The sequence below is a fragment of the Crenalkalicoccus roseus genome, assembly GCF_004761865.1.
Classification (GTDB): domain Bacteria; phylum Pseudomonadota; class Alphaproteobacteria; order Acetobacterales; family Acetobacteraceae; genus Crenalkalicoccus; species Crenalkalicoccus roseus.
Genome location: NZ_SJDM01000003.1, coordinates 202,438 through 258,180 on the forward strand (window position 1 = coordinate 202,438; position 55,743 = coordinate 258,180).

A 55,743-nucleotide genomic window follows, 5' to 3' on the forward strand; every position below is an offset into this window, starting at 1 on the left:
GGAACGGCCATGATCTCGGGGATGGGGTGCGATATTTCTGTGCAGAGCATTGTCGGTGTGGTCAGGTCCGCCTAATGTGCCCAAATCATGAGCACTAACCCAGGCCCCGTTCAGGCCGCGCCCCGGAGCTTGCCTCCCCTGATGGTCGGCGCGGTGCGGATCGAGACGCCCGTCTATCTGGCTCCGATGTCGGGCGTGAGCGACCTGCCGTTCCGCCGCCTCGCCCGCCAGCAGGGCGCCGGCATGGTGGTCAGCGAGATGATCGCCTCCCAGGCCATGGTCCGGGAGAACCGCCAGACGCTCAAGATGGCGGAGGTGGACGGCTTCGGCGCCCCCTCCGCCGTGCAGCTTGCCGGCTGCGACCCCGCCGTCATGGCCGAGGCGGCGCGGCTGGTGGTGGATCGCGGCGCGGCGATCGTGGACATCAATTTCGGCTGTCCGGTCAAAAAGGTGGCGCTGGGCCAGCAGGCCGGCAGCGCGCTCATGCGGGACGAGGTGGCCGCGGCGCGGATCCTGGAGGCGACCGTCAGAGCCGTTCCGGTTCCGGTGACGCTGAAGATGCGCATGGGCTGGGACCACCAGAGCCTGAACGCACCGCGGCTCGCGCGCATCGCCGAGGAGGCGGGAATCCGCCTGGTGACGGTGCATGGCCGGACCCGCCAGCAATTCTACAGCGGAACCGCCGACTGGGATTTCGTGCGGAAGGTGAAGGAGGCGGTCTCCATCCCGGTGCTCGTGAACGGCGACATCGTCACCGTGCAGGACGCGGCGGAGGCGCTGCGCCGCTCCGGCGCCGATGGCGTGATGATCGGCCGCGGCTGCTACGGAAGACCTTGGTTTCCCAGGCTGGTGGCGGAGTTCCTGCGCAGCGGGGAAGAACCGGCGGAGCCGGGCCTGGCGGAGCAATTCGCCATCCTTCTCGCGCATTACCGGGACATGCTCCTGCACCATGGAAGCCAGACCGGCGTGCGCTTGGCGCGCAAGCACATTTCCTGGTATTCCAAGGGCCTGCCGGGATCCGCTGAATTCCGATCCAAGGTGAACCAGCTCGACGATCCCGAGGCGGTGGAGGCGCTGATCAGGGGCTTCTACCGGTCGCTCCTCGACAGGGGGATCGAAAGGGCTCCGGCCGGGCTCCGGGACCCAGACGCCGAGGAGCGGGAGCGGATCGCGGCATGAGCGGCCTCGCGGCCAAGGTCCACGCCGGGAAGGCCCCCCCCTCCCCCCGCCCCTCGCCCGAGGCGATCCTCGGCGCGCTGCCCTTGCCCACCGTGGTGCTGGATGCGGAGGACCGCTTCCTGTACGCCAACCCTCCCGCGGAGCTGTTCTTCCAGCTCTCGGCCCAGTCCCTGGCGCTGCTTCGCCTCTCCGACCTTCTGCCGAGGGATTCCAGGCTGTTCGCCCTGATCGCTCAGGTGCGATCCCAGGAGACACCGGTCTCGGACCATGATCTGGCGCTGGAAAGCCCGCGTCTCCACCGGCGAGGGGTTGCCGCCCACGGGGCGCCGCTGCCGGAGACGCCGGGCGGGGTCGTACTGACATTGCAGGACAGCTCCGCCGCGCAGATGCTTGACAGGCAACTGCACTTTCTCGGGGCCGCGCGCGGCGCCTCGGCCATGGCGGCGATCCTGGCGCATGAGGTGAAGAACCCCCTCTCCGGCATCCGGGGCGCGGCGCAGCTTCTGGAAGCCAACGCCCCCGCGGCGGATCGGGAGCTCTGTCAGCTCATCCAGGACGAGGCGGACCGGATCCGCGGGCTGGTGGACCGGATGGACATGTTCTCGGACCGGCCCGTGGCGCTCTCCCCCGTGAACATCCATCAGGTCCTGGACCATGTGCGCCGCGTGGCGCAGACCGGCTTCGCCTCCCACCTCCGGATCGTCGAGGCCTACGACCCGTCCCTGCCTCCGGTCTGGGGCAACCGGGACGTGCTGATCCAGATCCTCCTGAACCTTGTCAAGAACGCCGCGGAAGCAGTTGATCCCACGGAAGGAGAGATCGTGCTCGCCACCGCCTTCCACCACGGGGTGCGGATCGCCGTTCCGGGCAGCCGGGAGCGGATCCAGTTGCCGCTGCAGGTGATGGTGCGGGACAACGGCCCGGGCATCCCGGAAGCCGTGCGTGCCAGCCTGTTCGAGCCCTTCGTCACCACCAAGCGGGGCGGCCAGGGTCTCGGCCTTGCCCTGGTGGCGAAGCTGGTGGCCGATCTCGGCGGGCTGGTGGAGTGCGACAGCCGCCCGGGCCGCACGACCTTCCGGCTCTCCCTGGCCATGCCGCCCGCCGAGGGCGCGGCGGAGCGGACGCCATGACCGGCGCCGGCCGCACCATCCTGGTCGCCGATGACGACCGGGCCATCCGCACCGTCCTCACCCAGGCCCTCGGCCGCTCCGGCTATCACGTCCGCGCCACCTCCTCCGCGAGCACGCTCTGGCGGTGGGTCGAGGACGGGGAAGGCGACCTCGTCATCACCGACGTGGTCATGCCGGACGAGAACGGGCTCGATCTCGTGCCGCGCATCCGGCGCATCCGCCCCGAGCTGCGGGTGGTGGTGATGAGCGCGCAATCCACCTTCATGACGGCGGTCAAGGCGGCGCAGCGCGGGGCCTTCGAATACCTCCCCAAGCCCTTCGACCTGAAGGAGCTGCTGGCGGTGGTGGAGCGCGCCCTCGCCGCCCCGCAGGCCGAGGCGGCGGAGAAGGGCGAGGAGGAGGGCGAGAAGCTCCCCCTGGTCGGCCGCAGCCCGGCGATGCAGGACATCTACCGCACCGTCGCGCGCCTCACGACCACCGACCTCACGGTCATGATCACAGGCGAGTCGGGCACCGGCAAGGAGCTGGTCGCCAGGGCCCTGCATGATTACGGTCGCCGGCGCGGCGGCCCCTTCGTCGCCATCAACATGGCGGCCATCCCGCGGGAGCTGATCGAGAGCGAGCTGTTCGGCCACGAGCGCGGCGCCTTCACCGGTGCCCTGACCCGGGGCGTGGGGCGGTTCGAGCAGGCCGCGGGGGGCACCCTGTTCCTGGACGAGATCGGCGATATGCCCCCCGAGGCCCAGACCAGGCTGCTGCGGGTGCTGCAGGAAGGCGAGTTCACCGCCGTGGGAGGGCGGCAGCCGATCAAGGCCAATGTCCGCATCATCGCCGCCACGCACCGCGACCTGCGTCAATCCATCCGGCAGGGCCTGTTCCGCGAGGACCTGTTCTACCGCCTGAACGTGGTGCCGATCCGCCTGCCCCCGCTGCGCGAGAGGACCGAGGACATCCCCCTGCTGGCGCGACATTTCCTGGACCGTGCCCGCGCCTCCGGCCTTCCCGCCAAGCAGCTCAGCCAGGAGGCGGTCGAGCGGCTGAAGCGCCATGGCTGGCCCGGCAACGCCCGGGAGCTCGAAAACCTGATGCGCCGCCTGGCCGCGCTGTGCCCGCAGGAGACGATCGGGGCCGACGCCATCGAGGCGGAGCTCGCCGAGGCGGCCCCTCTGGCCGGCTCCGGCGCGCCGGAGCCGGAGACGCTGGAGCAGGCGGTGGAGCGCCATCTCAGGGCCTTCGTCGCGGCGCATCGGGAGGGGCTGCCAGTGCGCGACCTGTACGACCGCGTGCTGGCCGAGGTGGAGAGGCCCTTGCTGCGCCTCGTGCTCTCCGCGACCCGCGGCAACCAGATCAAGGCGGCGGCGATGCTCGGTCTCAACCGCAACACCCTGCGCAAGAAGCTCCGCGAGCTGGATCTGCCCGTGGTGCGCGGAATCGGCTGACGTGACCCGGCTCGACCCTGCCCCGGGACAGGATGCGGGCGGCCGCCGGGCGCCGGAGCGGCCCCGCCGGGACGGGCGCGGCATGCCGCGGCGCATCGCCGACGTGCTGCTCGGCCGCGCGATGACGCTCGGCCTCGCGGTCGGGGCGCTGCTGCTCGGCATCGCCACCTTCTCCGTGCTGTCCGACGGCAGCCCCTTCGGGCCGACCCGGCCGGGCATCGTGGTCGCCCTGGTGCTGGTGAACCTGGCGGTGCTGGTGCTGCTCGGCGCCTCGCTCGCCGGCCGGCTGGTGCGCGTCTGGATGGAGCGCCGCAGGGGATCGGCGGGCTCCCGCCTGCATGTGCGGCTCGTCCTGCTGTTCGGCGTGGTCGCCGTGCTGCCCTCGATCGTGGTGGCGGGGTTCGCCGCGGTGTTCTTCAACCTCGGCATCCAGGCCTGGTTCAGCGACCGGGTGCGGACGGCGCTCGAGGCCTCGCTCGCCGCCTCGCGCGCCTATCTCGACGAGCATCGCGGCAACATCCGGGCCGACGCGCTGGCCATGGCCAACGACCTGAACCGCGCCTCCGTCCTGCTGCCCGACAACGGCCTCGCCTTCGCCCGCGTGCTGGCGACCCAGACCGCCCTGCGCGGCCTGACCGAGGCGCTTGTCTTCGAGCCGACGCTCGGGCGGGTGATCGCCCATGCCGGCTTCGCCACCGGCTTCGTGCTCGACCCGCCGCCCGACTGGGCGGTGGAGGTGGCGCGGTCCGGGGATGTCGCCGTGCTGCCCGGCGAGGGCGGCGGCAAGGTGCGCGCCGTGGTCAGCCTCGACCTCACCTCGGGCCTGATGCTGCTCATCGGCCGGCCCGTGGACCCGCAGGTGATCGAGCACATGGAGCGCACCGAGGCCGCGGTGAGCGCCTATCAGCAGCTCGACCGCAACCGCTCCGGGCTGCAGGTCACCTTCGTGATGATCTTCGCCATCGCCGCGCTGCTGGTGCTGCTGGCGGCGGTGCTGATCGGGCTCGTCATCGCCAACCAGCTCGCCCGCCCCATCGGGCGCCTGATCGTGGCGGCGGAGCGGGTACGGGCGGGCGATCTCTCCACCCGCGTGGAGGAGGGCGCAGCGGATGAGGAGATGTCGAGCCTCGCCCGCGCCTTCAACCGCATGACCAACCAGCTCGCGGCGCAGCGGGCGGAGCTGATGCAGGCCTACCGACAGATCGACGACCGCCGCCGCTTCACCGAGGCGGTCCTCGCCGGCGTGTCCGCCGGCGTCGTCGGCCTCGAGGCGGATGGCAGGATCAACCTGCCGAACCGCCGCGCCAGCGAGCTGCTGGGCCTCGACCTCGACGCCGCCATCGGCCTGCCCCTGCCCTCGGTGCTGCCCGAATTCGCGCCCCTGCTGCGCGCGGTGCAGCAGGGAGGCGCGGCGACGCCCGAGCGTGACCGCACCGCGGAGATCCGCATCGGCCCTCCGGCCAGCCGGCGCACCCTGCTCGCCCATATCGGGGTCGAGCTGCAGGGGCATGGCGAGGCGCGGGAGGTCGCAGGGTACGTCCTGACCTTCGACGACATCACGGAGCTGCTGGCGGCGCAGCGCAAGGCGGCCTGGGCCGACGTGGCGCGCCGCATCGCGCACGAAATAAAGAACCCCCTGACGCCGATCCAGCTGTCCGCGGAGCGCCTGAAGCGCCGTTACCTGAAGGAGATAACGACGGATCCGGAAACCTTCAAAGCCTGCACCGACACCATCGTGCGGCAGGTGGGCGACATCGGCCGCATGGTGGACGAGTTCTCCGCCTTCGCGCGCATGCCGCAGCCGGCGATACGGCCGGAGGACATCTCCCAGGTGGTGCGCGACGCGCTCGTGCTGCAGCGCAACGCGCATCCGGAGATCGCCTATGAGAGCGTCCTGCCCGGTGCCGCGGTGGTGGTGCCCTGCGACCGCCGCCTGATCGGGCAGGCCCTGACCAACCTGCTGCAGAACGCGGCGGACGCCATCGCCATGCGCGCCCAGGCGCGGGCAGAGGCGGCCGGGCACCCGGACAGGTCGGGAGGCGACGTGGCCGGACACATCACGGTGCGCGTCGAGGCCGGGGAGGACCGGGTCGCCATCGCCGTCGAGGACGACGGGATCGGCCTGCCGCAGGGCGAGGAGCGCGATCGGCTGACCGAGCCCTACGTCACCAACAAGCCGAAGGGCACCGGCCTTGGTCTTGCCATCGTCAAGAAGATCATGGAGGACCATGGGGGAGGTCTGGCTCTTGAGGACAGGTGCGGCGGTGAAGACGGTGGGGGGGCCCGCGCTGTGCTGGTTCTGCCCTGGCGCCCGGCGGTGCCGAGCCTCGCGCCCGAGGGCGGCGAGGCCCGGCCCGAGCCGGAGATGGCGCCCCGGCGGGACGCCCAGGGCAGCGGCATGAGGCACGCGCATGGCTCATGAGATCCTGATCGTTGACGACGAGCCCGACATCCGCGCCCTCATCGAGGGGATCCTGACGGATGAGGGCTACGAGACGCGCCAAGCGCACAACAGCGACACCGCGCTCGCGGCGTTCCGCCAGCGCCGGCCGTCCCTGGTGATCCTGGACATCTGGCTGCAGAACTCGCGGCTCGACGGCCTCGCCATCCTGGAGGCGATGCACCGGGAGGAGCCCCAGGTGCCCTGCGTCATGATCTCGGGCCACGGCACGATCGAGACCGCCGTGCGCGCGATCCAGCAGGGCGCCTACGACTTCATCGAGAAGCCCTTCAACGCGGACCGCCTGCTGCTGGTGGTCTCCCGCGCCCTGGAGGCGGCCAGGCTGAGGCGGGAGAACAGCGAGCTGCGCCTGCGCGCCGGCCCGGAGACGGAGCTGATCGGCGTGTCCCAGGCTCTCGGCCAGCTCCGCGCGGCCATCGAGAAGGTGGCGCCCACCGGCTCAAGGGTCCTCATCACCGGCCCGGCCGGCTCGGGCAAGGAGGTGGCGGCGCGCATGATCCACGCGCGGTCGCGGCGCGCCGACGGCCCGTTCATCGCCCTGAACTGCGCCACCATGAACCCGGCCCGCTTCGAGCAGGAGCTGTTCGGCGTCGAGCCGGGGCCCGACCCCCTGTCGCAGCCGAGGCGCGCCGGCGTCCTGGAGCGGGCGCATGGCGGGACCCTGCTGCTCGACGAGGTCGCGGACATGCCGCTCGAGACCCAGGGCAAGATCGTCCGCGCGCTGCAGGAGCAGGGGTTCGAGCGCGTCGGCGGCGCCACGCGGGTGAAGGTGGATGTCCGCGTCATCGCCACGACGAACCGCGACCTCCAGGCCGAGATCGCGGCCGGCCGCTTCCGCGAGGACCTGTTCTACCGCCTGGCCGTGGTGCCGCTGAAGATCCCGCCCCTGCGCGAGCGCCGCGACGACGTGCCGGCGCTGGCGCGGCACTTCATGGCCCGCTCCGGCGAGACCTCGGGCATCCCGCCGCGGGAGCTGGCGGAGGACGCGCTGGCTGCGCTGCAGGCCTATGACTGGCCGGGCAATGTCCGCCAGCTCCGCAACCTGATCGACTGGCTGCTGATCATGGCGCCCGGGGATGCGCGCGACCCCATCCGCGCGGACATGCTGCCGCCCGAGATCGGGGCCGCGGCCCCGGCCATGCTGAAGCTCGACCGTTCGAGCGAGATCATGACCCTGCCGCTGCGCGAGGCGCGCGAGCTCTTCGAGAAGCAGTATCTCGAGGCCCAGCTCCTGCGCTTCGGCGGCAACATCAGCCGTACGGCGAATTTCGTCGGGATGGAGCGCAGCGCGCTGCACCGGAAGCTGAAATTCCTCGGCGTGCAGGCCGAGGACCGCGCGCCTGCCGCGGCGGGGGGCGGCAGCGGCTAGAGCCGATCCCGCTCAGGCGGAACCGCCCGACCGGGGGCGGCCCGTCCCCTCGCCCGCCCCCCGCTCCACGGTCCCGAGCGCCTCGGCCAGGCGCCTGTCCGCGCTGCCCGGCCGCGCCGGCCGCGACTGGCTCTCATGCGGCGCCCAGCCGGTCATCACCAGGAGGGGGAGCGGCATCGCAAGCCCCTCCTCCCCCGCTCCCTCCAGGTGCCCGAGCGCCATCGGCAGCAGCGCCCGCGGGGGGATGCGCGGGTCGCGCGCCAGCACCGCGTTGCCCTCCCCCGCCGCCTGCAGGTCGCGCAGCAGCGCCATCGGCGTGCGGTAGCGGAGCGGCAGCACCTCCCGGTCCGCCACCGGCAGGGCGAAGCCTGCCCGCTGCAGCAGCCCGGCAAGGTCGGCGAGTTCGGGGAAGGGCGAGATCCGCGGCGAAACGCCGCCGCGCAGCGTGCTTTCCGCCGCCGCCAGCGCCTCGCGCAGCGGCTGCAGCGCGCCGAAGCCGGGCAGCGAGGCCAGGAACAGCCCATCCGGCCGCAGGCAGCGGCGGATCTGCACCAGCGCGCCGGGCAGGTCGTTCACCCAGTGCAGGGAGAGGCTCGCCACCACCAGGTCGAAGCTCTCCGGGGCGAAGGGCAGCCACTCCTCGTCGCCGGCGACGGCAAGCCCCCCCGCCCGCGCCGCCATGCGCGGCGAGAGATCCATGGACACGACGAGGGGGATGCCGCGGGCGCGCAGCAGCGGCGCCACCGCGCCCCGCCCGCCGATGTCGAGGGCGCGGGAGAAGCGGCGGGTGGTGTCGTCGAGCCGGTCGAGCAGCAGCGCGGCGGCGGCGTCGAGCACCGGGGCCACGCGCCCCACGGTGGCGGCGGCGCGGTCGCGCCGCAGCCGCAGCAGGCGGCGGTCGAAGATCCGCATCGGGTCGGTCCGGGGCATGGGGCGCATGTGGGGAGGCGGACCTTCCGCCGCAGCGGGGGGCAACGCCACCCCGCTTCAGCCCGGCAGGCCGCCGCGCAGCGCTGCCGCGATGCCGGTGGCGAAGGCGCGGGCATCCCCCGGCGGGGGATTGTGGCGCGGCATGGTGACCCAGAGGCGCAGCAGGGCGCCGCGCACCATGCCAGCGCAGACCAGCCCCTCCACCGCCTCGCGCCCGTAACGCCCCTCGGTCTCGGCGCAGCGCAGCGCCGGCGCGCCGGCGACGGGCAGGAGGAAGGGCTGCCCCTCGCGCACGCTGCGCGCGGGGCCGGGCCGCGTCGCGACCTCCAGCATCTGCGCGAAGGCGGCACCGACGAGCGGCGACTCCGGGCTTTCGCCGGCCGCCCCGTCCGACACGGCGGTCAGCTCGACCACCGCGCCGGCGCCGGGCGGGCCCGGCGTGGCGTAGGCGACCTCCGTGCCCTGCCCGGCACCGGCCGGCAGGGTCTGGCCGCGGCGAAAGCCGGCGACCTCCGCCGGAAGCTGTGCCGCGAGCGCCGCCGGGGGCTCCGGGGCCGCCACCCGGGGCGGAGCCTCGCCGACCGTCGCGCAGCCGGCCAGCAGCGCCGGCCCGAGCGCGCACCACATCCCGCGCCACCCGCGCATCCTCACCGTCCCGTCGGAAGAGCCGCCATCGGGTTTGGGGTTAGGGCCGTTCACGCCTCGCGGGCAAGGGCCCTTTCGGCCGCGATCTGCGGCGGTGCCTCCTGGGGCATGGCGGGGGGTGGCGCCTCGGCCCGCTCCGGCGCCGCCGCCCGGGCCTCCGGCGCCTCGTGGCGCGGCGCCGTCAGGCCGAGCAGGGCGCGCACGGTGAAGGTGGCGACCGCGGCCAGCACGATCACCTGCCCGATCGTCGCCAGCGCCCAGAGCCAGGGCGGGAAGATGGAGGGCTGGACCAGATAGCCGAGCGGCAGCATCAGGTAGGCGTAGGCGCCGGGCACCTCCTGCGCGACCTGGTCGGTGCCGGCCCAGATCATCTCCACCGCGACGTAGAGGATGACCAGCAGGCCGATCCAGGCGATCCAGCGGTGCTTGTTCAGCAGCCGCGCGATCAGCGTCGCGGCGACGCCCATCAGCACCACGGAGATGGCGAGGCCGACCACCAGCACCCAGAGATGGTCCTTCGCCGCGCCGGCCACGGCGAGCACGTTGTCGAGGCTCATGGAGACGTCGGCGACCAGGATCTGGGTGACCGCCTGCGCCATGGTCTTGCGCGGCGCCCCGCCGACCGGCACCCCCTCCCCGTGCGCCTCCGCCACCAGGTCGGGGTCGCCATGGCCGCCCTCGCGCAGCTCGCGAAACATCTTCCAGCACACCCACAGCAGCAGGATGCCGCCTGCGAGGGTGAGGCCCACGATTGCCAGGAGCTGGGTGGTGATGGCGGCGAAGCCGATGCGCATCACCGCCGCCGCGGCGATCCCCCAGAAGATCGCCTTGCGCCGCTGGTCCGGCGGCAGGCCGGCCGCTGCCATGCCCACGACGATGGCGTTGTCGCCGGCGAGGACGATGTCGATGAACAGGACCTGCGCGAGCGGGATGAGCCAGTCCATGGAAGCGCGTTTCCTCCAGCGGGGCGCGGCGGCCACTTAGATGTTAGACCCCCCTCGGGCAATCCTGGCGAGTCCCGTCGCGCGCAGCCTTGCCAGGCCGCCTTACCAAAGCGAAACCCTCGACTCTCGGGGGCGGCGGGCGAGGGTGCCCGGATGCCGCCCGGCTGGCATGAGGTCCGCATGGTTCCCCGCTACACCCGCCCGCAGATGGCCGCGATCTGGTCGCCCGAGGAGCGCTACCGGATCTGGTTCGAGATCGAGGCCCTGGCCGCCGAGGCGATGGCGGGAATCGGCGCCATTCCCGCCGAGGCGGCGCGGACCATCCGCGAGCGCGGCGCGCCGCGCGTCGCTGCCATCTCGGCCGAGGACATTGCGCGCATCGACGAGATCGAGCGGGTGACGCGCCACGACGTCATCGCCTTCCTCACCTGGCTCGGCGAGGGGATCGGGCCGGAGGCGCGGTTCCTGCACCTCGGCCTCACCTCCTCCGACGTTCTCGACACCTGCCTCGCGGTGCAGATGACGCGCGCGGCCGACCTGCTGCTCGCGGATCTGGACGCGCTGCTCGCGGTGCTGCGGGCACGGGCGATGGAGCACAAATACACCCCGACCATCGGCCGCAGCCACGGCATCCATGCCGAGCCCACCACCTTCGGGCTGAAGCTCGCCGGACATTACGCCGAATTCATGCGCGGCCGCGAGCGGGTCGCCGCGGCGCGGCGGGAGGTCGCGACCTGCGCCATCAGCGGCCCGGTCGGCACCTTCGCCTCAGTGGATCCCCGCGTCGAGGCCTTCGTCGCGGAACGACTCGGCCTCGTCCCCGAGCCGGTCTCGACCCAGGTGATCCCGCGCGACCGCCACGCCGCCTTCTTCTGCGCCCTTGCCGTGGTGGCGAGCGGCATCGAGCGGCTGGCGACCGAGGTGCGGCACCTGCAGCGCTCGGAGGTGCGCGAGGCGGAGGAGTTCTTCCACGCCGGGCAGAAGGGCTCCTCGGCCATGCCGCACAAGCGCAACCCGGTGCTGAGCGAGAACCTGACCGGCCTCGCCCGCCTGGTGCGCGGCTATGCCGTGCCGGCGCTCGAGAATGTGGCGCTGTGGCACGAGCGCGACATCAGCCACTCCTCGGTGGAGCGGGTGATCGCCCCCGACGCCACCATCGCGCTCGACTTCGCCCTCGCCCGGCTGAGCGGAATGATGGAGCGGCTGACCGTCTATCCCCGGCGGATGCGGGCCAATCTGGAGGCGCTCGGCGGCGTGGTGCACAGCCAGAAGGTGCTGCTCGCCCTTGCCCAGGCCGGGCTGTCGCGGGAGGAGGCCTATGCCGCGGTCCAGGAGGCGGCGATGGCCACCTGGGAGGCGCTGGACAGCCCCGGCGGGCGCGGCTTCCGCGACCACCTCCTGGCCAACCCGAAGGTGGCGGCGCGGCTCGACCCCGCGGCGCTCGACGCCGCGATGGACCCGGAGCGCGACTTCCGCCACGTGGACACCATCTTCGCCCGCGTCTTCGGGACGTGATGGCCCCGCCCGGCCGCCGCCGCACCCACGCCCCCTTTTCGCCCCAGGCCACGCCCATATAGGGGCGGGAACAAGGCTCGCCGGCACCCTGGCCCGGCGAGGAGGAGGTCGGATCATGCGTGCATCTGGCACCGGCCTGCTGGGCACCGCCCTGTTGGCGGGCGCCGTCGGGCTCGCCGGGCTCGGCCTCGCGCCGGCAACCGCCGAGGCGCATGGCTATTGGGAGCATCGCGGGCGGCCGCACTGGCACCGGCCGCCGCCCCCGCCGCGCTATTACTGGCCGCCCCCGCCGCCCGTCTATTACGTGCCGCCGCCGCGCTACTACTACCGGCCGCCTCCGCCGCCGGTCTATTACGTGCCGCCCCCTCCCCCGCCGGTCTATTACGTGCCGCCGCCGGGTATCGGGTTCAGCCTGCACATCCGCTGAGGCGTCCCGGCCCCTCCGCGGCTTGCGGACGGGCGCCGCCCGCGCCATGGCTTGCGGCGTGTGCACCGTGATCCTCCTGCGCCGGCCGGACCACCCCTGGCCGGTGCTCATCGCCGCCAACCGCGACGAACGCCTGGACCGCGCCTGGGACCCGCCCGGCCCCTGGTGGCCGGACCGGCCCGGCGTGGTCGGTGGGCGCGACCGCACCGCGGGCGGCACCTGGGCGGCGGCGAACCAGGCGGGGGTGGTGGCCGCCGTGCTCAACCGGCCGGGCAGCCTCGGCCCCGAGGCCGGCAAGCGCTCCCGCGGCGAGCTGCCGCTGCTGGCCCTCGAGGCCGAGAGCGCCGCCGCGGCGGCGCGGCGGATCGCCGGCCTGCCGGCGGATGAGTGGCGCCCCTTCAACCTGGTGCTGGCCGACCGCCGCGGCGCCTATTTCCTGCGCGGCCTCGGCGCCGGCCGGCCGGAGGCGCTGCCCCTGCCGGCCGGGATCAGCATGGTGACAGCGCACGACCCGAACGACCTGACGAGCCCCCGCACCCGCCGCCACCTCCCCCGCTTCCGCGAGGCCGCGCCGCCGGAGCCGGAGCGCGGGGACTGGGCCGGCTGGGAGGCGCTGCTCGCCGATGACGGCTACGAGGCGAGTGTGGCGGAAACGCTGCGGGTGCCGCCCGTCGGTGGGTTCGGCACCGTCTCGGCCAGCCTGATCGCGCTCGGGGCGGAGGGGGCGGTGCTCTGGCGCTTCGCCGCCGGCCCGGCCGGCGCCGCCCCCTTCCGCCCGGTGGCGCTGGCGCCGGTCCCGGCCTGAGGCGGCCGCCCCGCCCCGGGGGCCGTGGCGGGGAGGCCCGCCGCTTGCTATACGCCCCGGGACGACAGGGCGCGCGCAATCGGGGCCGCGACAGGACCGCCCGGCCGGAACGCCTCCGGCCGCGCGCGGACGCGCCCTGACCTGGCCGGAATGGACCCGCCGGCCGCAGGAGGACTGCAAGACCATGGCGCGACGCCGTCAGCTCTACGAGGGCAAGGCCAAGATCCTGTTCGAGGGTCCGGAGCCCGGCACCCTGGTGCAGTACTTCAAGGACGATGCCACCGCCTTCAACGCCCAGAAGAAGGGCACCATCACCGGCAAGGGCGTGCTGAACAACCGCATCAGCGAGTACCTGATGACCCGGCTGATGGAGATCGGCATCCCGACGCACTTCATCCGCCGGCTGAACATGCGCGAGCAGCTCATCCGCGAGGTGGAGATCATTCCGCTCGAGGTCGTGGTGCGCAACATCGCCGCCGGCAGCCTCTCGGCGCGGCTCGGCATCCAGGAGGGAACGCGGCTGCCGCGCTCCATCGTCGAGTACTACTACAAGAACGACCAGCTCGGGGATCCGCTGGTCTGCGAGGAGCACATCACCTGCTTCGGCTGGGCCTCGACCCAGGACCTCGACGACATGGTGGCGCTGGCGCTCCGCGTGAACGACTTCCTGAGCGGCCTCTTCCTCGGCGTCGGCATCACGCTGGTGGACTTCAAGCTGGAGTTCGGCCGCCTCTACGACAACGAGGAGATGCGGATCGTGCTCGCCGACGAGATCAGCCCCGACAATTGCCGCCTGTGGGACGCCAAGACCGGCGAGAAGATGGACAAGGACCGCTTCCGCCGCGACCTCGGCAAGGTCGAGGAGGGCTACCAGGAGGTGGCCCGCCGGCTCGGCATCCTGCCCGAGGCCGGGGCGCGCGACCTCAAGGGGCCGGAGCTGATGCAGTAGGAGGGAGAGGCGCGATGATGCGCGGCACGCTGGACTTCGTCATCGTCCTCTGCGTCATCGTCGGCGCCTACGCGCTGCTGGCGCTGGTCGGGGTCTTCCCGCGCGCCACCGTGCCGCTGCTGCTGGCGATCGCCGGGGCATTCGGCGCCTATCTGTATGGTCGTTACGGGAATCGGGGCAGGCTGGGATGAAGGCGCGCGTGACGGTGATGCCCAAGGCAGGCGTTCTCGACCCCGAGGGCAAGGCGATCGGCCGCGCGCTGGCCGGCCTCGGCTTCCAGGGGGTGGACGAGGTGCGGGCGGGCAAGGTGTTCGAGCTCGACCTCGCCGAGACCGATCCGGCGAAGGCCCGCGCCGTGGCCGAGGAGATGGCACGGAAGCTGCTGGCCAACACGGTGATCGAGAGCTTCCGGGTCGAGGTCGGCTGAGTGTTCAAGCTCTCCCTCTTCGTCATGATCGGGCTGACGGTGGCCTTCGCCCTCGGCCTGCGCTGGCGGGAGGAACGGATGGCGGCGCTGCGGCCGGCGCAGCGCCTCCGCGCGGGGTGGCTGGCGCAGCGCCGGCACGCGCTGAACCGCTGGGTGACGGCGGCGGCACTGGCGGCGGTCGCCACGATGCTGTTCTTCGGCGGCATCAACTGGCTGCGGATCTGGATGGGATGAGGCGCCGCGCGGTCCGGCCGCGCGGCCGGCGGAAAGGGGGCGTGGCATGAAGGCCGCCATCATCGTCTTCCCCGGCACCAACCGGGAGCGCGACATGGCGCTCGCGCTGCACCGCGCCACCGGGCGCCGGCCGCTGATGCTGTGGCACGCGGAGGCGGCGCTGCCGCGGGGGCTCGACCTCGCGGTGCTGGCGGGCGGCTTCTCCTACGGCGACTACCTGCGGTGCGGGGCGATGGCCGCGCATTCGCCCATCATGCGCGCGGTGCGGGAATTCGCCGCGCGCGGCGGCCATGTGCTCGGCGTCTGCAACGGCTTCCAGATCCTGTGCGAGGCGGGGATGCTGCCGGGCGCGCTGCTGCGCAACGCCTCGCTGCGCTTCCTCTCGATGGACTGCCACATGCGGGTGGAGCGCAGCGACACCGCCTTCACCCGCCGCTTCCCGCCCGGCGCCGTGTTCCGCGCCACCATGGCGCATGGCGACGGCAACTACTTCGCCGATACGGCGACGCTCGACCGGCTGGAGGGCGAGGGGCTGGTCGCACTGCGCTACGTCACCCCCGCCGGAGAGGCGACGCCGGAGGCGAACCGCAACGGCGCGGCGCGCAACATCGCCGGCATCTATTCGGAGAACCTGCGCGTGATGGGGTTGATGCCGCACCCGGAGAACCAGGTGGACCCCGAGATAGACGGCACGGACGGGCTGCCCCTGTTCCAGAGCCTCGCCGACAGCCTCGTCGCCGCCTGACCATGACCGACGCCCCCTCCCCCCTCCCCTCCGACCGCGCCGCGCAGCTCGCCGCCGAGTTCGGCCTGAAGCCTGACGAGTACGAGCGCGTGCTGGCGATCCTCGGCCGCGCACCTTCCCTGACCGAACTCGGCATCTTCTCGGTCATGTGGTCCGAGCACTGCTCCTACAAGTCGAGCCGCGTCTGGCTGCGCGAGCTGCCGACGAAGGCGCCCTGGGTGATCCAGGGCCCGGGCGAGAACGCCGGCGTGATCGCCATCGGCGAGGGGCTGGCCGCCGTCTTCAAGATGGAGAGCCACAACCACCCCTCCTTCATCGAGCCCTACCAGGGCGCGGCGACCGGGGTGGGCGGCATCCTCCGCGACGTCTTCACCATGGGCGCGCGCCCGGTCGCCAACCTGAACGCGCTGCGCTTCGGCGATCCCAAGCTGCCGCTGACCCGGCGCATCCTGGACGGCGTGGTGCGCGGCATCGGCGGCTACGGCAATTGCGTCGGCGTGCCGACCGTGGGGGGCGAGGTGAATTTCCACCCCGCCTACAACGGCAACCCGCTGGTCAACGCCATGACGGTCGGCATCGCCCGCGCCGACCGCATCTTCTACGCGCGCGCGACCGGCGTCGGGAACCCGGTGGTCTATGTCGGCTCCAAGACCGGGCGCGACGGCATCCACGGCGCCACCATGGCCTCGGCCGAGTTCAGCGCCGACAGCGAGGAGAAGCGGCCCACCGTCCAGATCGGCGACCCGTTCAGCGAGAAGCTGCTGATCGAGGCCTGCATGGAGCTGATGGAAACCGACGCCATCGTCGCCATCCAGGACATGGGCGCGGCCGGCCTGACCAGCTCCTCGGTCGAGATGGCCGGCAAGGGCGGCATGGGCATCGAGCTCGACCTCGACGCGGTGCCGCAACGCGAGAGCGGCATGACCGCCTACGAGATGATGCTCTCCGAGAGCCAGGAGCGGATGCTGATGATCCTGAAGCCCGGCCGCGAGGCCGAGGCGGAGCGGATCTTCCGCAAGTGGGAGCTGGACTTCGCGGTCATCGGCCGCCTGACCGATTCGGGGCGCATCGTCATCCGCCACCAGGGCCGGGTGGAGGCCGACATCCCCCTCGCGCCGCTGGAATCCGAGGCGCCGCTCTACCGCCGCCCCACCGCCGAGACGCCGAAGCCGCCCGTGCTCGACGCCGCTTCGGTTCCCGACCCGGTGGGGATCCCGGCAGCGCTCGAGCGACTGGTCGCCTGCCCCGACCTCTGCTCCCGCCGCTGGATCTGGGACCAGTACGACAGCATGGTGGGCGGGCAGACGGCGAAGCGGCCGGGCGCGGCGGACGCCGCCGTGGTGCGCATCGAGGACCACGCCCGCGCGCTTGCGCTCACCACCGACTGCACACCGCGCTACTGCGCCGCCGACCCCGAGGAGGGCGGAAAGCAGGCGGTGGCCGAGGCCTGGCGCAACATCACCGCCGTCGGCGCCACGCCGCTCGCGATCACCGACAACATGAATTTCGGCAACCCCGAGAAGCCGGAGATCATGGGCCAGTTCGCCGCCGCGGTGCGCGGCATGGCGGCGGCCTGCGCTGCGCTCGACTTCCCGGTCGTCTCGGGCAACGTCTCCCTCTACAACGAGACCGAAGGTCGGGCGATCCTGCCCACCCCGGCGATCGGCGGCGTCGGCGTGCTGGAGCGGGTGACGCAGGCGGTCGGCCTCGCCCTGCCGCCCGGCTGCGAGCTGGTGCTGGTGGGGGAGACCCGGGGCTGGCTCGGCCAGTCGCTCTGGCTGCGCGAGATCGCGGGGCGGGAGGAGGGCGCGCCGCCGCCCGTGGACCTCGCCGCCGAGCGGCGCAACGGCGAGTTCGTCCGCGCCCGCATCCTGGCCGGCGCCGTGCGCGCCTGCCACGACTGCTCCGATGGCGGGCTGCTGGTGGCGGTGGCGGAGATGGCGATGGCCTCCGGCGCCGGCGCCGTGCTCGAGGCGCCTCCCGCCGGCCTGCCCCCGCACGCCTTCTGGTTCGGCGAGGATCAGGGGCGCTACGTGCTGGCGGTGGCCGAGGCCGCGCCCCTGCTCGCGGCCGCGCGCGCCGCCGGCGTCCCCGCCGCCCGCCTCGGCCGCAGCACGGCGGAGGGGGCCTTGGTTCTCCCGGACGGGCGGTCCATATCCGTTGCGAGCCTGCGGGCGGCGCACGAGGCCACCCTGCCGGCGCTGATGGAGGGAGGATGAGCGGATGGCGATGCAGCCGGCGGAGATCGAGGCGCTGATCAAGGCGGCCCTGCCGGACGCCCAGGTGACGATCGAGGACCTGGCCGGCGACGGCGACCACTACGCCGCCACCGTCGTCTCCGAGGCCTTCCGCGGCAAGAGCCGCGTGCAGCAGCACCAGATGGTCTATGCCGCGCTGCGCGGCCGCATGGGGGGGGAGCTGCACGCCCTCGCCCTGCAGACCTCGGCCCCTGATTGAGGAGTGACGCCCTGATGACCAACCCCGTCTTCGAGCGCATCGAGAACGAGATCAAGGAGAACCCGGTGGTGCTCTACATGAAGGGCACGCCGGTCTTCCCGCAATGCGGCTTCTCCGCGCGCGTGGTGCAGATCCTCAGCCATGTCGGCGTGCCCTTCAAGGGCGTGAACGTGCTCGAGGACATGGAGCTGCGTGAGGGCATCAAGCAGTTCACCAACTGGCCGACCATCCCGCAGCTCTACGTGAAGGGAGAGTTCGTCGGCGGCTGCGACATCGTCATGGAGATGTACCAGTCGGGCGAGCTGCAGGCGCTGCTGAAGGAGAAGGGCATCCCGACCTCGGCCGAGGCCTGATCGGCCGGCGAAGGCGGCCGCCGGCGCCTTGCCGGCACCCCTGCGCGGAGCTTTGAAGCCGGCCGCGCCGCTGGGCATGGGATCCTTCCCCCATGCCGCGCCCGACGCCGCTTCCCGCCGTCTCCGTCCTGATCCGCGCCCCGGGAGAGGATCGCCGCCTCGGCATGGCGCTCGACAGCCTGCGTGCCCAGTCCTTCCCGGATTGGGAGGCGCTGGTGATGGGCGGTGGCGAGGCGGCGGTGGCGGCGCGGCGTGATCCTCGCTTCGCCCTGCTGCCTGCCGGACCGGAGACGCGCAAGGCGGCGCTCGCGGTGGCGCGGGGAGAGGCGCTCCTGTTCCTCGAGGCCGAGGACTGGCTCGCCCCGGACGCGCTGGAGCGCCTCGTCCTGGCGCTGGAGGCGGCGCCGGCGGCGGTGGGCGCGGCCGGTCCCTTCGCTTTCGTGGCCGAAGATGCCACGCCCGAAGCAGCGCTTTGGACCCATGGTGGCTCTCCCCCCGAGGGGGACTGCCTGGAGCGCCTCTGCATCGGCAACCGCTTCGCCAATGGCGGCCATGTCCTGCTGCGGCGGGAGGCGGTGCGGCTGGCCGGGCCTCCGCTCGCGCATCTCCGCTTCGGTGCCGATTGGGAATACTGGGTGCGCCTGGCCCTCCTCGGCCCCTACGCGGCGGCGCCCGGCCCCGACCCCGTGCTGTTCGTCCGCCGCCGTCCCGGCCGCGCCTGCGAGCGGCTGGCGCGGGACCCCTCGGCCCTCGCGCCCGCCATCGCCGCCATCTTCGGCAACCCCCTGCTGGTGGAGCGCCTCGGCCCCGAGCGGTGCGCGGCGCTGCGGCGGCGTGCGGAGGCGGAGGCGGCCTGGATCCTCGGGCGGGAGCTGATCCGTCAGGGGGCGCGCGGGGCCGGGCTGCGGCGCCTGCGCGCCTCCGTCGCCGCGGCGCCGAGCCCGAAGCGGGCGCTGCTGCTCGCCGCGGCGCATCTCCTTCCCCTGCTGCCCACCGGGCTGCGCAGCCCCTTCGAGGCGCGGGCCGGGTAGCGCCCGCTCCAAAGCGGCGGACCGCCGGGGCGGTGAGGCAACCGCGCGGCAAGGGGCGGCAGCGTGATCCACCCTCAGCCCGCGGCGGCGCCTCGGGCGCGGCGCCGCCCGAGGAAGGCGGCCAGAACCACCGCCGCCAGCCCAAGGGCCGCGGCGAGCGCCGTTGCGGGATCGGGGAGGCGGAGCCAGAGATTGGCGACGAGGATGGCCAGCAGCGCCCAGGCGAGGCCGGCGGCATACCAGGGCGCGCCGTGCAGGCGCAGCAGCACCGCGGCACCGAAGCCCGCGGCGAGCAGCACCACCAGCGCCGCGGCGCCGCTCTCCGACAGGCCGAACCAGCCGAACCCCGCCCAGCGCGCGGTGATGGAGAGGTTGGCGAAGGTGGCGGCGGAGATCCAGCCGGCGAGCAGGCCGGCCAGGGGCCGCACCAGCCACCGCTCCGCCCCGCTCGCGGGCGGGGCGCGGACCACGCGGCCGAGGGCGGTCAGCGTCGCCGCCACCAGCCCTCCCATGATCAGCACCAGGTGCCAGCCATTGCCGAGAAGCTGGGCGGCGAGCATCCAGGCGATGTTCAGCGCGAAGGCCAGCGCCAGCGGGCCGCGCAGCGCCGCAAGCAGCCGGCTGTCCCGCTGCGCCGGCAGCGCCTGCCAGATCCCGTAGAGGATGGCGAGCAGGAACAGCAGGCTCCAGATGCCGAAGGCATAGCCGGCGGGCACCGCCGGGGTCCGGCTCTGCTCCGTCATCGCGGCGATGGTGGTGCCGACCCCGAAGACCGGCGCCAGGGCGCCCGCCAGGGGCTGCAGCGGCGGCAGGACCAGGTTGAGCAGGCGGAGCGGGCCCATGCGACGCATGTGGCGCGGCGCTGCCGCCCCGCAACCGCCGGAGCCGGCGCGCGGCCCGTTCCGAGGGCGGGTCCGCCATGGCCAGGGCGGAGCGCGGATGGCTGGAACCGGCCGGGAGCGCGACTCCGCCCTGAACACAATGGGCTGGAGCCGTCTTCCGCGACCGCAGCCGCGTGGAAACGGCTCCAGGCGCGGCAGCGGCCGCGCCGCTTCCCCCTCGACCGGCCCGAGGATTGCCCCACAATCGGCCGGCCGGGGAGGATTCGGGATCATGCGGGGCGGCGAAGGGTGAGCACGACACGGCGCGCCTCGCTCCTCGCGCCCTTCGGGCAGCGCAGCTTCCGCTTCCAGTGGCCGGCCGACCTCGCCACCTCCTGGGCCTTCGAGATGGAGACCCTGATCCTCGGCTGGTTCATCCTGGTCGAGACCGGCTCCGTCGTCTGGCTGACCGTCTTCGCCTCGCTGCAATTCCTCGGCACGCTGATCGCCCCGATGTTCGGGGTGATGGGCGACCGCATCGGCCACCGCACCGTGCTCTGCGCCATGCGGGCCTGCTACGCGGCGCTGGCGGCGACGCTGGCGGCACTGGCGCTGACCGGCCGGCTCGGCCCGGCGGAGGTCTTCGTCATCGCGGCGCTGACCGGGCTGGTCCGCCCCTCCGATATCGGCATGCGCAACGCCGTCATCGCCACCACCATGCCGCCCGGCGTGCTGATGGGGGCGATGGGCCTCGGCCGCACCACCGCCGATTCGGCGCGGGTGATGGGAGCGCTGGCCGGGGTGGCGGTGGCGGCGGCGCTCGGCATGGGGCTCGCCTATCTGGTGATCACCGGCCTCTACCTGCTCGCCTTCCTGCTCACCCTCGGCATCGGCCGGCCGCGCCGGGAGGGGCCGGCGCCCCCGCCCGCCGCCTCGCCCTGGCGGGACCTTGGGGACGGCTTCGCCCATGTCTGGACCACGCCGGCCCTGCTGGCGGCGATCAGCCTCGCCTTCCTGGTCAACCTCACCGCCTTTCCGCTCTCGGGGGGGCTGCTGCCCTATGTGGCGCGGGAGGTGTACGGCACCGACCGCACCGGCCTCGGCTACCTGGCGGCCAGTTTCGCCGGCGGCGCGCTGCTCGGCTCGCTGCTGCTCAGCGCCTGGGCGGGGCGGGTGCGGCCGGGGCGGACCATGCTGATCGCCTGCACCCTCTGGTACGTGCTGCTGATCGGCTTCTCGCGCGCCGAGACCGCGGCCGGCGGCATGGCGATGCTCGCCCTCGCCGGCTTCGCGCAGAGCCTGAGCCAGGTGCCGATGGCGGTGCTGCTGCTGCGCGTGGCGAAGGAGAATTTCCGCGGCCGGGTCATGGGGGTGCGGATGCTCGCCGTCTATGGCCTGCCGGTCGGGCTGCTGCTGGCCGGCCCGCTGATCGAGCGCCTCGGCTTCCGCGACACGGCGACGCTCTACGCCGCCTGCGGCCTCGCCTGCGCGCTGGCGATCGCGCTGCGCTGGCGGGCGGCGCTGTGGCCGCGGGAGGCGCCGGCCAACGCGCTGCGGAGCTGAGGGCGCGAAGCAGGTTGCGGCCGGGGCGATTCCGCGCCACCTCCTTCTCATGCCGATCGCGCATCTGCCGGAGCGGGCCGTGCTGGAGGTGGCGGGGGAGGACCGCGTCGCCTTCCTGCAGGGCCTCGTCTCCAACGACGTCGCCCAGGCCGCGCCGGGGCGCGCCGTCTGGGCCGCCTTCCTCACCCCCCAGGGCAAGTGGCTGGCCGACTTCTTCATCTTCGCCGAGAGCGAGCGGCTGCTGCTGGACTGCGAGCGCGGCCACGCCGCGATGCTGCTGCAGCGGCTCTCGCGCTTCCGCCTGCGGGCGCGCGTGGCCCTCCGCGAGGCCCCGGAGGGCTTCGCGGTCCATGTCGGCTGGGGCGGGGCGCCGCTGCCCGAGGGCATTCCCGCCGCGCCTGACCCCAGGCTGCCCGAGGCGGGCTGGCGCGCCCTCGCCCCGGCGCCGCTGCCCGAGGCCGATGCCGGCGCCGAGGCGTGGGACCTGCACCGCCTGCGCCTCGGCCTGCCCGACGGGTCCCGCGACCTGGAGGCGGAGCAGACCGTGCTGCTGGAGGCCGGCTTCGACGAGCTGCAGGGCATCTCCTGGACCAAGGGCTGCTACATGGGCCAGGAGCTGACGGCGCGGACCAGGTATCGCGGCCTGCTCAAGCGCCGCCTGGTGCCGGTGGCGGTGGCGGGCCCCCTGCCCGCGCGCGGCACGCCGGTGGCCTCGGAGGGGGCGGAGGTGGGGCAGATGCGCTCCGGCCGCGACGGGCGCGGCCTTGCCCTCCTGCGGCTGGAGGCGCTGGACGGCCGCCCGCTGCGCTGCGGGGACGCTGCCCTGACGGCGGAAATCCCCTCCTGGATGGTGCTGCCCTCGCGCAGCGCCGCCTGAGATGGCGGCGTCCGATCATGGCCCGGGGGTGCGTGTGCCGCCGCCGCTCCTGGTCGGCGGGCTGGTGCTCGCCGCCTGGGGGCTGCGGCGCCTGCTGCCGCTGCCGGTCGCCGAGCCGCTGCCCGCGCTGGGGCTGGCGGTGATCCTGGTCGCGCTCGGGCTGATCCTGTGGGCGCTCGCGGTGATGCTGCGCGCCGGCACCGACCCGCGGCCGGACCGGCCGGATGCGGCGCTGGTGGAGGAGGGGCCGTTCCGCTTCAGCCGCAACCCGATCTATCTCGGCTTCCTGCTCGCCGCCGCCGGCTTCGCGCTGCGCTGGGGGGACCTCTGGGGGTGGGTAGCCGTCTTCGCGAGTCTGCTCCTGCTCGACCGGCTGGTGATCGCGCGCGAGGAGGCCTATCTCGCCGCCCGTTTCGGCCCGGCCTACGAGGCCTACCGCAGGCGGGTGCGGCGCTGGATGTAGCCCGCCTTCCCCTCCTTCCGGGAACCCTCTGGACATCCTCCATGTTGCATTGCAACATGTCCCGTTTGCACAGGATCTGCCCTAGATGACGATGGTAACCCCGCCTCCGGGGCGGGAATTGCTGGCCCGCGGCGCCGAGACCATGTCGCGCGTGCTCGGCCAGGCGCGCGCGATGGCGGACATGGCCGGGCGCCATGCCGCGGCGCTGCTGCCGGCGCTGCAGCCCCCCGCCCCGCCGCCGCCGCCCCGTCCCGCCGCCCTGGCCCAGGACGCGGCGGAATACCTGCTCGACGCCGGCCAGCGCCTGACCCTGTTCTGGGACGCCATGCGCCGGGCGGGCAACGCCTTCATCGAGCACGAGCGCGCCGGCTGCCCCCCCGTCCTGGTCTTCGAGTGGGAGATGGTGACGGACGGGCGCACCCTCCGCCGCCCGGTGAACTACGCCCTGGTGCGCATCGTCCCGCCCCAGGGCTACCCGCCGACCGACCCGAAGCTCCGCCCCTTCGTCATCATCGACCCGCGCGCGGGCCATGGCGCCGGCATCGGCGGCTTCAAGTCCGACAGCCAGGTCGGCGTGGCGCTGCGCCGCGGCCATCCGGTCTATTTCGTGGTGTTCTTCCGCGATCCGGAGCCGAAGCAGACCGTCCTCGACATCACCGCGGCCGAGACGGTCTTCCTCCGCGTCGTGCACGAGCGGCACCCGCAGGCGCCGAAGCCGGTGGTGATCGGCAACTGCCAGGGCGGCTGGGCGGTGATGATGCTCGCCGCCGCGCAGCCGGAACTCGCCGGCGCGCTGGTGCTGAACGGCGCCCCGCTCTCCTACTGGGCGGGCGAGCGCGGGCGGAACCCGATGCGCTACCTCGGCGGCCTCGCCGGCGGCTCCTGGCCGGCGGCGCTGCTCGCCGACCTCGGCAACGGCAAGTTCGACGGCGCCAACCTGGTGCTGAACTTCGAGGCGCTGTCGCCCGGCAACACCTGGTTCCGCAAGTACTTCAACGTCTACGCCAGCGCCGACACCGAGATCGAGCGGTTCCTGGAATTCGACCGCTGGTGGGGCGGCTACTTCCTGATGAACCGGGACGAGATCCTGTGGATCGTCGAGAACCTGTTCATCGGCAACCGCTTCGCCTCCGGCGAGATCGCCGCCGGCAACGGCGCCACCTTCAACATGCGCGCCATCCGCTGCCCGGTGATCGTCTTCGCCTCGGCCGGGGACAACATCACCCCGCCCGGCCAGGCGCTGCGCTGGATCGCCGACGTCTACCGGGACGAGCAGGAGATCAAGGCGCTCGGCCAGACCATCGTCTACCTGGTGCACGAGGAGATCGGGCATCTCGGCATCTTCGTCTCCGGGGCGGTGGCGAAGAAGGAGCACAGCGAGATCGCCTCGATCGTCGAGCTGATCGACTCCGTCGCGCCCGGCCTCTACGAGCTGCTGATCGAGCCGGAGGCGGACGGCGGCTGGCACGTCGAGCTGAAGGAGCGGAGGATCGCCGATGTCCGCGCCCGCAGCGGCGAGGCGACCAACGAGGCCTTCCCGGCGGTGGCCAAGATCTCCGGCGTGAACCAGGGCGTCTACGACGTGCTGGCGGCGCCCGTGCTGCGCCAGTGGGTGACCGAGCGTGGCGCCGAGCTGCGCCGGCAGATGCACCCGCTGCGCCTGCGCCGCAGCCTGATCAGCGACTACAACCCGCTGATGGCGCCGGTGGCGGTGATGGCCGACCTCGTCCGCCGCCACCGCATGCCGGCCGCCCCGGCCAACCCCTTCCTCGCCTGGGAGCGCGCCTGGGCCGACGGGGTGGAGCGCATGATCGACCTGTGGCGGGACGCGCGCGACGCCTGGACCGAAACCGCCTTCCACGCGGTCTATGGCTGGCTCGCCGCAGCCGGCGCCGCCGGGGCGGAGGCGCCGGAGGGGCCGGCGGCGAGCGACCTCGCCTCGGCGCCCGAGGTGCGCGCCGCGCTGGCCCGCATCGGCGAGGGCGGCTACGCCGAGGCGGTGGTGCGGATGATGATCCTGCTGGCGCAGGCGCGCGGCGGCGTGCGCCGCTCCCGCCTCGCCCGCTCCAACGCGCTGCTGCAGAAGGAGAAGCCCTTCGCCGACATGACGCCGGAGGCGCGCGGGGCGATGATCCGTCAGCAGACCGTGATCTGCACCATGGCCCAGGCGGAGGCCCTCGCCACCCTGCCCGACCTGCTGCCGGACCCGGCCGAGCGCCGGCGCGCCATGGAGGCCGTCGAGGGCGTGGCGGGGCCGGAGGAGGAGCTGGGCGAGGCGGCGCGGGCCATGCTGCAGCAGATCCGCGCCGTCCTCGGCCAGGACGCGGCGCCGCCGCGCAACGCGGCACCCTTCGCCACGATGCCCTTCCACGCCGCCGCGGTGCCGCACGGCGTGGCGGATTGACGCGACGGCCCGGGCGCCGGGCGCCCGGGCCACGCTCAGCGCCCCTTGAAGGCCGGCCTGCGCTTCTCGTTGAAGGCGCGGATGCCCTCCTGCCGGTCCTCGGTGGGGATGAGCTGGTAATAGGCCTCGATCTCGAACAGCATGCCGGAGGCGCGGTCCATCTGCAGCCCCTGGGTGATCGCCTTCTTTGCCTGGCGGACCGAGAGCGGCGCGTTGGCGGCGATGGCCCGCGCCGTCTCCAGCACCGCCGGCAGCACCTCTCCCGGCGGGCAGAGGCGGTTCACCAGCCCCCATTCCAGCGCCTGCTGCGCGGAGAAGGGGCGGCCGGTCAGGATCACCTCCTTGGCGCGGCGCTCGCCGATGGCACGCGGCAGGTTCTGCGTGCCGCCGGCGCCGGGCATGATGCCGAGCGTCACCTCGGTGAGCGCGAAGCGCGCCGCCTCGCTGGCATAGGCGAAGTCGCAGCACAGCGCGAGCTCCAGCCCGCCGGCGAAGGCGGCGCCGTTGACGGCGCCGAGCAGCGGCGGCGGGCAGGCGAGGACGGCGCGCGCCATGCGCTCGAACAGATAGTGCTGACGGGCGAATTGCTCGTCCGTCATGCCGTCGCGCTCCTTCAGGTCGGCGCCGGCGCAGAAGGCGCGCTCCCCCGCCCCGGTCAGCACCACGCAGCGATAGGCGCCGGGCTCCGCCTCCAGCGCCTGGAAGACGTGCAGCAGCTCCGCGCCCATCTCCGTGGTGAAGGCGTTGGCGCGCTCCGGCCGGTTCAGCGTGACGAGGAGCACATGCTCCGCGGGCTCGGCGAGGCGGAGGGTGGAGAGCGGCCGGTCCAGGGCGGCGAGCTGCATGGTCGTGGTCCTTCCGACGAAGAGGCGGGCGCATTCTCCGCCCCCCTGGCGGCGCGGCAAGGCGGGGCGCCGCCTTCTGCCGGAACGTTCCCGTTGCCGGCGCGGCGTCCTGCCGGGGTTGGCCGGGGCGGCCGCCTCCCCTACCCTCTTCCGGAGTCAAGAGGCGAGAGAGGAAACGGACATGGCAGTCGAGGCCGATCTGGTCATCCGCGGCGGCACGGTGGCGGACGGGACCGGCCGCCCGCTCTTCGAGGCCGATGTCGCCATCGCGGATGGCCGCATCGCCGCGGTCGGCGCGGTGCCGGGGCGCGGGCGGGAGGAGATCGACGCCAGGGGGAAGCTGGTCACGCCTGGCTTCGTGGACATCCACACCCATTACGACGGCCAGGCGGTGTGGGATTCCCGCCTGGCGCCCTCCTCCCTGCACGGCGTGACCACGGTGGTGATGGGCAATTGCGGCGTCGGCTTCGCCCCGGTCCGCCCCGGCGAGGAGGACCGGCTGATCGAGCTGATGGAGGGGGTGGAGGACATCCCCGGCCCGGTTCTGCACGAGGGGCTGCGCTTCTCCTGGCGGAGCTTCCCGGAATACATGGAGGTGCTGGCGACCAGGCCGCACGACGTGGACATCTGCGCCCTGGTCCCCCATGCCGCGGTGCGCGTGCACGTGATGGGCGAGCGTGCGCTGCGGCTCGAGAACGCGAACGAGGCCGACATCGCGCAGATGCGCGACATCGTCGCGGAGGCGGTGCGCGCCGGCGCCTTCGGCTTCTCCACGAGCCGCACCATCAGCCACAAGACGCTGAAGGGCGATCCCACCCCCACCCTCCGCGCGCAGGAGGACGAGCTGACCGGCATCGCGCTCGGCCTGCGCGAGGCGGGGGCCGGCTTCCTGGAGCTGGTATCGGACTGGAACGAGCCCGACCCGGCGACGGAGTTCGCCATGGTCCGCCGCATCGCCGAGCGCTCGGGGCGGCCGATCGTCTTCTCCCTGACCGCGCGCCACGACCGCACCGAGGCGTGGAAGGAGCTGCTGGCGCTCTCCAACCGGGCGGCGGCGGAGGGGCTGCCGATCCGCCCCGTCTTCCCACCGCGGCCGATCGGCATCCTGCTCGGCCTGCTCGGCAGCCAGAACCCGTTCAGCGGCACCGACACCTACAAGGCGATCGCCCACCTGCCGCTCGAGCAGCGGGTGGCGGCGATGCGCGATGCGGCGGTGCGCGCCCGCATCCTCTCCGAGGACCGCGTGAGGGGCAGCACCTTCCCCCTCATCACCCGCCTTTCCTTCGAGCGCATGTTCCCCTTCGGCGACCCGCCCGACTACACGCCGCCGAAGGAGACGAGCGTCGCCGCCATGGCGGCGCGCGAGGGGCGCAGCCCGGAGGAGGTGGCCTACGACATGCTTCTAGCCGACGAGGGCCGCAGCTTCCTCTTCGCGCCGCTGACCAACTATGCCGACTACACCCTCGGCGCGAGCGCGGAGCTTCTGCGCCACCCCAACGCCATCGTCGGCCTCTCCGACGGCGGGGCGCATGTCGGCTTCATCTCCGACGGCAGCTTCCCGACCTTCCTGCTGGCCTATTGGGGCCGCGACCGCGGGGAGGGCACCTTCCCGGTGGAGGAGCTGGTGCGCCGCCTGACCTCCGACACCGCCCGCGCGGCGGGGCTCGCGGACCGCGGCGTGCTGGCGCCGGGCATGAAGGCGGATCTCAACGTGATCGACTTCGACCGCCTGTCGCTGCATCGCCCTGAGATGCTGTGGGACCTGCCGGCCGGCGGGCGGCGGCTGATGCAGCGGGCGCGGGGCTATGTCGCCACCGTGCAGTCCGGCCAGGTCACCTACCGCGATGGGGAACCGACCGGGGCCCTGCCCGGCCGCCTGGTGCGCTGCGCGGGATAGGGCGCACTGCCCGAACGGGCGATGCCCTGGAGCCGCTTCCACCCGGCTGTGCCGGCGGAAACGGCTCCAGCCCATCCTTCGCGGAGCGGACCCGCGCTACCGGCCCAGCGTCAGCCCGCCATCCACCACGATGGTCTGGCCGGTCACCATGGCGGCGCCGGCCAGCAGGAACAGGATCACCTCCGCCAGATCCTCCGGCCGGCAGCGGCGCCTGAGCAGCGCCTTGTCGATGGAACTCGCGCGTTGCTCCTCGGTCCACCGGATCATCCAGGAACTGTCCACCGCGCCCGGGGCGACGGCGTTCACCCGCACCTCCGGCGCCAGCGCGCGGGCCAGGTTCTTGGTCAGGCTGATCACCCCCGCCTTGGTCGCGCCATAGGCCATGGAGGATCCCGGGCTGTCGAGGCCGGCGATGCTCGCCACGCTCACCACCGCGCCGCCCGCGGCCTTCAGCGCCGGCGCCGCCGCCTTGGTGCAGCGGAAGACGCCGAGCAGGTTCACGTCGATCACGGCTCTCCACAGCTCGTCGGTGATGCGGCCGAGCTCCGCCGGCGGGATCGTGGTGCTGGTGCCCGGCGTGCCCGCGTTGTTCACCAGGAAGTCGAGCCTGCCGAGATCCGCAATGGCCTTCTCCACCATCGCCTCGCACTCGCCCGCCACCCCGACATTCCCGGCCACGCCGATCGCGTCGAGGCCGCGCGCGCGCAGCGCCGCCACCTGCTCCGGGCCGCGCGCATCCTCGGGCAGGTGGTTGACTGCGACGCGGCAGCCGTTCTCGGCCAGCATCGTCGCGGTGGCGAGGCCGATGCCGGAGGCGGCGCCGGTCACCAGCGCGGCGCGTCCCTTGAGGTCGCAGCGGATCACAGCCTGCGCTCCAGCCCTGCCATGGTGCCGATCCCGCGCAGCGCCCGCTTCAGCGCGATCAGGCGCCGGTCGCGCTCCTCGAACAGCGCCGCCGGATCCTTGCCGGACCAGTCGTAGTAGCCGGCGCCGGCCAGCACGCCGGTGCGGCCCTCGGCGAGCAGCCGGTCCAGCGTCTCGCTGCGGCCGCGCACCGGCGGCGGGGAGTAGCTGCGGTTCGCCAGCACCGCCTGCATCAGCGGCAGGCCGGTGAAGTCGGCCTTGGCGAAGACCGCGAGGATCGGCCAGCGCAGCGCCAGGCCGTGGATGATCGCCGCGTCTATCTCCTCGGCGCTCGCCACCCCCTCGTCCAGCAGGTGCTGCACCTCGAGCCCGATCGCGGCCTGGATGCGGTTGGCGACGTAGCCAGGGACGAATTTGCGCAGCCGGACCGGCTTCTTGCCCATCGCGACCAGCATCGCCTCCACGCCGTCCACCGCCGCCGGGTCGCAGTCCGGCCCCGGCACCAGGTCCACGAGATCCACGAGGTAGGGCGGCGTGTACCAGTGCGCGATCATCGCCTTCCGCTGGCGGCGCGCCGGGATCAGCGGGAAGACGTCGAGATGGCTGGTGTTGCTGGCGATCACCGCCTCCGCCGGGGCGAGCGCGTCGAGCCGCTCGAACAGCGCGCGCTTCGCCTCCGGCGTCTCGATGATCGCCTCCACGATCAGCTCGGCGCCGTCCACCGTCTCCTCCAGGCTCTCATGGCGCGTCACCGCCTGGGCGAGATGGGCGGAGGTCCACTCCGCCGGCGCCTCCCCGCCGGCGGCGAGGGTGGCGAGGGCCTTCTCCATCAGCCCCTGCGCCCGGGCCAGCGTTTCCGGGTTGCTGTCGGTCAGGCGGACACGGTGGCCGCCGAGGGCGAAGACCAGCGCCAGCGCGTGACCCATCGTGCCGGCGCCGATGACGGCGACTCTCGCCATGGGATGCATCCTCCTCTGCCTCAGGGCGTCCAGGGTTCCGGCGCTCGGCTCTCGATGTCGGTGACGACGTCCACCACCACCGTCTCCTCCGCCGCCAGCGCCTCGGCAAGCGCGCCGGCGATCTGCTGCGCCCGCTCGACGCGGATGCCGCGAACGCCGAAGCTGCGCGCCACCTCGATGAAGTCGGTGGGGCCGAAGCGCAGCAGCGCCTCCGCCGCGCCCGGCCGGTTGCCGGCCTGGCGGCGCAGGTTGGGCCAGCCCTGGCCGAAGCCCGAGTTGTTGTTCACCAGCAGCACCACAGCGATGCCGCGCCGCCGCGCCGTCTCCAGCTCCGCCAGGTGGTAGTAGAGCGCGCCGTCGCCCGACCAGCAGAGCACCTTCCGCGCCGGCGCGGCGCATTTCGCGCCGAGCGCCGCCGGGAAGGCCCAGCCGAGCGAGCCGGCAGCGCGCAGATAGGTCTGCCCCGGCTGCATCTCGACCAGCGTGCCAGTCCAGATGCCGGAATAGCCGGTGTCGGCCACCAGGATACCGTCCGCCGGCAGCGCCCGCGTGATCTCGGCGCAGAGCCGCGCCGGATCGATCGGCAGGGCGTTGCTCGCCAGCCGCGGCGCGACCGAGGCGCGCCATGCCTCCACCTGCTGCTGCGCCCAGGCGGCGAAGCCGCCATCCCGCCCGGGTTGGCCGAGCGCGGTGAGCAGCGTCGCCAGCGTCACCCTGGGGTCGCCGAGCAGCGCCACCTCGGCCGGGTAGCTGCGGTGGAACTCCAGCGGGTCGGCGTCTATCTGCACCACCCGCGCCCCCGGCGCCGGGACGCGCCAGGCATGGGTCACCTGGTCGCCGGTGTCGCAGCCGACGAACAGCACCATCTCCGCCGCGTGCACCACGCGGTTGGCCGGCGGGGCGGAGTAGGTGCCGACCACGCCGACATGCAGCGGGTGGCGCGTCGGGACGATGCCGCGGGCGCCGAGCGAGGTGGCGATCGGCGCGTGCAGCGCCTCGGCCAGCGCCAGCAGTTCCGCCCCGCAGCCGGAGAGCGCAGCGCCGTCTCCGGCGACGATCGCCAGCTTCCCGGTCGAGAGCAGCGCCTCCGCCGCCGCCTCCACCGCCGCCGGGTCGGCGGCCGGACGGTGCGCCGGGGCGCGCCAGGCGCCGAGCGCGGCGAGCGGCGCCTCGGTGGCGCCGGCCTCCACCAGCTCGCCCATCAGCCCGTTGAGGTCGAGATGCACCGGCCGCGGCGGCGCCCCCACGGCGGCCGCCCAGGCCTGGCGGAACTGCCGGGGCAGGTCCTCGGCGCCGTCGAGGCTGGCGGCGAATTTCGTGACGGGCGCGAAGAGCGGCGCGTGCGCCACCTCCTGGTAGGCGTTGCGGTGCTGCATCGCGGTGGGCTTGCGCCCGGTCAGCGCCAGCACCGGGCTGCGTGCGAGGAAGGCGTCCTGCAGCCCCGCCGCGAGGTTCGCCGCGCCGACCGACTGCGCCGCCACCACGCCGGGCCGCCCGGCGATGCGCGCGTAGCCGTCCGCCATGTAGGCGGCCGCCTTCTCGGTGTGCGCCAGCACCGGCTGCACGCCGAGGCGCTCGCATTCCAGCAGGGTGCGCCGCAGCACCGCATCCACGAAGAAAAGATGCGTCTGCCCGGAGGCATGCAGGCTGCGCGCCAGCCATTCCGCGCCGTTCATGGACATCCCCCTTCCGTCCGGGGCAGCCTGTTGCGGCGCGGCGCCTCGGTCAAGGCGCAGGCGGCGCGGAAGAGGAAGGACGCCATGGCCGATCTGCTCATCCTGCCGGGACGCGGCGAGGGGCCGCGCTACGCGGACATCGAGAACCCCTCGGAGGTGGTGACCTGGATCGAGGCGCCACAGGGCCCCGCCCCGGCGGGCGCCATCCCTTACCGCTTCCTCGCCTCGCTCGGTGACGTCTCCCGCCCCTCCCCCTTCCTCTACACGGTCGAGCTCGACGTGGCGGAGGAGGATCTGCCGGCGGTGTTCGAGTGGTACGAGAAGGAGCACCTGCCGATGCTCACCGCCTGCCCCGGCTGCCTCGGCGGCACGCGCTACCAGCGGCTGGACGGGGGCAGGCCCAACCTCCTCGCCGCCTATCGCTTCAGCCGCCCCGACGCCAACCGCACGCCGGAATGGGAGGCGGCGCGCAGCACCGAATGGACGCTGCGCATGCGCGCCCTGTTCCGCGACTCCCGCCGCCACCTGCGGCGCCTCCTGGCGCAGGGCTGAGCCGCGGCGATGTTGCCGTGGCGCCGGCGGCTTCGCTAGCCTCGCCTGCGGATCCGCAGACCCATGCGGACCGCTGGGAGAGGAGACGTTCATGTGGACCCTGGCGCGGCGGGCGCTGCTGCTCGCCGGTGTTCTGCTCGCCGCCACGACGGCGCCGGCGGCGGCGCAGGTGCAGCTCATCATCCCCTGGCCGGCCGGGGGCGGAACGGACATCATCGGCCGGCTGATCCAGCCGGTCTTCGCCGAGCAGCTCGGCAACCCGGTGATCATCCGCAATGTCGGCGGCGCCACCGGCACGATCGGCACCTCGGAGGTGGTGCGCGCGCGGCCGGACGGTTCGACGCTGCTGCTCACCTCCATGGCGGCGGTGGCGATCCAGCCGAGCTTCCTCGCCCGGCCGCCCTACCGCGCCGACCAGCTTGCGCCGATCTGCATGGTGGCGCAGGCGCCGGCGGTGCTGATGACGCCGAAGGCCACGGGCATCCGCACCATCGCGGACATTGTCGAGCGGGCGCGCGCCGCGGGAGGGCAGATGCCCTACGCCTCGGGCGGCGTCGGCGGGCTCGGCCACCTGGCAATGACGGGGCTGACGCGCGCGCTCGGCATCCAGATGACCCACATCCCCTACCGCGGCTCGGGCGATGCGATGCTCGCCATGCTGGCCGGCACCGTGCCGCTGCTGACGGCGGAGGCGAACCTCGTGCACCAGTACGGGCTGCACGCCGTCGCCGTGTTCGGCGAGGAGCGGCTGCCGGAATACCCCGACACGCCGACGGCGCGGGAACAGGGGGTGGATCTGGTCTTCCCGCTCTGGACCGGGATGTGGGCGCCGGCCGGTACGCCGGAAGCGGTGCTGGACCGCATCGACGCCGCCTGCGCGCGCACGCTGCGTACCCCCTCCGTCGTCGAGGGCATGACGCGCGCCGCGCACCCGATCCGCTACCTGAACCGGCACGAATTCGGCGAGTTCGTGCGGCAGGAGGTGGTGAAGTACGCGGAGCTGATCGAAAAGACGGGCCTGCGCCAGGCGGAGTGACGCCTCAGGAGGCGGGTCGGCGGCGCAGCAGGTAGCGCTGCCGGCCCTCCATCACCAGCACGCCGCGCTGGTTGCGGATGGCGCTGGCGAGGCCGAGGATGCCGGTGCTGCGCTGCGGCGTCAGCTCGTCCACCGTCAGCACGGGGTAGAGGGTGTCGCCGAGCAGCACCGGGTGCAGGAAGCGGCTCGACTGCTCGATGAAGCCCTTGAGCGACTCCTCCACCATGTGGGGGAAGAGGCCGGCTCCGGCGCAGCTCTGGATCACCACTTGGAAGCCGTGCGCCAGCATCTCCGGCAGGCCGCGGGCGCGGCAGAATTCGCGGTCGTAGTGGATTGGGTGGTTGTCGCCGGAAGCGGCCTGGAAGGCGGCGAACAGGCCGCTCGTCATGGTGCGGCTCGGCAGCACGAAGCGCTCGCCGAGGGCGAAATCCTCGAACCAGCGCTGCCGCTCCACGAGCCGGTGGGCGCGGGGATCGAAGCCTTCCGCCATGGCGCCGCCGCGCCGCTCAGGCGTTGCCGGAGAGGTAGTCGAGCGCCGCCTGGACGCCGCCCGGCCGGTGCGGCACGCCGGCCGCGCGCAGCCCCATCTCCACCCCGCCCAGCGTACCGACGAGCTGCAGGTCTCCGAAATCGCCGAGATGGCCGATGCGGAACACCCGGTCGTTGAGCTGGCCGAGCCCGTTGCCGAGGCTCATGTTGAACCGCTCCAGGATGGTGGCGCGCAGCGCGTTGGCACTGTGCCCCTCCGGCACCCGCACCGCGGTGAGGCTGGAGGAGTAGTGCCGCGGATCCTCGCACTGGATCTCGAGCCCCCAGGCGCGCACCGCGCGGCGCGTCGCCTCGGCGTGGCGGTCGTGGCGGGCGAAGACGTTCTCCAGCCCCTCCTCCAGCAGCATGTCCACCGCCGCGTCCAGGCCGTAGAGCAGGTTGGTCGCCGGGGTGTAGGGGAAGTAGCCGGTGGCGTTGGCCGCGAGCATCGGCTTCCAGTCCCAGAAGCTGCGCGGCAGCCGCGCCGTCTCGCTCGCCTTCAGTGCCTTCTCCGAGATGGCGTTGAAGGACAGGCCGGGCGGCAGCATCAGCCCCTTCTGGCTGCCCGCCACCGTCACGTCCACGCCCCACTCGTCGTGCCGGTAGTCGATCGAGGCGAGGGAGGAGATGGTGTCCACCAGCAGCAGCGCCGGGTGGCCGGCGGCGTCCATCGCCCGCCGCACCTCGTCGATGCGCGAGGTGGCACCGGTCGAGGTCTCGTTGTGCACGACGCAGACCGCCCTGATCTCGTGCGCCTTGTCCTCGCGCAGCCGCGCCTCGATCGCGGCGACGTCGGCGCCCCGCCGCCAGTCGGTGTGGATGAAGTCGGGGCGCAGCCCGAGCCGCTCCGCCATCTCCCGCCACAGCGTGGCGAACCAGCCGGTCTCGCACATCAGCACGCGGTCGCCGGGGGAGAGGGTGTTGGTCAGCGCCGCCTCCCAGGCGCCGGTGCCGGAGGCGGGGTAGATCACCACATGCGACCTGGTCTTGAAGACCGCCCGCACCTTCTCGAGCAGCGCCTTGCCGAAGCGGCCGAAATCCGGCCCGCGATGGTCCATCGTCGGGTTGTCGATGGCACGCAGCACTCGGTCCGGCACGTTGGTCGGGCCCGGGATCTGCAGGAAATGCCGGCCGGCGACGGGCTTCGACTGGTAGTAGGCCATGGGGTCTCCCCTCCGCAGTGCTGGTGTTATGGGGCGCCTCATTGTCCGGCACCAATGAAAACGCCTTGTCTTATTGATGAGGATTATAGATCGGACGTCCGGCCCCGGCCCCGCTATAGGCAGGGACTGCCCGGCGACCGGCCGGGCCGCAAGGGATCCTGGCATGAACGCCTTCACCATTCCACGCGAGCGCATCGGCGACAGCCGCCTCGCCGCGCGGCTGCGGCGGGAGACGCAGGGCGAGGTGCTCTTCGCCCCCGGCGACCGCGGCCGCTACGCCACCGACGCCTCCATCTACCAGATCGAGCCGGTGGGCGTGCTGGTGCCGCGCACCGTCGCCGACGTGGAGGCGGCGCTGGCGATCTGCCGTGAGGAGGGCATTCCGGTGCTGCCGCGCGGCGGCGGCACCAGCCAGTGCGGGCAGACGGTGAACCGCGCCCTGGTGCTGGATTGCAGCAAGCATCTGCGCGGCGTGCTCGCGGTGGACCCGGAGGGGCAGCGCGCGACGGTCGAGCCCGGCATCACCCTCGGCGCGCTGAACGAGGCGCTGAAGCCGCACGGGCTGTTCTTCCCGGTGGACCCCTCCACCTGGGCGCGCTGCACCATCGGCGGCATGGCGGGCAACAACTCCTGCGGCGCCAAATCCATCCGCTACGGGCTCATGGCGGACAATGTGCACGCCATAGACGCGCTGCTCGCCGATGGCAGCCGCTTCCGCTTCGGCGAGCTGCCCGACAATCTCGGCGCCGATGTCCCGCCCGGAATCGCCGAGCTGGTCCAGCGCCTGCGCGCCCTCGGCGCGCGGGAGGCGGAGGAGATCGCGGCGCGCTTTCCCGCCGTGCTGCGCCGCGTCGGCGGCTACAACATCGACGCGCTGACCCCGGCGGCGCGCGCCGCCGGGCGCGGCAACCTGGCGCGGCTCCTAGTGGGCAGCGAGGGGACGCTCGCCTTCTCCGCCGCGCTCGATCTCAGGCTCTGGCCGGTGAAGCCGCGCAAGGTGCTCGGCATCTGCCAGTTCCCGACCTTCCGCAAGGCGATGGAGGCGGCGCAGCACCTCGTCACCCTCGATCCGGAGGCGGTGGAGCTGGTGGACCGCACCATGATCGAGCTCGGCCGCTCCATCCCGATCTACCGCGCGACGATCGAGAGGATGCTCATCGGCGAGCCGGACAGCCTGCTGATCGTCGAATTCCACGGCCATGAGGAGGCGCCGCTGCTCGCCGCCCTCGGCCGGCTGGAGGAGATGATGGGCGATCTCGGCCATCCCGGCGCCGTGGTGCGCGCGACCGACGCCACCTTCCAGGCGGCGATCGCCGAGGTGCGCGAGGCCGGACTCAACATCATGATGAGCATGAAGGGGGACGGGAAGCCGGTCTCCTTCATCGAGGACTGCGCCGTCGCCCTCCCCGACCTCGCCGACTTCACCGAGCGGCTGAACGCGGTGTTCGAGCGGTACGGCACGAAGGGAACCTGGTACGCCCACGCCTCGGTCGGCTGCCTGCATGTCCGCCCGGTGCTGAACATGAAAGATCCGGGCGAGGTGCGCCGCATGCGCACCATCGCCGAGGAGTGCTTCGCCCTGGTGCGCGAGTACAAGGGCAGCCACTCCGGCGAGCACGGGGATGGCATCGTGCGCTCCGAATTCCACGAGGCGATGTTCGGCCTGCGCCTGGTCGCCGCCTTCGAGGCGGTGAAGGACGCCTTCGATCCGCGCGGCCTGCTCAACCCCGGCCGCATCGTGCGCGCGCCGCGCATGGACGACCGCAGCCTGTTCCGCTACCCGCCCGGCTACGCCGCCGACCCGTCGGTGGCCCCGGCGCTCGACTGGTCGGCCTGGCCGGGCCCGCAAGGCGGGCTGCTCGGCGCGGTCGAGATGTGCAACAACAACGGCACCTGCCGGAAATTCGACGCCGGCGTGATGTGCCCCTCCTACCGCGTCACGCGCGATGAGAAGCACGTCACGCGCGGGCGGGCCAACACGCTGCGCCTCGCGCTGACCGGCCAGCTCGGCCCCGGCGCCCTGGCCTCGGACGAGGTGCAGGAGGCGCTCGCCCTCTGCGTCTCCTGCAAGGGCTGCCGGCGCGAGTGCCCGACCGGGGTCGACATGGCGCGGATGAAGATCGAGGCCCTGGCGGCGCGGGCGCGCCGGCGCGGCATCGGTGCCCGCGCGCGGCTGATCGCCACCCTGCCGCGCTGGGCGCCGCTGGCGAGCCGCCTCTCCATCCTCGCCAACGCGCGCGGCCGCATCCCCGGCCTCGCCGCGCTCGGCGAGCGCGCGCTCGGCCTCGCCGCCGACCGCCCCCTGCCCCGCTTCCGCCGCGACGCCTTCCGCGACGAAGAGCTGCCGGCGCCGCAAGGGCGGGAGGGCGAGGTGATCCTCTTTCCCGACCTGTTCAACCGCTACTTCGAGCCGGAGAACCTCCGCGCCGCCGCCCGCGTGCTTTCCGCCGCCGGCTACCGGCCGGCGGTGGCGCGGCCGCCGCGCGGGCGCCGACCCCTCGACGAGGGGCGCACCCTGCTCGCCGCCGGGCTGGTGGAGGAGGCGCGGGCGGAGGCGCGGCGGACGCTCGAGGCGCTGTCCCGATTCGCCGCGCCGGTGATCGGCATCGAGCCTTCCTCGCTGCTGACGTTGCGCGACGAGCTTCCCTCGCTGCTGCCGGGCGAGGCGGCGGTGAACCTCGCCGCGCGGGCGCTGCTGCTCTCGGAATTCCTGGCGCGGGAGAAGCCCCGCCTCTCCCTGAAGCCGCTGCCGGAGCCGGCAGCGCACATCCATGGGCACTGCCACCAGAAGAGCTTCGGCGCCTTCCCCGCGGCGGTGGCGACGCTCGCCATGATCCCGGGCCTGAAGGTGACCCCCATCACCTCCTCCTGCTGCGGCATGGCCGGCAGCTTCGGCTACGAGGCGGAGCACCAGGCGGTGTCGCGGGCGATGGCGGAGCTCTCCCTGCTGCCCGCGGTGCGCGCCGCCCCACCCGGGCACCTGATCGTCGCCGACGGCACCTCCTGCCGCCACCAGATCCGGGACCTCTCGGGGCGGGAGGCGCTGCACAGCGTGCGGGTGCTGGAGCGCGCCCTGGCGTGATCCGGCCGGCGCGCCGCCTTGGTCCGGCAGCACCCTCTCGGCTATGCTCGCAGACGTGAACCTGCTGACGCCCGCCCATGCCCGCCTGCCCGTCGAGGTCGTGTTCGACCTCGTCTGCCCCTGGTGCTTCCTCGGGATCCGGCGGCTGTGGCGGGCGCTGCGCGCCCGGCCCGAGGTGCGGGTGGAGCTGATCTGGCGGCCCTTCCTGCTCAACCCCGACCTCTCGCCCCAGGGCGTGCCGCGGCACGAGTATCTGGCGCGGAAATTCGGCGGCGAGGAGCGGGCGCGGCGCCTGCACGGCACCCTTTCCGAACTCGGCCGCGCCGAAGGGATCGCCTTCCGCTTCGAGCGGATCCGCCGCATCCCCCACACCCTGGACGCGCACCGCCTGGTGCGCTGGGCCGACCGCCAGGGCTCCGCCGATGCGATGGTGGAGGCGCTGTTCGAGGCCTACTTCACCGATGGGGTGGACATCGGCGATCCGGCGGCGCTGGCCGGCATCGCCGCCCGCCTCGGGCTCGACGGCACCGCGGCGCGGCGATTCCTCGCCGGCGTGACGGATGTGGAGGCGGTGCACGCCGACAACCTGCGCGCGCACCGCCTCGGCATCAACGGCGTGCCCTGCTTCGTCGTTGCCGGCCGCCACGCCATCGCCGGCGCGCAGGAGCCGGAGGTGCTGGAGCGGCTGTTCGACGTGGCGCTGGTGGAGGGCTGAGCCACAGCCACCCGGCTCGGTGAAGGCGGCCGCTGGTATCAGGCCGCCTTCGCCTGCCCCGCCACCTTGGCGAGCGCGACCAACAGGTCCTTCGCCGCCTTCACGCGCTGCGGCAGCTCCATCTCCCGCGGCAGCGCCAGCTTGTGGTCGGGGCGCAGCTTCACCAGCCCCTTCTGCGCCTGCACCCAGGCCACCAGCCCGCCTGGATTGGCGAAGCGGTTGCGGTGGAAGGTGAGCACGATGCCCTTCGGCCCGGCATCCAGCTTCTCCACCCCTGCCTCGCGGCACAGGCGCTTGATCGCCATCACCTGCAGCAGGTTCTCCACCTCCGGCGGCAACGGCCCGAAGCGGTCGGCGAGTTCCGCCGCCATCGCCTCGATCTCCGCCTCGGTCGCCAGCGCGCCGATGCGGCGGTAGAGGCCGAGGCGCACGGGCAGGTCCTTCACATAGGCCTCCGGGATCAGCACCGGCAGGCCGAGATTGATGCCCGGCACGAAGTCGCGCGGCGCCTCGGCGTCCCGGCGCCGCCCCTGCCCCGCCTTCAGGTCCGCCACCGCCTCCTCCAGCATCTGCTGGTAGAGCTCGATGCCGACCTCGCGGATATGCCCCGACTGCTCGTCGCCGAGCAGGTTGCCGGCGCCGCGGATGTCGAGGTCGTGGCTCGCCAGGGTGAAGCCGGCGCCGAGGTTGTCGAGCGTCTGCATCACCTCCAGCCGCTTCTGCGCGGCGGCCGAGAGGCGGTGCGACTGCGGCCAGGTCAGGTAGGCATAGCCGCGCTGCTTGCCGCGCCCGACCCGACCGCGGAGCTGGTAGAGCTGCGCCAGGCCGAACATGTCGGCGCGGTGCACGATCAGCGTGTTCACCGCCGGCATGTCGAGCCCGCTCTCGACGATGTTGGTGGAGAGCAGGATGTCGTGCTTCCCGTCGCCGAACTCGGTCATCACCCGCTCGAGATGCGTCGGCGGCATCTGGCCGTGCGCCTCGGCGATGCGCGCCTCCGGCACGATCTCGCGCAGCCGCGCCGCGGTCCTTTCCATGTCCTCGATGCGCGGCACCACGCAGAACACCTGGCCGCCCCGGAAGCGCTCGCGCTGGATCGCCTCGCGCAGCACCACCCCGTCCCAGGGCATGATGAAGGTGCGCACCGCGAGCCGGTCCACCGGGGGCGTGGCAATGACGCTCATCTCGCGCACGCCGGTCAGCGCGAGCTGCAGCGTGCGCGGGATCGGCGTCGCGGTCAGGGTCAGCACGTGCACGTCGGACTTGAGCTGCTTCAGCTTCTCCTTGTGCGCCACGCCGAAATGCTGCTCCTCGTCCACCACCACCAGGCCGAGGGAGGCGAACTCCACCCCCTTGCCGAGCAGCGCGTGGGTGCCGATGACGATGTTGACCGAGCCGTCGCGCAGCCCTTCCTTCACCCGCGCCGCCTCCTTGGCGTTCACCATGCGGGAGAGCTGGGCGATCCGCACCGGAAGGCCGGCGAAGCGCGCGGCGAAGGTGCGGTAGTGCTGGCGCGCCAGCAGCGTGGTCGGCACCACCACCGCCACCTGCGCGCCCGACATGGCGACGACGAAGGCGGCCCGCAGCGCCACCTCGGTCTTGCCGAAGCCGACATCGCCGCAGATCAGCCGGTCCATCGGCCGGCCGGCGGCGAGGTCCTCCAGCACGTCGGCGATGGCGCGCTGCTGGTCCTCGGTCTCGGCGAAGGGGAAGCGGGCGCAGAACTCGTCCCAGGCGCCCTCGGGCGGCATCGCCGGCAGCGCCTCCTTCAGCCGGCGCTCGGCGGCGACGCGGATGAGCGCGGCCGCCATGTCCTGGATGCGCTGCTTGGCCTTCGCCTTGCGGTTCTGCCAGGACACGCCGCCGAGCTTGTCCAGCGCCACGCCCGCCGTCTCGGAGCCGAAGCGCGACAGCACCTCGATGTTCTCGACCGGCAGGAACAGCTTGTCACCGCCGTCATAGACCAGCCGCAGGCAGTCATGCGGCGCGCCGTTGACCTCGATGGTCTCGAGGCCGTCGTAGCGGCCGATGCCGTGGTCCTGGTGCACCACCAGGTCGCCGATCTCGATGCCGGTGGCGTCGGCGATGAACTGGTCGGCGCGGCGACGGCGGCGCGGCGGACGGGCGATGCGCTCGCCGAGCAGGTCCTGCTCGCCCACCACCGCCAGGCCGAAGCCCGCACCGGTGGCCTCGGCCGGAGCGGTGAAGCCGCGCTCCAGCCCCATCACCGCGAGGCCGACCGTGTTCGGCGGCAGGCGGCGCACCGCAGGCCAGTCCTCGACCGGCGCCGCCGCCACCCGGTTCTCGCGCAGGAGGTTGCCAAGCCGCTCGCGCGAGCCCCGCGTCCAGGCGGCGAGCAGCGGCCGCATCCCCTTCGCCGCCAGCGCCGCCGCGTGCTCGGCATAGGCCGCGAAGACGTTCTGCCCGGCGGCGCGCGCCTCGGCGAACAGCCGCCCCGGCCGCCCGCCCGCCTCGATCCCTTCCGCCCCCTCCGGGCGGGCGAAGGGGGCGAAGCGGAACAGCGGGCCACGCGCGAGCATCCGATCCCAGCCGCGGCGGTCGAGGTAGAGCCGCGCGGGCGGCGCCGGGCGGTAGGGCACCTCGCCCTCGCCGGCGCGCGCCGGGGCGCGCCGCGCCTCGTAATGGTCGGCGATCATCTCGAGGCGCGCGGCGAGCACCTCCTCCGCCTGGTGGTCGAGGCTGACCGAGGCGCCCTCCAGGTAGTCGAGGAGCGTCTCCATCCGCTCGTGGAACAGGCCGGCCCAGTGCTCCATGCCCGGATGGCGCCGCCCGGCGCTGACCGAGACGTAGAGCGGATCCTCGGTCGCCGCGGCGCCGAACAGGTCGAGATAGCCGGCGCGGAAGCGCTGGATGGAGGCCTCGTCGAGGAACACCTCGCCCACCGGCCGCAGCACCAGCGCCTCCAGCCTCTCGCCGCTGCGCTGGGTCCCGGTGTCGAAGCGGCGCATCCCCTCGATCTCGTCGCCGAACAGGTCGATGCGGATCGGGTCCGGCTCGCCGGCGGGGTAGAGGTCGATGATGCCGCCGCGCACCGCGTACTCGCCGGGCTCCATCACGGTGCCGGTGCGGCCGTAGCCGTTCGCCTCCAGGAAGGCGGTCAGCCGCTCGGGCTCGAGGCGGGCGCCGCGCCGCAGCGCAAGCGTCGCACCGCGGAACACCTCCCGCGGCGGCACCTTCTGCACCAGGGCGTTGACGGTGGTGAGGACGATGCGCTGCCGCGCCCCGCGCTCCAGCAGCCGCGTCAGGGTGGCGACGCGTTCGGCGACGATCTCGGGATTGGGCGAGACGCGGTCGTAGGGCAGGCAGTCCCAGGCCGGGAAGCGCAGCACCTCGACCGCCGGGGCGAAGAAGCCGAGCGCCTCGGCCATGCGGGCCATGCGCGCATCGTCGCGGCAGACATGCAGGATGGGGGCGTCGGTCTCGGCCCGGCGGCGGGCGAGCAGCAGGGCGTCGAAGCCCTCCGGCGCGCCATGGACGGTCACGCCGGGGGCGGTGCGCTGGGGGAGGTCGGGGCTCATTCTCGTTCCGGCAGGCCGGCGCCGGGGCGCCCGCATTCCGCCGCCATCCGTTCCAGCATGGGGGAGCGGACCTCCTCGGGGATCGGGCGGCGGCCGGTGAGCCAGTCCGAGAGGTCCACGTCCGGGTGGTCGAGCACCGCCTCCAGCGCGTCAAGCTCGGCCTCGGAGAGGGCGCCGATGTGCCGCGCGACGAAGCCCCCGACCATCAGGTCGGCCTCCCTGGTGCCCCTGTGGCGGGCGCGGAACAGCAGGCGGCGGCGGCGGGGGTCGAGTTCGGTGGGCATGTCGTCGTGCGGCGTGGGCGCTGGCATATAGAGGCCCATGGGAATCCTGTCAGCCCGACGCGCCGGCCCCGGAGGGGGGCGCGCGTGATCCCGGCCGGGATGCTGCCGGCGGCGCCGGAGCGGCGGGAGGCGGGGGCGCTCCCCGCGCCCGATCCCCGCCTCGCGCCCCTGCTCGCGCCGCTCGCCGCCCTGCCCGGCGTCGGCCCCGCGATCGGGCGGCGGCTGAAGGAGGCGGTGGGCGGCGAGCGGGTGCTCGACCTGCTGTTCCACCTGCCCGAGCGCTACGCGCGCCGCCTGTCCGTCGCCCGCCCCTCCGAGGCGCCACCCGACGCGGAGGTGGTCCTGCCCGCGGAGGTGGAGGGGCTGCGCGCCGCCCTCTCCCGCCAGGGCCGCCGCTACGTCGAGGTGCGGACGCGCGCCGGCGGCGGAGAGCGGCTGGTGCTGCGCTACATCAACGGCCGGCTGGACTGGCTGCGCGCCCAGATGCCGCCGGGCACGCGGCGGCTCTTCGCCGGCAAGGTGAGGCCGGAGGCGACAGGCGGCTTCGCCATGATGAATCCGCTCTCCGCCACCGGCCCGGAGGGGCTGCCGGAGACCGAGCCGGTCTGGCCCCTGGTCCACGGCCTGCGCGGCGCTCAGGTGGCGCGGGCGATGGCGGCGGCGCTGGAGCGGCTGCCGGACCTCCCCGAATGGCACGACGCCGCGCTGCTGCGCCGCGAGGGCTGGCCCGGCTTCGCCGCCGCGCTCCGCGCCGTGCAGGCCCCGGAGACCGCACCCCCGCCGGCGGCACGGTGGCGCCTCGCCTATGACGAGGTGCTGGCCGGGCAGGTGGCGCTGGCCCTGGTGCGCCGCCGCGCCCGGCTGCGGCCGGGCCGCGCGCTGACCGGGGACGGGCGGCTGCGCGCGGCGGCGCTCGCCGCCTTCGGCCACCCCCTCACGCCGAGCCAGGCCCATGCGCTGGCCGAGATCGACGCCGACCTCGCCGCGCCGCACCGGATGCTGCGCCTGCTCCAGGGCGATGTGGGGGCGGGCAAGACGCTGGTCGCCGCCCTCGCGATGCTGCGGGCGGTGGAGGCCGGGGCGCAGGCGGCGCTGATGGCGCCGACCGAGATCCTGGCCCGGCAGCATGTGCGCACCCTGGCGCGGCTCTGCCTGCCGGCCGGGGTGCGGGTGGAGCTCCTGGCCGGCAGCGTGAAGGGCGCGCAGCGGCGGCGGGTGCTGGCGGGGCTGGCCGAGGGGGCGGTGAACATCGTCGTCGGCACCCACGCCCTGTTCCAGGAGGGGGTGCGGTTCCGCGACCTCGGCCTCGCCGTGGTGGACGAGCAGCACCGCTTCGGCGTGGCGCAGCGGCTGCTGCTGGCCGAGAAGGGCGAGGCGGCGGACATGCTGGTGATGACGGCAACGCCCATCCCCCGCACCCTGCTGCTGACGCAATGGGGCGAGATGGCGGTCTCGCGCCTCACCGGCAAGCCGGCGGGGCGGCAGGCGGTCACCACCACGCTGCACGGGCTGCGCCAGCTCGACCAGGTGGTGGCCGGCCTCGCCCGGGCGCTCGGCCGCGGCGCGCGGATCTACTGGGTCTGCCCGCATGTCGCGGAGAGCGAGGCGCTCGACATCGCCGCCGCCGAGACCCGCTTCGCCGAGCTGTCGCAGCGCTTCGGCCCGGTGGTCGGCCTCGCCCACGGGCGGATGGAGGCGGAGGCGCGGGAGGCCGCGCTCGCCGACTTCGCCGCCGGGCGCACCCGCATCCTGGTCGCCACCACGGTGATCGAGGTCGGCGTGGACGTGCCGGAGGCGACGGTGATGGTGGTGGAGCACGCCGAACGTTTCGGCCTGGCGCAGCTCCACCAGCTCCGCGGCCGGGTCGGGCGCGGCGCGGCGGCCTCCTACTGCATGCTGCTCTACGACGAGGCGCTCGGCCACGCCTCGCGCGAGCGGCTGCTGATCCTGCGCGACACCGAGGACGGCTTCGCCATCGCCGACGCCGATTTCCGCCTGCGCGGCGGCGGCGAGGCGCTGGGCACGCGCCAGTCCGGCGCGCCGGTGTTCCGCCTCGGCCTCGAGGACGGCGAGGCGCAGGAGGGGCTGCTCGCCATGGCGCATCGCGACGCGGCGCTGCTGCTCGAGAAGGACCCGGCGCTGGCCGGCGCGCGCGGCCAGGCGGTGCGGCTGCTGCTGTCGCTGTTCGGCAGGGCGGAGGCGATGGCGACGCTGCGGGCGGGATGAGGCCGGGCGCCCGGAGCCCTTGCAAACCATTCACGGGCTTGTAAATCCGCCGCCGACCGTACTGGGGGACCCGGATTGGCCGCGCTGATCGAGATCGAGCGCCTGACCAAGCGCTTCGGCAGCTTCACCGCCGTGGACGACGTGTCCTTCGCCGTGGACCGGGGCGAGGTGCTGGGCTTCCTCGGTCCGAACGGCGCCGGCAAGTCCACCACCATGCGCATGATCGCGGGCTTCATGCCGCCCACCGCCGGCACGGCGCGGATCTGCGGCGCCGACGTGGTGGACCGGCCGGTGGAGGCCAAGCGCCATCTCGGCTACCTGCCCGAGGGCGCGCCCACCTACCCCGAGATGACGGTGGCGGGCTTCCTCCGCTTCGTCGCGCGCATCCGCGGCTACCGCGGCGGCGAGGCGGCGGACCGCGTGGCGCAGGCCATGCGCCTGACCCAGCTCGAGGGCGTGCGGCTGCAGCCGATCGAGACCCTCTCCAAGGGCTTCAAGCGCCGCGTCGGCCTCGCCCAGGCGCTGCTGCACGACCCGCCGGCGCTGGTGCTGGACGAGCCGACGGACGGGCTCGACCCCAACCAGAAGCACGAGGTGCGGGCGCTGATCCGCCGCATGGCGCCGGAGAAGGCAATCATCATCTCCACCCACATCCTCGAGGAGGTGGACGCGGTCTGCACCCGAGCCGTCATCATCGCCGGCGGGCGGGTGGTGGTGGACGCGCCGCCGCGCCAGCTCGCCCGCGACGGGCGTTCGCTCGACGAGGTGTTCCGCGAACTCACCCTCGGCGCGCCGCCCGCGCCGGCGCCGGAAGCGATGGAGGCGGCCTGATGCGTCCGGCCCTGATCGTCGCGCAGCGGGAGCTCGCGAGCTACTTCGCCACCCCCGTTGCCTATGTGTTCATCGTCATCTTCCTGATCCTCTCCGGCGCGCTCACCTTCACGCTCGGCAATTTCTTCGCCCGCGGCCAGGCGGACCTGATCCCCTTCTTCTCCTTCGTGCCCTGGCTGTTCCTGTTCCTGGTGCCCGCCATCACCATGCGGCTCTGGGCGGAGGAGCGGCGCCTCGGCACGATCGAGCTGCTGCTGACCCTGCCGCTGGCGCAGTGGCAGGCGGTGCTCGGCAAGTTCCTCGCCGCCTGGGCCTTCTGCGCCATCGCGCTGGCGCTGACCTTCCCGCTCTGGATCACCGTGAACATCCTCGGCGAACCCGACAACGGGGTGATCCTCGCGGGCTATGCCGGCTGCCTGCTGGTGGCCGGGGCCTATCTCGCGGTCGGCGCCGCGGTCTCGGCGCTGACCCGCAACCAGGTGATCGCCTTCGTGCTCGCGGTGGCGATCTGCTTCGTCTTCGCCGCCGCCGGCAGCCCGATCGTGACCGAGTTCCTCTCGGCCCGCCTGCCGGCGCTGGCCGAGGCGGCGCGCGCCCTCTCGGTGGCGGAGCGGTTCAGCGGCTTCACCCGCGGCGTCGTCGCGCTGCGCGACCTCGTCTTCTTCGCCAGCTTCATGGGCTTCTTCCTGTTCCTGAACGCGGTGGTGCTCGACCACCGGAAGGCGGACTGAGAGATGAGCGGCTCGCTCCCCCCTCCTCGCCCCGGCAGCCGGCGCCTCTGGTCCTCGGCGCTCGGCGTGCTCGCCGCGGCGGCGCTGGCGATCGGCGCGACCATGCTGGCCGAGCGCGCCGCGCCGCGCGCCCGGCTCGACCTGACCGAGCAGCGCCTCTACACCCTGTCGGAGGGCACGCGGCAGGTGCTGGAGGGTCTGCGGGACCCCATCACCCTGCGCCTGTTCTACTCCCGCCGCCTCGGCGCCACGATCCCGCTCTACGGCGCCTACGCCGACCGGGTGCGGGAGATGCTGGCGGAATACGTCGCCGTCTCGGGCGGCAGGATCCGTCTCGAGGTGTACGACCCCGAGCCGTTCAGCGAGCTCGAGGACCGCGCGCTGGCCTACGGGCTGCAGGGCGTGCCGGTGGACCAGTCGGGCGAACAGGTCTATTTCGGCCTCGTCGGCACCAACCTGGTGGACGACGAGCGCACCATCCCCTTCTTTCAGCCCGAGCGCGAGCGCTTCCTCGAATACGACCTGACGCGGCTGGTCTGGGAGCTCACCAGCCCGGAGCGCCCGGTGGTGGGGGTGATGTCCTCCCTGCCGCTGAACGGCGACCCGCGGGCGATGATGCTGCGCATGGGCGGCGGCCAGCCCTTCGCGGTGATGCAGCAGCTCCGCCAGTTCTTCACCGTGCGCGAGGTGCCGCTCGACGCGCGGGCGATCGAGCCCGAGGTGCGGGTGCTGGTGGTTGCGCACGCGCAGAACCTGCCGGAGGCGACGCAGTACGCCATCGACCAGTTCGTGATGCGCGGCGGCACGCTGTTCGTGATGGTGGACCCGCATTCGGAAAGCCAGGCGAGCCGCCCCGGCCCCGGCGGGCAGCCACCGCGCGACACCGCCTCCTCCCTCGACCGGCTGCTGCACGCCTGGGGGGTGGAGGCGCCGCGCGAGCGGGTGGTGCTCGACCTGCGCGGCGCCTGGCGGGTGCGCGCCAGCCCGCAGGACCGGGTGCAGGCGGTGGACTACGTCGCCTGGTACAACCTCCAGGGCGACAGCCTGAACCGCGACGAGGTCGCCACCGCCCGGCTCGACCAGGTGACGGTCGCCTCCGCCGGCGAGGTGCGGTTGCGCGAAGGCGCGACGGTGGAGTTCGTGCCCCTCCTCACCTCCTCGCCGCACTCCATGCTGGTCGAGGCGGAGCGGGTGCGCCACAACCCCGACCCGGCGCGTCTGCTTGCCGATTTCCGCCCCGACGGAGAGCGCCGGGTGCTGATGGCGCGGCTGCGCGCCCCCCTCGCCTCCGCCTTCCCCGACGGCCCGCCGCCCGCCCCTCCGGCGGCCGAGGGGCAGGAGCCGCCAGGGGAGCTTCCCGCCCACCGCGCCCGCACCGAGGGGCCGGCGAACATCGTGGTGGCGAACGATTCCGACCTGCTGGAGGACCGCTTCTGGGTCCGCGCCCAGGACTTCTTCGGCCAGACCATCCTCACCCCCTTCAGCGGCAACGGCGCGCTGGTGGTGAACCTGGTGGACGTGCTCTCGGGCACGGATGCGCTGATCTCGCTCCGCTCCCGTGGCGAATCCCTCCGCCCCTTCACCCTGGTCGAGGACATCCGCCGCGCCGCCGACGCCGAGTTCCGCCAGACCGAGCGCCAGCTCCAGCAGCGGCTGGAGGAGACCGAGCGCCGCCTGCGCGAGCTGCGCCAGGGCGCCGGCCAGGGCGCGGAGCGGCAGACCGTCATCACGTCCGAGCAGCGCGCCGAGATCGACGCGGCGCGGGAGGAGATCCTGCGCACCCGGAGCGAGCTGCGCGGCGTGCAGCTCGAACTCCGCCGCGAGATCGAGCGGCTGGAGACGGTGCTGCGCCTGGTGAACATCGTCCTCGTCCCGGCGCTGCTCACCCTGTTCGCCATCGGCCTCGCCGTGGTGCGGCTGCGCCGGCGGGCGGCGGCCCGCGGATGAGGCCCGGGGACGCGGGAGGCTGAGATGCGGCGTCGCACCCTGCTCGTGCTCGGCGGCGCGGCCGCCGTCACCATCACCGCGGCGATCCTGCTCGCGCCCGAGCGGGTCGAGCACGCGACGCTGGAGGGCGAGGGCGGTCTCGCCTTCCCCGGCCTCGCCGGGCAGCTCGCCGCGGCGCGGCGCATCGAGCTCCGCCGTCACGACGGGGCGGTGACGCTGGAGCGGCGCGGGGAGGCCTGGGTGCTGCCGGAGAAGGGGGGCTACCCGGCGCGGCCCGACCGGGTGCGGGAGCTGCTGGTCGGCCTGACCGAGCTCCGCCTCGCCGAACGCCGCACTGCGGACGCCACCCAGCTCGACCGGCTCGGCCTCGACGACCCCGCGAGGCAGGGCAGCAGCGCCGTGCTGGTCCGGGTGCTGGACGAGGGCGGCCGGCCGCTCGCCGAGCTGGTGGTGGGGCGCCGCCGCGTCCGCACCCAGGGGCGGGTGCCGGAAAGCGCCTATGTCCGCCGCCCGGCCGAGACCCAGGCCTGGCTCGCCGAGGGCAGGCTGCCGGTGGACGCCGACGCCCAGCTCTGGCTCGACCGCGACATCGCCAACCTGCCGGCCGACCGCGTCCGCCGGGTGGAGGTGCGCCGGGCAGACCAGCCGCCGCTCGTGCTGGCGCGCGACGGGGCGGAGGAGCGGCTGGCCCTCCTCGAGCCGGCGGAGGGGCCGCCGGCGGATGAGGTGGCGCTCGACGAGGTGGGCCGCGCCTTCGAGTTCCTCACCTTCCACGAGGTGCGGCCGGCGGCGGAGGTGCCCGGCGAGGCGCTGGGTGAGGCGCGCTTCATCCTTGCCGGAGAGCTCGCCATCACCGTGCTGCCGCACCGCGAGGGCGAGGCGCTGTGGATCCGCCTCGCCGCCGAGGGCGGGGCGGAGGCGGAGCGGCTCGACGCCCGCTGGTCCGGCTGGGCCTACCAGGTCGGTCCCTGGAAGGAGCGGGCCTTCCTGCCGCGGCTCGAGGAGCTGCGGCGCCGCGAGGCGGAGGCCGCGCCCCCCGCCGCACCCCGGTGAGCGGCCGGGAATACCCGGACCGACCCTGGGTCGGCATCGGGGTCGTCGCCTTCGACGGCGAGCGGGTGCTGCTGGTGCAGCGCGGCAAGCCGCCGCGCGCCGGGCTGTGGACCCTGCCCGGCGGCGCCCAGCATGTCGGCGAGCGGGCCGAGGCGGCGGCACGGCGCGAGCTGTTCGAGGAGACCGGCATCGAGGTCGGCCCGCTCGAACTCGCCGCGGTGGTGGACGCGATCAGCCGCGACGAGGCCGGCGCGGTGCGCTTCCACTACACCATCGTGGATTACTGCGGCCGCCGGATCGCCGGCGAGGCGCGGCCCGGCGACGATGTCGCCGCCGTCGCCTGGGCGCTGCCGGAGGAGCTGCCGATCTACGACCTGACGCCGGACGTGCTGCGGGTGATCTCGCTGGCGCGCGAGCGGCTGCGCTGATCCCCGCCGCAACCCGGCGGCGCCGGCGCGGTTTCCCCCGCGAAGACCGTCTGCCGGGATCCGCCCGAGGTGGTGCCGCTCTCCCTGCTCGCGGCGGCCGTCCTCGCCACCGTGCATCTGCTCGTGGTGCGGCTGCGCCGGCTCGACGGCGTGGCGTGATCCGCCCTCCATCGGGTCGGGCGGTTGGTTCACCGCTCCGGCGCTCCCGCCTTCGATGAGGCGCTAATCCTTCCCGGCCTTGGCCTCCGCCTCCTGCTCCGGCGCGGAGCCGCTGTTGAGCAGGATGTAGCGCTCGATGCCGATCATCCTGATCAGGTCGAACTGGCGCTCGAGGAAGTCGACATGCGCCTCCTCGCTGGCCAGGATCTTCTGCAGCAGGTCGCGGGAGACGTAGTCGCGCACGCTCTCGCAGTAGGCGATGCCCTCGCGCAGGTCGCGCATCGCCTTCTCCTCGAGCTTCAGGTCGGCCTCCAGCACTTCCTGCACGCTCTGCCCGACCAGCACCTGGTTCAGCCGCTGCACGTTGGGCAGCCCGCCCAGGAACAGGATGCGCTCGATCAGCCAGTCGGCATGGCGCATCTCGTCGATCGATTCGTCGTATTCGAGCTTGCCGAGCTTCGTCACCCCCCAGTGGCGCAGCGTGCGGGCGTGCAGGAAGTACTGGTTGATCGCGGTCAGCTCGTTGGTGAGCTGGGTGTTGAGGTGCTCGATCACCTTGGGGTCTGACTGCATCGGCGATCCCTTCCTGCCGCGGCCGTGGCGGGCGGGGGTTCCGCCCGCCCGCCAGAATCACCTTGCCCCGGTGGCGGCGATCGCCGCAACAGGCGGCACCTCACGGATCATGGTCACGATGGTGCGGGTGCAGCCGCCGCACTCCGCCTTGCAGTCGCAGGCGGCATAGACCTCCCTCGGCCGCCGGGCACCCTGGGCGATGGCCTCACCGAGCTGCGCCTCGGTCAGCGCGTTGCAGAGGCAGACGATCATTCCCCTTGGCTCCCCTGCCCGGCGCCTCAGCGCCAGCCGGCCCGCTGCATGATCTGCAGCGCCTGGGCCGCGTTGGCGGCGTAGCGGGCAGCGTTGAGCTGGTCCTCGCGGAAGCTGCCGAGTGCCTGGATGGCCGGATGCACCGGCGCGTCCTCGACCACCGGGTATTCCATGTTGCCAACCGCAAACAATTCCTGCGCCCGCGGGCTGGTCAGGTACTCGACGAAGCGGACCGCAGCCTCGCGATTCGGGGCGGTGCGCACCACGCCGGCGCCGGAGATGTTCACATGCGCGCCCCGGTCGCCCTCGCCCTGGTTCGGGAACAGCACGCCGATCCGCTCCGCCACCGCGCGGTCCTGCTCGCGCGGGGAGACGGCCATCTGCGCCAGGTAGTAGGTGTTGGAGATGGCGATCCGGCACTGGCCGGCGGGGATGGCGCGGAACTGGTCGCGGTCGCCGCCCTGGGGCGGGCGGGCCATGTTGGCGACCACGCCACGCGCCCACTCCTCGGTCTTCTCCGGCCCGTTGGCGGCGAGGATCGAACCGACCAGGCTGGTGTTGTAGGGATGCGCCGCGGCGCGGACGCAGATCATGCCGCGGAAGCGCGGATCGGCCAGGTCCTCGTAGCGGGAGAGGCCCTCGGGCAGGCCGCGCTGCCTGTCGTACATGATGACGCGCGCGCGCTTGGAGATGCCGAACCAGTGGCCCTCGGGGTCGCGCAGGCTCGCAGGCACGCGCCGCTCCAGCACCTCGGAGCGGATGGGCTGGAGCACCCCCGCCTCCTGCGCCCGCACCAGGCGGGCCGCGTCCACCGTGATCAGCACGTCGGCCGGGCTGTTGGCGCCCTCGGAGCGGATGCGGGCGATGAGCTGGTCGGCATCGCCCTCGATCAGGCGGACACGGATGCCGGTCTCGCGCGTGAAGGCCTCGTATAGCTCGCGGTCGGTGTCGTAGTGGCGGGAGGAGTAGACGTTCACCTCTCCCCCCTGCCCGCGCGCGCCGGGCGCGCCGAGGCCGAGAAGGGCGAGGGAGGCGGCGAGAAGGCCGAGGCTGCGACGGGGCGTCAGGACGGGCATGGGCTGCTCGCGGTTGGGATGCGCAGGTGATAGCGATAATGCGAACCATTCGCAAGTCCTGGCTGCACCCTCGCCGCCCGCCGGATGCCGCGGATCCCCTTCCCCCGCCTTGCGCCCGGTCAATCCGGCGGCCCCGGCCCGCGCCGTTCTCGCACGATCCGCCCCGGCGGCTCATGCGTCCGCCGCGAGCCGCAGCGGGCGGAACTAGCCCCCCTGCAGCCCGCGCAGGAACCGCACCCGCGCCGAGGCGCCGGCCATCAGCAGGCCGTGGTCCGAGCCGGAGAGCAGGAGCCGCGCGCCCATGCGGATGAAGATCGCCGCGTTGGTCTCGTCGTAGACGCCCCCCATGCCGAGCGTCTTGCCGCTGGCGCGGCAGGCGGCGGCCACCGCCTCGTAGGCGGCGTGCACCCGCGGGTGGTGGATCTGCCCCGCGATCCCCATCGCCGCGGTGAGGTCCGAGGTGCCGATCATCAGCGCGTCCACCCCCGGCACCGCGGCGATGGCGGCGGCGTTCTCGACCGCTTCCGGCGTCTCGATCATGCAGACGACCAGGATCTCCCGGTTCAGCTCCGCCTGCGCCTCCGCCGGGTCGGGCGCCGCCAGGGCGTAGGCGAAGGGCGGCCCGCCCCAGGAGCGCGTGCCGACGGGCGGGTAGCGGTAGGCGGCGGCGATGGCGCGTGCCTCCTCCGCCGTGTCCACATGCGGCACCACCACGCCCATGGCGCCATTGTCGAGCGCGCGTGCGCCCTCGAACAGCGCGTCCTTGCAGACGCGCACCACCGGCGTCACCCCCTGGCCGAGCGCGGCGATGGCGATCTGCGTCGCCTCCTGCACGCTCATCGCGCCGTGCTCCATGTCTATGAACAGCCAGTCGAAGCCGGCGGCGGCGGCGACCATGCCGACCGCGCTGCCGCGCAGGTGGTGCACGCCGAGGCCGAGGGCGAGCTCCCCCCGGGCCAGGCGCTGACGGGCAAGGTTGGCGACGATCGGCATGGCGTTCCCCCGCTTGACCGCGATCGCGCCAGCGCACCACGCGCCGCCGCCGGGGTCAACCGCGCGGCGGCGCGCCCGGATCACGCCCCGCCGGCGCGCTTCGCGACCTCGTCCAGGGCCTTGAGGCGCGCGATCAGCGCCGGCATGTCGCGGAGCGGGATCATGGTGGGCCCGTCGCTCGGCGCCCGGTCGGGATCGGGATGGGTCTCCACGAACACCGCCGCCACGCCGACCGCCACGGCGGCGCGCGCCAGGACCGGGGCGAATTCCCGCTGGCCGCCGCTACTGCCGCCCTGCCCCCCCGGCTGCTGCACCGAGTGCGTCGCGTCGAACACCACCGGATAGCCGGTGGCGGCCATGATCGGCAGGCTGCGCATGTCGGCGACCAGCGCGTTGTAGCCGAAGCTCGCGCCGCGCTCGCAGAGCAGGATGCCTTCGTTGCCGGTGCTGGCGATCTTGGCGGCGACGTTCCCCATGTCCCACGGCGCCAGGAACTGCCCCTTCTTGACGTTCACCGGCCGCCCGGTGCGCCCCGCGGCCAGCAGCAGGTCGGTCTGGCGGCAGAGGAAGGCCGGGATCTGCAGGCAGTCCACCACCTGGCCCGCGGCGGCGCACTGCTCCTCGGTGTGGACGTCGGTCAGCACCGGCAGCCCGGTGCGCTCCCGCACCTCGGCCAGGATGTCCAGCCCCTCGCGCAGCCCGACGCCGCGCGCGGCGCCGAGGCTGGTGCGGTTCGCCTTGTCGAAGCTCGACTTGTAGATCAGCGCCACGCCGGCCGCCGCCGCGATGCCGCGCAGCGCCTCGGCGGTCTCGATCGCGTGGGAGCGGCTCTCGATCTGGCAGGGGCCGCAGATGAAGGCGAGCGGCAGCGCGTTGCCGAGCGCGACGCCGCCGATCCTGACCACGCGCTGCGCCGCCATCAGACCAGCCTCGCCTGCCGCACGGCCGCGCCGATGAAGCCGCGGAACAGCGGGTGCGGATCGAAGGGCTTCGACTTCAGCTCCGGGTGGAACTGCACGCCGATGAACCAGGGGTGGTCGGGATACTCCACGATCTCGGGCAGGGTGCCGTCCGGCGACATGCCGGAGAAGCGCAGCCCCGCATCCTCCAGCCGGTCCTTGTAGTGCACGTTCACCTCGTAGCGGTGGCGGTGGCGCTCCTGGATCTCGGCGGCGCCGCCATAGACCTCGCGCACCAGGGACCCTTCGCTGAGCCGCGCCGGATAGGCGCCGAGCCGCATGGTGCCCCCAAGGTCGCCGGCGGCGTCGCGGCGCTCCACCTGGTTGCCGCGCAGCCATTCCGTCATCAGGCCCACCACCGGATGCTCGCAGGGGCCGAATTCGGTGGAGGAGGCGCCCCGCAGGCCGACCAGGTTCCGCGCCGCTTCGATCACCGCCATCTGCATCCCGAAACAGATGCCGAAGAAGGGCACCCGGCGCTCCCGCGCGAAGCGCACCGCCTCGATCTTGCCGGAGGTGCCGCGCTCCCCGAAGCCGCCGGGCACCAGGATGCCGTGCACGCCCTCGAGCCGCGCCACGGCCTCCGCCTCCCCGCTCTCGAACACCTCGGAATCCACCCAGTCGAGCATCACGCGCACGTTGTGCGCGATGCCGCCATGGGTCAGCGCCTCGGCGAGCGACTTGTAGCTGTCGAGCAGGTTGGTGTACTTGCCGACCACGGCGATCGTCACCTGGCCCTCGGGCTGCTCGATCGAGCGCAGGATGCGCTGCCAGCGGCGCATGTCCGGCTCGCCATAGGCCGAGAGGCCGAAATGCCGCAGCACCTCCTGGTCGAGCCCCTCCCTGTGGTAGTTCAGGGGCACGGCGTAGATCGAGGCGGCGTCGAGCGCCGGAATGACGCTCTCCGGCCGGACGTTGCAGAACAGCGCGATCTTGCGCCGCTCGTTCTCCGGTATCGGCCGGTCGCAGCGGCAGAGCAGGATCTGCGGCTGGATGCCGACCGAGAGCAGCTCCTTCACGCTGTGCTGCGTCGGCTTGGTCTTGAGCTCGCCCGCCGAGGGGATGAAGGGGACGAGCGTGAGGTGGATGAACAGGCTGCGCTGCGGCCCGGTCTCGTTAGCGAGCTGGCGGATGGCCTCGAGGAAGGGCAGCGACTCGATGTCGCCCACCGTGCCGCCGATCTCGACGATGACGAAGTCGTAGCCCTCCGTCTCCGCCTGGATCACCTCCTTGATCTTGTCGGTGATGTGCGGGATGACCTGCACGGTCCCGCCCAGATAGTCGCCGCGGCGCTCCGCCGCGATGACGTCGGAGTAGATCCGCCCGGTGGTCCAGTTGTCCGCCTTCGTCGCGTGGACCCCGGTGAACCGCTCGTAGTGGCCGAGGTCGAGGTCGGTCTCCGCCCCGTCGTCGGTGACGAAGACCTCCCCGTGCTGGTAGGGCGACATGGTCCCCGGATCCACGTTCAGGTAGGGGTCGAGCTTGCGCAGGCGGACCCTGTAGCCGCGCGCCTGCAGCAACGCCCCGAGGGAGGCCGCCGCGATGCCCTTGCCGAGGGAGGAGACCACGCCGCCGGTAATGAATACGAACCGCGCCATGGGCTCCCCTCATAACCCGGCGTCGGATCGGCCGCTACCCGCGCGGCCGCGGGGCACGCATGCGGCGGAGGGAGGGCACGGAGCGGAATCGCGCTCCCGGCCGTCCGCGATCTGCCGGCGCGACCGCCGCTCCGGGCCCGGCGCGCGGGGTATCAGTTGGTCGGCACCGCGGGGGCGGGCTGCGGCGCCGCCGGCGCGGTGGCCGCGGGGGGCGGCGCGTCGAGGATGGAGCGGGGCTGCACCGTGCCGCGGCCGAGCAGGGCCAGCGCCAGCGCCAGGAGGAAGAACAGCGTGCCCAGCACCGCCGTGGTGCGGGTCAGCAGGTTCGCCGTGCCGCGCCCGGTCATGAACGCGCCCATGCCCTGGGAGGAGCCGATGCCGAGCCCCCCTCCCTCGCTCCGCTGCAGCAGCACCACGGCGATCAGGGCCAGCGTGACGAAGAGGTGAAGGATGAGAAGGATGGTGGCCATGGCGAACAGCACTGTCCCGCGGTTCGGAAAGCGCGTGTCCTAGCCCTCTTCGCCCCCGGATGCCAGCCCGGCGGCCTCTCGCGAGGCCCGGAGCCCCGCCGGCTGGAGCATGGACCGTTCGCCCCGGCGCACGGAAATG

General features: G+C 73.5%; 50 protein-coding genes and 1 pseudogene. 32 read left to right on the forward strand and 19 right to left on the reverse strand.

Features of this window, described 5'->3' with window-relative positions:
* Window positions 1-141: 141 nt before the first annotated feature.
* From dusB to ntrX, 5 genes are all read left to right on the forward strand, one after another.
* Window positions 142-1,179, forward strand: a complete 1,038-nt coding sequence (gene dusB / locus ET526_RS04850) for a tRNA dihydrouridine synthase DusB (RefSeq protein ID WP_240048254.1) — start codon at window positions 142-144, stop codon at window positions 1,177-1,179.
* A complete protein-coding gene (locus ET526_RS04855; protein WP_135466541.1) occupies window positions 1,176-2,309 on the forward strand; it encodes a two-component system sensor histidine kinase NtrB in 1,134 nt (377 codons plus the stop codon). Before dusB ends, ET526_RS04855 begins: the two co-directional genes overlap by 4 nt.
* A complete protein-coding gene (ntrC, locus tag ET526_RS04860; protein WP_135466542.1) occupies window positions 2,306-3,748 on the forward strand; it encodes a nitrogen regulation protein NR(I) in 1,443 nt (480 codons plus the stop codon). The genes ET526_RS04855 and ntrC overlap by 4 nt, the downstream gene beginning before the upstream one ends.
* 82 nt (window positions 3,749-3,830) lie before the next feature.
* On the forward strand, window positions 3,831-6,170 hold the full coding sequence (locus tag ET526_RS04865; protein WP_135466543.1) for a sensor histidine kinase NtrY-like: 2,340 nt from the start codon (window positions 3,831-3,833) through the stop codon (window positions 6,168-6,170).
* The gene (gene ntrX, locus ET526_RS04870; protein WP_135466544.1) at window positions 6,160-7,578 is read left to right on the forward strand and encodes a nitrogen assimilation response regulator NtrX; all 1,419 of its coding nucleotides are present in this window, start codon (window positions 6,160-6,162) and stop codon (window positions 7,576-7,578) included. The genes ET526_RS04865 and ntrX overlap by 11 nt, the downstream gene beginning before the upstream one ends.
* 12 nt (window positions 7,579-7,590) lie before the next feature.
* On the opposite strand, the gene ET526_RS04875 is transcribed toward ntrX, so the two are convergent.
* The 3 genes and pseudogenes from ET526_RS04875 to ET526_RS04885 form a co-directional block, all read right to left on the reverse strand.
* Window positions 7,591-8,508: a methyltransferase domain-containing protein gene (locus ET526_RS04875; RefSeq protein WP_135466600.1), complete on the reverse strand. Its 918-nt coding sequence runs from the start codon at window positions 8,506-8,508 to the stop codon at window positions 7,591-7,593.
* Window positions 8,509-8,565: 57 nt separating this feature from the next.
* Window positions 8,566-9,153 (reverse strand): hypothetical protein, encoded by a 588-nt coding sequence (locus tag ET526_RS04880; RefSeq protein ID WP_135466545.1) that lies wholly within the window; start codon window positions 9,151-9,153, stop codon window positions 8,566-8,568.
* A 329-nt stretch (window positions 9,154-9,482) separates the two neighbouring features.
* Window positions 9,483-10,097: pseudogene (locus ET526_RS04885) on the reverse strand (TerC family protein); the annotation flags it as partial.
* 180 nt (window positions 10,098-10,277) lie between these two features.
* Between ET526_RS04885 and purB the strand changes: the two are divergent.
* From purB to ET526_RS04940, 12 genes are all read left to right on the forward strand, one after another.
* Window positions 10,278-11,612: an adenylosuccinate lyase gene (gene purB, locus ET526_RS04890; protein ID WP_135466546.1), complete on the forward strand. Its 1,335-nt coding sequence runs from the start codon at window positions 10,278-10,280 to the stop codon at window positions 11,610-11,612.
* A gap of 115 nt (window positions 11,613-11,727) precedes the next feature.
* Window positions 11,728-12,039 carry a hypothetical protein gene (locus ET526_RS04895; RefSeq protein WP_135466547.1) on the forward strand — a complete coding sequence of 104 codons (312 nt, stop codon included), beginning with the start codon at window positions 11,728-11,730 and terminating at the stop codon, window positions 12,037-12,039.
* Between the two features lie 46 nt (window positions 12,040-12,085).
* The gene (locus ET526_RS04900; protein WP_240048255.1) at window positions 12,086-12,844 is read left to right on the forward strand and encodes an NRDE family protein; all 759 of its coding nucleotides are present in this window, start codon (window positions 12,086-12,088) and stop codon (window positions 12,842-12,844) included.
* 184 nt (window positions 12,845-13,028) lie between these two features.
* Window positions 13,029-13,793 (forward strand): phosphoribosylaminoimidazolesuccinocarboxamide synthase, encoded by a 765-nt coding sequence (gene purC, locus ET526_RS04905; RefSeq protein WP_135466548.1) that lies wholly within the window; start codon window positions 13,029-13,031, stop codon window positions 13,791-13,793.
* Between the two features lie 14 nt (window positions 13,794-13,807).
* Window positions 13,808-13,984, forward strand: a complete 177-nt coding sequence (locus ET526_RS21215; protein ID WP_204623489.1) for a hypothetical protein — start codon at window positions 13,808-13,810, stop codon at window positions 13,982-13,984.
* Entirely contained in the window at window positions 13,981-14,220 is a 240-nt protein-coding gene (gene purS / locus ET526_RS04910; RefSeq protein ID WP_135466549.1) for a phosphoribosylformylglycinamidine synthase subunit PurS, read from the forward strand. Before ET526_RS21215 ends, purS begins: the two co-directional genes overlap by 4 nt.
* Complete coding sequence (locus ET526_RS04915; protein ID WP_135466550.1) at window positions 14,221-14,454, forward strand: hypothetical protein; 234 nt, start codon at window positions 14,221-14,223, stop codon at window positions 14,452-14,454.
* Between the two features lie 46 nt (window positions 14,455-14,500).
* Window positions 14,501-15,199: a phosphoribosylformylglycinamidine synthase subunit PurQ gene (gene purQ, locus ET526_RS04920; protein WP_135466551.1), complete on the forward strand. Its 699-nt coding sequence runs from the start codon at window positions 14,501-14,503 to the stop codon at window positions 15,197-15,199.
* Between the two features lie 2 nt (window positions 15,200-15,201).
* Window positions 15,202-17,418 (forward strand): phosphoribosylformylglycinamidine synthase subunit PurL, encoded by a 2,217-nt coding sequence (gene purL / locus ET526_RS04925; RefSeq protein ID WP_135466552.1) that lies wholly within the window; start codon window positions 15,202-15,204, stop codon window positions 17,416-17,418.
* A gap of 4 nt (window positions 17,419-17,422) precedes the next feature.
* Window positions 17,423-17,656 (forward strand): BolA family protein, encoded by a 234-nt coding sequence (locus ET526_RS04930; RefSeq protein WP_135466553.1) that lies wholly within the window; start codon window positions 17,423-17,425, stop codon window positions 17,654-17,656.
* Window positions 17,657-17,670: 14 nt separating this feature from the next.
* Window positions 17,671-18,009, forward strand: a complete 339-nt coding sequence (gene grxD / locus ET526_RS04935; protein ID WP_135466554.1) for a Grx4 family monothiol glutaredoxin — start codon at window positions 17,671-17,673, stop codon at window positions 18,007-18,009.
* Between the two features lie 92 nt (window positions 18,010-18,101).
* Window positions 18,102-19,040, forward strand: a complete 939-nt coding sequence (locus ET526_RS04940; protein WP_135466555.1) for a glycosyltransferase family 2 protein — start codon at window positions 18,102-18,104, stop codon at window positions 19,038-19,040.
* A gap of 74 nt (window positions 19,041-19,114) precedes the next feature.
* On the opposite strand, the gene ET526_RS04945 is transcribed toward ET526_RS04940, so the two are convergent.
* Complete coding sequence (locus ET526_RS04945; RefSeq protein ID WP_135466556.1) at window positions 19,115-19,891, reverse strand: hypothetical protein; 777 nt, start codon at window positions 19,889-19,891, stop codon at window positions 19,115-19,117.
* A 279-nt stretch (window positions 19,892-20,170) separates the two neighbouring features.
* Here ET526_RS04945 and ET526_RS04950 point away from each other — a divergent pair, with 279 nt between their 5' ends.
* The 4 genes from ET526_RS04950 to ET526_RS04965 all read left to right on the forward strand — a co-directional run bounded on the left by ET526_RS04950 (window position 20,171) and on the right by ET526_RS04965 (window position 25,168).
* Window positions 20,171-21,424 carry an MFS transporter gene (locus ET526_RS04950; protein WP_135466557.1) on the forward strand — a complete coding sequence of 418 codons (1,254 nt, stop codon included), beginning with the start codon at window positions 20,171-20,173 and terminating at the stop codon, window positions 21,422-21,424.
* 49 nt (window positions 21,425-21,473) lie between these two features.
* The gene (gene ygfZ, locus ET526_RS04955) at window positions 21,474-22,301 is read left to right on the forward strand and encodes a CAF17-like 4Fe-4S cluster assembly/insertion protein YgfZ (protein ID WP_135466558.1); all 828 of its coding nucleotides are present in this window, start codon (window positions 21,474-21,476) and stop codon (window positions 22,299-22,301) included.
* A gap of 34 nt (window positions 22,302-22,335) precedes the next feature.
* Complete coding sequence (locus ET526_RS04960) at window positions 22,336-22,764, forward strand: methyltransferase family protein (protein ID WP_158295494.1); 429 nt, start codon at window positions 22,336-22,338, stop codon at window positions 22,762-22,764.
* 85 nt (window positions 22,765-22,849) lie between these two features.
* A complete protein-coding gene (locus ET526_RS04965) occupies window positions 22,850-25,168 on the forward strand; it encodes a DUF3141 domain-containing protein (RefSeq protein ID WP_135466560.1) in 2,319 nt (772 codons plus the stop codon).
* Window positions 25,169-25,203: 35 nt separating this feature from the next.
* Here the strand turns inward: ET526_RS04965 and ET526_RS04970 are convergent, their stop codons facing one another.
* Window positions 25,204-26,013, reverse strand: a complete 810-nt coding sequence (locus tag ET526_RS04970; RefSeq protein ID WP_135466561.1) for an enoyl-CoA hydratase-related protein — start codon at window positions 26,011-26,013, stop codon at window positions 25,204-25,206.
* 181 nt (window positions 26,014-26,194) lie between these two features.
* Between ET526_RS04970 and ET526_RS04975 the strand changes: the two genes are divergently transcribed.
* Complete coding sequence (locus ET526_RS04975; protein ID WP_135466562.1) at window positions 26,195-27,910, forward strand: N-acyl-D-amino-acid deacylase family protein; 1,716 nt, start codon at window positions 26,195-26,197, stop codon at window positions 27,908-27,910.
* A 96-nt stretch (window positions 27,911-28,006) separates the two neighbouring features.
* Here the strand turns inward: ET526_RS04975 and ET526_RS04980 are convergent, their stop codons facing one another.
* The 3 genes from ET526_RS04980 to ET526_RS04990 are packed head-to-tail and all read right to left on the reverse strand — an operon-like array spanning window position 28,007 to window position 31,415.
* Complete coding sequence (locus tag ET526_RS04980) at window positions 28,007-28,774, reverse strand: SDR family NAD(P)-dependent oxidoreductase (RefSeq protein WP_135466563.1); 768 nt, start codon at window positions 28,772-28,774, stop codon at window positions 28,007-28,009.
* Window positions 28,771-29,733, reverse strand: coding sequence for a 3-hydroxyacyl-CoA dehydrogenase family protein (locus tag ET526_RS04985; RefSeq protein ID WP_135466564.1), 963 nt, complete (start codon window positions 29,731-29,733; stop codon window positions 28,771-28,773). Before ET526_RS04985 ends, ET526_RS04980 begins: the two co-directional genes overlap by 4 nt.
* 20 nt (window positions 29,734-29,753) lie before the next feature.
* Complete coding sequence (locus ET526_RS04990) at window positions 29,754-31,415, reverse strand: thiamine pyrophosphate-binding protein (protein ID WP_158295495.1); 1,662 nt, start codon at window positions 31,413-31,415, stop codon at window positions 29,754-29,756.
* Window positions 31,416-31,493: 78 nt separating this feature from the next.
* Between ET526_RS04990 and ET526_RS21220 the strand changes: the two genes are divergently transcribed.
* Complete coding sequence (locus ET526_RS21220; protein WP_158295496.1) at window positions 31,494-31,961, forward strand: DUF4286 family protein; 468 nt, start codon at window positions 31,494-31,496, stop codon at window positions 31,959-31,961.
* Window positions 31,962-32,052: 91 nt separating this feature from the next.
* Window positions 32,053-32,997: a Bug family tripartite tricarboxylate transporter substrate binding protein gene (locus tag ET526_RS04995; RefSeq protein ID WP_135466566.1), complete on the forward strand. Its 945-nt coding sequence runs from the start codon at window positions 32,053-32,055 to the stop codon at window positions 32,995-32,997.
* A 4-nt stretch (window positions 32,998-33,001) separates the two neighbouring features.
* Here ET526_RS04995 and ET526_RS05000 read toward each other — a convergent pair whose 3' ends face one another.
* Window positions 33,002-33,487, reverse strand: a complete 486-nt coding sequence (locus ET526_RS05000) for a MaoC family dehydratase (RefSeq protein ID WP_135466567.1) — start codon at window positions 33,485-33,487, stop codon at window positions 33,002-33,004.
* Between the two features lie 16 nt (window positions 33,488-33,503).
* On the reverse strand, window positions 33,504-34,688 hold the full coding sequence (locus ET526_RS05005) for a pyridoxal-phosphate-dependent aminotransferase family protein (RefSeq protein ID WP_135466568.1): 1,185 nt from the start codon (window positions 34,686-34,688) through the stop codon (window positions 33,504-33,506).
* 163 nt (window positions 34,689-34,851) lie between these two features.
* Between ET526_RS05005 and ET526_RS05010 the strand changes: the two genes are divergently transcribed.
* Both ET526_RS05010 and ET526_RS05015 read left to right on the forward strand, forming a co-directional pair.
* Window positions 34,852-37,770, forward strand: coding sequence for an FAD-binding and (Fe-S)-binding domain-containing protein (locus ET526_RS05010; protein WP_135466569.1), 2,919 nt, complete (start codon window positions 34,852-34,854; stop codon window positions 37,768-37,770).
* A 43-nt stretch (window positions 37,771-37,813) separates the two neighbouring features.
* Entirely contained in the window at window positions 37,814-38,485 is a 672-nt protein-coding gene (locus ET526_RS05015; RefSeq protein WP_192898654.1) for a DsbA family oxidoreductase, read from the forward strand.
* A gap of 38 nt (window positions 38,486-38,523) precedes the next feature.
* On the opposite strand, the gene mfd is transcribed toward ET526_RS05015, so the two are convergent.
* Together mfd and ET526_RS05025 are read right to left on the reverse strand one after the other, a co-directional pair.
* Window positions 38,524-42,024 (reverse strand): transcription-repair coupling factor, encoded by a 3,501-nt coding sequence (gene mfd, locus ET526_RS05020; RefSeq protein ID WP_135466570.1) that lies wholly within the window; start codon window positions 42,022-42,024, stop codon window positions 38,524-38,526.
* A complete protein-coding gene (locus tag ET526_RS05025) occupies window positions 42,021-42,347 on the reverse strand; it encodes an FAD assembly factor SdhE (protein WP_240048256.1) in 327 nt (108 codons plus the stop codon). The genes mfd and ET526_RS05025 overlap by 4 nt, the downstream gene beginning before the upstream one ends.
* 45 nt (window positions 42,348-42,392) lie before the next feature.
* On the opposite strand from ET526_RS05025, the gene recG reads away from it, so the two are divergent.
* The 6 genes from recG (at window position 42,393) to ET526_RS05055 (ending at window position 49,524) form a co-directional block, all read left to right on the forward strand.
* Window positions 42,393-44,534 (forward strand): ATP-dependent DNA helicase RecG, encoded by a 2,142-nt coding sequence (gene recG, locus ET526_RS05030; protein WP_338025318.1) that lies wholly within the window; start codon window positions 42,393-42,395, stop codon window positions 44,532-44,534.
* 75 nt (window positions 44,535-44,609) lie between these two features.
* The gene (locus ET526_RS05035; RefSeq protein ID WP_135466571.1) at window positions 44,610-45,365 is read left to right on the forward strand and encodes an ABC transporter ATP-binding protein; all 756 of its coding nucleotides are present in this window, start codon (window positions 44,610-44,612) and stop codon (window positions 45,363-45,365) included.
* Window positions 45,365-46,096, forward strand: a complete 732-nt coding sequence (locus ET526_RS05040) for an ABC transporter permease (RefSeq protein ID WP_135466572.1) — start codon at window positions 45,365-45,367, stop codon at window positions 46,094-46,096. Before ET526_RS05035 ends, ET526_RS05040 begins: the two co-directional genes overlap by 1 nt.
* A 3-nt stretch (window positions 46,097-46,099) precedes the next feature.
* Window positions 46,100-48,043: a GldG family protein gene (locus tag ET526_RS05045; RefSeq protein WP_135466573.1), complete on the forward strand. Its 1,944-nt coding sequence runs from the start codon at window positions 46,100-46,102 to the stop codon at window positions 48,041-48,043.
* A gap of 24 nt (window positions 48,044-48,067) precedes the next feature.
* Window positions 48,068-49,096: a DUF4340 domain-containing protein gene (locus ET526_RS05050; protein ID WP_135466574.1), complete on the forward strand. Its 1,029-nt coding sequence runs from the start codon at window positions 48,068-48,070 to the stop codon at window positions 49,094-49,096.
* The gene (locus ET526_RS05055; protein WP_135466575.1) at window positions 49,093-49,524 is read left to right on the forward strand and encodes an NUDIX hydrolase; all 432 of its coding nucleotides are present in this window, start codon (window positions 49,093-49,095) and stop codon (window positions 49,522-49,524) included. Before ET526_RS05050 ends, ET526_RS05055 begins: the two co-directional genes overlap by 4 nt.
* 222 nt (window positions 49,525-49,746) lie before the next feature.
* On the opposite strand, the gene bfr is transcribed toward ET526_RS05055, so the two are convergent.
* The 7 genes from bfr to secG all read right to left on the reverse strand — a co-directional run bounded on the left by bfr (window position 49,747) and on the right by secG (window position 55,604).
* Window positions 49,747-50,256 carry a bacterioferritin gene (gene bfr, locus ET526_RS05060; RefSeq protein ID WP_135466576.1) on the reverse strand — a complete coding sequence of 170 codons (510 nt, stop codon included), beginning with the start codon at window positions 50,254-50,256 and terminating at the stop codon, window positions 49,747-49,749.
* A gap of 57 nt (window positions 50,257-50,313) precedes the next feature.
* Window positions 50,314-50,508 (reverse strand): (2Fe-2S)-binding protein, encoded by a 195-nt coding sequence (locus ET526_RS05065; RefSeq protein ID WP_135466577.1) that lies wholly within the window; start codon window positions 50,506-50,508, stop codon window positions 50,314-50,316.
* Between the two features lie 26 nt (window positions 50,509-50,534).
* A complete protein-coding gene (locus ET526_RS05070; protein ID WP_135466578.1) occupies window positions 50,535-51,584 on the reverse strand; it encodes a Fe(3+) ABC transporter substrate-binding protein in 1,050 nt (349 codons plus the stop codon).
* A gap of 204 nt (window positions 51,585-51,788) precedes the next feature.
* Window positions 51,789-52,577 carry an HpcH/HpaI aldolase family protein gene (locus ET526_RS05075; RefSeq protein ID WP_240048257.1) on the reverse strand — a complete coding sequence of 263 codons (789 nt, stop codon included), beginning with the start codon at window positions 52,575-52,577 and terminating at the stop codon, window positions 51,789-51,791.
* A gap of 80 nt (window positions 52,578-52,657) precedes the next feature.
* The gene (kdsA, locus tag ET526_RS05080) at window positions 52,658-53,497 is read right to left on the reverse strand and encodes a 3-deoxy-8-phosphooctulonate synthase (RefSeq protein ID WP_135466579.1); all 840 of its coding nucleotides are present in this window, start codon (window positions 53,495-53,497) and stop codon (window positions 52,658-52,660) included.
* On the reverse strand, window positions 53,497-55,134 hold the full coding sequence (locus tag ET526_RS05085) for a CTP synthase (protein ID WP_135466580.1): 1,638 nt from the start codon (window positions 55,132-55,134) through the stop codon (window positions 53,497-53,499). The genes kdsA and ET526_RS05085 overlap by 1 nt, the downstream gene beginning before the upstream one ends.
* Before the next feature lie 152 nt (window positions 55,135-55,286).
* The gene (secG, locus tag ET526_RS05090; protein ID WP_135466581.1) at window positions 55,287-55,604 is read right to left on the reverse strand and encodes a preprotein translocase subunit SecG; all 318 of its coding nucleotides are present in this window, start codon (window positions 55,602-55,604) and stop codon (window positions 55,287-55,289) included.
* Between the last annotated feature and the right edge of the window lie 139 nt (window positions 55,605-55,743).

Excerpts from the sequence above, each read along its gene's own strand:
- dusB (WP_240048254.1), top strand. The coding sequence starts at position 142 with ATGGTCGGCGCGGTGCGGATCGAGACGCCCGTCTATCTGGCTCCGATG.
- ET526_RS04855 (WP_135466541.1), top strand. The coding sequence starts at position 1,176 with ATGAGCGGCCTCGCGGCCAAGGTCCACGCCGGGAAGGCCCCCCCCTCC.
- ntrC (WP_135466542.1), top strand. The coding sequence starts at position 2,306 with ATGACCGGCGCCGGCCGCACCATCCTGGTCGCCGATGACGACCGGGCC.
- ET526_RS04865 (WP_135466543.1), top strand. The coding sequence starts at position 3,831 with ATGCCGCGGCGCATCGCCGACGTGCTGCTCGGCCGCGCGATGACGCTC.
- ntrX (WP_135466544.1), top strand. The coding sequence starts at position 6,160 with ATGGCTCATGAGATCCTGATCGTTGACGACGAGCCCGACATCCGCGCC.
- ET526_RS04875 (WP_135466600.1), bottom strand. The coding sequence starts at position 8,508 with ATGCCCCGGACCGACCCGATGCGGATCTTCGACCGCCGCCTGCTGCGG.
- ET526_RS04880 (WP_135466545.1), bottom strand. The coding sequence starts at position 9,153 with ATGCGCGGGTGGCGCGGGATGTGGTGCGCGCTCGGGCCGGCGCTGCTG.
- purB (WP_135466546.1), top strand. The coding sequence starts at position 10,278 with ATGGTTCCCCGCTACACCCGCCCGCAGATGGCCGCGATCTGGTCGCCC.
- ET526_RS04895 (WP_135466547.1), top strand. The coding sequence starts at position 11,728 with ATGCGTGCATCTGGCACCGGCCTGCTGGGCACCGCCCTGTTGGCGGGC.
- ET526_RS04900 (WP_240048255.1), top strand. The coding sequence starts at position 12,086 with ATGGCTTGCGGCGTGTGCACCGTGATCCTCCTGCGCCGGCCGGACCAC.
- purC (WP_135466548.1), top strand. The coding sequence starts at position 13,029 with ATGGCGCGACGCCGTCAGCTCTACGAGGGCAAGGCCAAGATCCTGTTC.
- ET526_RS21215 (WP_204623489.1), top strand. The coding sequence starts at position 13,808 with ATGATGCGCGGCACGCTGGACTTCGTCATCGTCCTCTGCGTCATCGTC.
- purS (WP_135466549.1), top strand. The coding sequence starts at position 13,981 with ATGAAGGCGCGCGTGACGGTGATGCCCAAGGCAGGCGTTCTCGACCCC.
- purQ (WP_135466551.1), top strand. The coding sequence starts at position 14,501 with ATGAAGGCCGCCATCATCGTCTTCCCCGGCACCAACCGGGAGCGCGAC.
- purL (WP_135466552.1), top strand. The coding sequence starts at position 15,202 with ATGACCGACGCCCCCTCCCCCCTCCCCTCCGACCGCGCCGCGCAGCTC.
- ET526_RS04930 (WP_135466553.1), top strand. The coding sequence starts at position 17,423 with ATGGCGATGCAGCCGGCGGAGATCGAGGCGCTGATCAAGGCGGCCCTG.
- grxD (WP_135466554.1), top strand. The coding sequence starts at position 17,671 with ATGACCAACCCCGTCTTCGAGCGCATCGAGAACGAGATCAAGGAGAAC.
- ET526_RS04940 (WP_135466555.1), top strand. The coding sequence starts at position 18,102 with ATGCCGCGCCCGACGCCGCTTCCCGCCGTCTCCGTCCTGATCCGCGCC.
- ET526_RS04945 (WP_135466556.1), bottom strand. The coding sequence starts at position 19,891 with ATGCGTCGCATGGGCCCGCTCCGCCTGCTCAACCTGGTCCTGCCGCCG.
- ygfZ (WP_135466558.1), top strand. The coding sequence starts at position 21,474 with ATGCCGATCGCGCATCTGCCGGAGCGGGCCGTGCTGGAGGTGGCGGGG.
- ET526_RS04965 (WP_135466560.1), top strand. The coding sequence starts at position 22,850 with ATGACGATGGTAACCCCGCCTCCGGGGCGGGAATTGCTGGCCCGCGGC.
- ET526_RS04970 (WP_135466561.1), bottom strand. The coding sequence starts at position 26,013 with ATGCAGCTCGCCGCCCTGGACCGGCCGCTCTCCACCCTCCGCCTCGCC.
- ET526_RS04975 (WP_135466562.1), top strand. The coding sequence starts at position 26,195 with ATGGCAGTCGAGGCCGATCTGGTCATCCGCGGCGGCACGGTGGCGGAC.
- ET526_RS04985 (WP_135466564.1), bottom strand. The coding sequence starts at position 29,733 with ATGGCGAGAGTCGCCGTCATCGGCGCCGGCACGATGGGTCACGCGCTG.
- ET526_RS04990 (WP_158295495.1), bottom strand. The coding sequence starts at position 31,415 with ATGTCCATGAACGGCGCGGAATGGCTGGCGCGCAGCCTGCATGCCTCC.
- ET526_RS21220 (WP_158295496.1), top strand. The coding sequence starts at position 31,494 with ATGGCCGATCTGCTCATCCTGCCGGGACGCGGCGAGGGGCCGCGCTAC.
- ET526_RS04995 (WP_135466566.1), top strand. The coding sequence starts at position 32,053 with ATGTGGACCCTGGCGCGGCGGGCGCTGCTGCTCGCCGGTGTTCTGCTC.
- ET526_RS05000 (WP_135466567.1), bottom strand. The coding sequence starts at position 33,487 with ATGGCGGAAGGCTTCGATCCCCGCGCCCACCGGCTCGTGGAGCGGCAG.
- ET526_RS05005 (WP_135466568.1), bottom strand. The coding sequence starts at position 34,688 with ATGGCCTACTACCAGTCGAAGCCCGTCGCCGGCCGGCATTTCCTGCAG.
- ET526_RS05010 (WP_135466569.1), top strand. The coding sequence starts at position 34,852 with ATGAACGCCTTCACCATTCCACGCGAGCGCATCGGCGACAGCCGCCTC.
- ET526_RS05015 (WP_192898654.1), top strand. The coding sequence starts at position 37,814 with ATGCTCGCAGACGTGAACCTGCTGACGCCCGCCCATGCCCGCCTGCCC.
- mfd (WP_135466570.1), bottom strand. The coding sequence starts at position 42,024 with ATGAGCCCCGACCTCCCCCAGCGCACCGCCCCCGGCGTGACCGTCCAT.
- ET526_RS05025 (WP_240048256.1), bottom strand. The coding sequence starts at position 42,347 with ATGGGCCTCTATATGCCAGCGCCCACGCCGCACGACGACATGCCCACC.
- ET526_RS05040 (WP_135466572.1), top strand. The coding sequence starts at position 45,365 with ATGCGTCCGGCCCTGATCGTCGCGCAGCGGGAGCTCGCGAGCTACTTC.
- ET526_RS05045 (WP_135466573.1), top strand. The coding sequence starts at position 46,100 with ATGAGCGGCTCGCTCCCCCCTCCTCGCCCCGGCAGCCGGCGCCTCTGG.
- ET526_RS05050 (WP_135466574.1), top strand. The coding sequence starts at position 48,068 with ATGCGGCGTCGCACCCTGCTCGTGCTCGGCGGCGCGGCCGCCGTCACC.
- bfr (WP_135466576.1), bottom strand. The coding sequence starts at position 50,256 with ATGCAGTCAGACCCCAAGGTGATCGAGCACCTCAACACCCAGCTCACC.
- ET526_RS05065 (WP_135466577.1), bottom strand. The coding sequence starts at position 50,508 with ATGATCGTCTGCCTCTGCAACGCGCTGACCGAGGCGCAGCTCGGTGAG.
- ET526_RS05070 (WP_135466578.1), bottom strand. The coding sequence starts at position 51,584 with ATGCCCGTCCTGACGCCCCGTCGCAGCCTCGGCCTTCTCGCCGCCTCC.
- ET526_RS05075 (WP_240048257.1), bottom strand. The coding sequence starts at position 52,577 with ATGCCGATCGTCGCCAACCTTGCCCGTCAGCGCCTGGCCCGGGGGGAG.
- kdsA (WP_135466579.1), bottom strand. The coding sequence starts at position 53,497 with ATGGCGGCGCAGCGCGTGGTCAGGATCGGCGGCGTCGCGCTCGGCAAC.
- ET526_RS05085 (WP_135466580.1), bottom strand. The coding sequence starts at position 55,134 with ATGGCGCGGTTCGTATTCATTACCGGCGGCGTGGTCTCCTCCCTCGGC.
- secG (WP_135466581.1), bottom strand. The coding sequence starts at position 55,604 with ATGGCCACCATCCTTCTCATCCTTCACCTCTTCGTCACGCTGGCCCTG.